51 protein-coding genes and 3 pseudogenes (1 of these 54 cut by a window edge) are annotated in these 57,304 nt (G+C 72.7%); 32 read left to right on the top strand and 22 right to left on the bottom strand.

Translation table 11 applies throughout. The annotated features are described in order from the left end of the window. A pseudogene (locus FB558_RS42580) lies at window positions 1-185 on the bottom strand (MFS transporter); the annotation flags it as partial. A 72-nt stretch (window positions 186-257) separates the two neighbouring features. Further along, window positions 258-1,358, bottom strand: a complete 1,101-nt coding sequence (locus tag FB558_RS42585) for a mandelate racemase/muconate lactonizing enzyme family protein (RefSeq protein WP_142065434.1) — start codon at window positions 1,356-1,358, stop codon at window positions 258-260. A 231-nt stretch (window positions 1,359-1,589) separates the two neighbouring features. Between FB558_RS42585 and FB558_RS42590 the strand changes: the two genes are divergently transcribed. Then, on the top strand, window positions 1,590-2,633 hold the full coding sequence (locus tag FB558_RS42590; RefSeq protein ID WP_211367262.1) for a LacI family DNA-binding transcriptional regulator: 1,044 nt from the start codon (window positions 1,590-1,592) through the stop codon (window positions 2,631-2,633). 9 nt (window positions 2,634-2,642) lie between these two features. On the opposite strand, the gene FB558_RS42595 is transcribed toward FB558_RS42590, so the two are convergent. From FB558_RS42595 to melA, 4 genes are read right to left on the bottom strand one after another with little or no spacing between them, the layout of a single operon-like run. Further along, window positions 2,643-4,022 carry an ABC transporter substrate-binding protein gene (locus tag FB558_RS42595; RefSeq protein WP_142065437.1) on the bottom strand — a complete coding sequence of 460 codons (1,380 nt, stop codon included), beginning with the start codon at window positions 4,020-4,022 and terminating at the stop codon, window positions 2,643-2,645. A gap of 10 nt (window positions 4,023-4,032) precedes the next feature. Beyond that, complete coding sequence (locus tag FB558_RS42600) at window positions 4,033-4,983, bottom strand: carbohydrate ABC transporter permease (protein ID WP_142065439.1); 951 nt, start codon at window positions 4,981-4,983, stop codon at window positions 4,033-4,035. Between the two features lie 11 nt (window positions 4,984-4,994). Continuing rightward, on the bottom strand, window positions 4,995-5,912 hold the full coding sequence (locus FB558_RS42605) for a carbohydrate ABC transporter permease (RefSeq protein ID WP_142065441.1): 918 nt from the start codon (window positions 5,910-5,912) through the stop codon (window positions 4,995-4,997). Between the two features lie 7 nt (window positions 5,913-5,919). Further along, window positions 5,920-7,281 carry an alpha-galactosidase gene (gene melA / locus FB558_RS42610; RefSeq protein ID WP_142065443.1) on the bottom strand — a complete coding sequence of 454 codons (1,362 nt, stop codon included), beginning with the start codon at window positions 7,279-7,281 and terminating at the stop codon, window positions 5,920-5,922. Between the two features lie 101 nt (window positions 7,282-7,382). Here melA and FB558_RS42615 point away from each other — a divergent pair, with 101 nt between their 5' ends. Then, entirely contained in the window at window positions 7,383-8,249 is an 867-nt protein-coding gene (locus tag FB558_RS42615; protein WP_142065445.1) for a helix-turn-helix domain-containing protein, read from the top strand. Between the two features lie 86 nt (window positions 8,250-8,335). Further along, window positions 8,336-9,154: an SAM-dependent methyltransferase gene (locus FB558_RS42620; RefSeq protein WP_142065447.1), complete on the top strand. Its 819-nt coding sequence runs from the start codon at window positions 8,336-8,338 to the stop codon at window positions 9,152-9,154. Window positions 9,155-9,182: 28 nt separating this feature from the next. Here FB558_RS42620 and FB558_RS42625 read toward each other — a convergent pair whose 3' ends face one another. Genes FB558_RS42625 through FB558_RS42640 form a run of 4 tightly spaced genes read right to left on the bottom strand, consistent with a single transcriptional unit; the run spans window position 9,183 to window position 13,006 of the window. Then, complete coding sequence (locus tag FB558_RS42625; RefSeq protein ID WP_246107160.1) at window positions 9,183-9,977, bottom strand: SDR family NAD(P)-dependent oxidoreductase; 795 nt, start codon at window positions 9,975-9,977, stop codon at window positions 9,183-9,185. Further along, the gene (locus FB558_RS42630; RefSeq protein ID WP_142065449.1) at window positions 9,974-10,867 is read right to left on the bottom strand and encodes a PCC domain-containing protein; all 894 of its coding nucleotides are present in this window, start codon (window positions 10,865-10,867) and stop codon (window positions 9,974-9,976) included. The genes FB558_RS42625 and FB558_RS42630 overlap by 4 nt, the downstream gene beginning before the upstream one ends. After that, window positions 10,864-12,036, bottom strand: coding sequence for a thiolase domain-containing protein (locus tag FB558_RS42635; protein ID WP_142065451.1), 1,173 nt, complete (start codon window positions 12,034-12,036; stop codon window positions 10,864-10,866). Before FB558_RS42635 ends, FB558_RS42630 begins: the two co-directional genes overlap by 4 nt. A gap of 13 nt (window positions 12,037-12,049) precedes the next feature. Then, the gene (locus FB558_RS42640) at window positions 12,050-13,006 is read right to left on the bottom strand and encodes an IclR family transcriptional regulator (protein ID WP_170231836.1); all 957 of its coding nucleotides are present in this window, start codon (window positions 13,004-13,006) and stop codon (window positions 12,050-12,052) included. Window positions 13,007-13,197: 191 nt separating this feature from the next. Between FB558_RS42640 and FB558_RS42645 the strand changes: the two genes are divergently transcribed. The 4 genes from FB558_RS42645 to FB558_RS42660 are packed head-to-tail and all read left to right on the top strand — an operon-like array spanning window position 13,198 to window position 17,831. After that, window positions 13,198-14,217 carry a DctP family TRAP transporter solute-binding subunit gene (locus FB558_RS42645; protein ID WP_246107161.1) on the top strand — a complete coding sequence of 340 codons (1,020 nt, stop codon included), beginning with the start codon at window positions 13,198-13,200 and terminating at the stop codon, window positions 14,215-14,217. Between the two features lies 1 nt (window position 14,218). Further along, the gene (locus tag FB558_RS42650) at window positions 14,219-14,728 is read left to right on the top strand and encodes a TRAP transporter small permease (RefSeq protein WP_142065455.1); all 510 of its coding nucleotides are present in this window, start codon (window positions 14,219-14,221) and stop codon (window positions 14,726-14,728) included. Further along, the gene (locus tag FB558_RS42655) at window positions 14,725-16,155 is read left to right on the top strand and encodes a TRAP transporter large permease (RefSeq protein WP_142065457.1); all 1,431 of its coding nucleotides are present in this window, start codon (window positions 14,725-14,727) and stop codon (window positions 16,153-16,155) included. The genes FB558_RS42650 and FB558_RS42655 overlap by 4 nt, the downstream gene beginning before the upstream one ends. A gap of 47 nt (window positions 16,156-16,202) precedes the next feature. Next, a complete protein-coding gene (locus FB558_RS42660; protein WP_246107162.1) occupies window positions 16,203-17,831 on the top strand; it encodes an AMP-binding protein in 1,629 nt (542 codons plus the stop codon). Window positions 17,832-17,840: 9 nt separating this feature from the next. Here the strand turns inward: FB558_RS42660 and FB558_RS42665 are convergent, their stop codons facing one another. Continuing rightward, complete coding sequence (locus FB558_RS42665) at window positions 17,841-18,722, bottom strand: isocitrate lyase/PEP mutase family protein (RefSeq protein WP_211367268.1); 882 nt, start codon at window positions 18,720-18,722, stop codon at window positions 17,841-17,843. A 104-nt stretch (window positions 18,723-18,826) separates the two neighbouring features. Between FB558_RS42665 and FB558_RS42670 the strand changes: the two genes are divergently transcribed. From FB558_RS42670 to FB558_RS42685, 6 genes and pseudogenes are all read left to right on the top strand, one after another. Then, window positions 18,827-19,486 carry a GntR family transcriptional regulator gene (locus FB558_RS42670; protein ID WP_142065461.1) on the top strand — a complete coding sequence of 220 codons (660 nt, stop codon included), beginning with the start codon at window positions 18,827-18,829 and terminating at the stop codon, window positions 19,484-19,486. Continuing rightward, window positions 19,483-20,403 (top strand): annotated as a pseudogene (locus tag FB558_RS42675) (hydantoinase/oxoprolinase N-terminal domain-containing protein); the annotation flags it as partial. The gene FB558_RS42670 and the pseudogene FB558_RS42675, both read left to right, overlap by 4 nt. Before the next feature lie 106 nt (window positions 20,404-20,509). Further along, window positions 20,510-20,875 (top strand): annotated as a pseudogene (locus FB558_RS45425) (hydantoinase/oxoprolinase family protein); the annotation flags it as partial. Window positions 20,876-20,877: 2 nt separating this feature from the next. After that, on the top strand, window positions 20,878-21,522 hold the full coding sequence (locus FB558_RS45105; protein WP_246107169.1) for a hypothetical protein: 645 nt from the start codon (window positions 20,878-20,880) through the stop codon (window positions 21,520-21,522). Next, window positions 21,522-23,384, top strand: a complete 1,863-nt coding sequence (locus FB558_RS42680) for a hydantoinase B/oxoprolinase family protein (protein WP_142065463.1) — start codon at window positions 21,522-21,524, stop codon at window positions 23,382-23,384. Before FB558_RS45105 ends, FB558_RS42680 begins: the two co-directional genes overlap by 1 nt. After that, a complete protein-coding gene (locus FB558_RS42685; protein WP_142065464.1) occupies window positions 23,381-24,007 on the top strand; it encodes an isochorismatase family protein in 627 nt (208 codons plus the stop codon). The genes FB558_RS42680 and FB558_RS42685 overlap by 4 nt, the downstream gene beginning before the upstream one ends. A gap of 53 nt (window positions 24,008-24,060) precedes the next feature. Here the strand turns inward: FB558_RS42685 and FB558_RS42690 are convergent, their stop codons facing one another. From FB558_RS42690 to FB558_RS42710, 5 genes are read right to left on the bottom strand one after another with little or no spacing between them, the layout of a single operon-like run. Continuing rightward, window positions 24,061-24,825 carry an SDR family oxidoreductase gene (locus FB558_RS42690; protein WP_142065465.1) on the bottom strand — a complete coding sequence of 255 codons (765 nt, stop codon included), beginning with the start codon at window positions 24,823-24,825 and terminating at the stop codon, window positions 24,061-24,063. Between the two features lie 22 nt (window positions 24,826-24,847). Next, the gene (locus FB558_RS42695; protein ID WP_211367263.1) at window positions 24,848-25,804 is read right to left on the bottom strand and encodes a carbohydrate kinase family protein; all 957 of its coding nucleotides are present in this window, start codon (window positions 25,802-25,804) and stop codon (window positions 24,848-24,850) included. Next, window positions 25,801-26,811 (bottom strand): NAD(P)-dependent oxidoreductase, encoded by a 1,011-nt coding sequence (locus FB558_RS42700; protein ID WP_170231837.1) that lies wholly within the window; start codon window positions 26,809-26,811, stop codon window positions 25,801-25,803. The genes FB558_RS42695 and FB558_RS42700 overlap by 4 nt, the downstream gene beginning before the upstream one ends. Then, complete coding sequence (locus tag FB558_RS42705) at window positions 26,808-28,343, bottom strand: FGGY family carbohydrate kinase (RefSeq protein WP_170231838.1); 1,536 nt, start codon at window positions 28,341-28,343, stop codon at window positions 26,808-26,810. The genes FB558_RS42700 and FB558_RS42705 overlap by 4 nt, the downstream gene beginning before the upstream one ends. Next, the gene (locus FB558_RS42710) at window positions 28,340-29,605 is read right to left on the bottom strand and encodes an MFS transporter (protein ID WP_142065473.1); all 1,266 of its coding nucleotides are present in this window, start codon (window positions 29,603-29,605) and stop codon (window positions 28,340-28,342) included. Before FB558_RS42710 ends, FB558_RS42705 begins: the two co-directional genes overlap by 4 nt. A gap of 145 nt (window positions 29,606-29,750) precedes the next feature. Here FB558_RS42710 and FB558_RS42715 point away from each other — a divergent pair, with 145 nt between their 5' ends. The 3 genes from FB558_RS42715 to FB558_RS42725 are packed head-to-tail and all read left to right on the top strand — an operon-like array spanning window position 29,751 to window position 32,636. Further along, window positions 29,751-30,710: a sugar-binding transcriptional regulator gene (locus FB558_RS42715; protein WP_170231839.1), complete on the top strand. Its 960-nt coding sequence runs from the start codon at window positions 29,751-29,753 to the stop codon at window positions 30,708-30,710. Window positions 30,711-30,749: 39 nt separating this feature from the next. Next, complete coding sequence (locus FB558_RS42720; RefSeq protein WP_142065477.1) at window positions 30,750-31,385, top strand: class II aldolase/adducin family protein; 636 nt, start codon at window positions 30,750-30,752, stop codon at window positions 31,383-31,385. A 12-nt stretch (window positions 31,386-31,397) separates the two neighbouring features. Further along, window positions 31,398-32,636, top strand: a complete 1,239-nt coding sequence (locus FB558_RS42725; protein WP_142065479.1) for a PucR family transcriptional regulator — start codon at window positions 31,398-31,400, stop codon at window positions 32,634-32,636. On the opposite strand, the gene FB558_RS42730 is transcribed toward FB558_RS42725, so the two are convergent. The 6 genes from FB558_RS42730 to FB558_RS42755 are packed head-to-tail and all read right to left on the bottom strand — an operon-like array spanning window position 32,619 to window position 38,939. Then, the gene (locus FB558_RS42730; RefSeq protein ID WP_142065481.1) at window positions 32,619-33,764 is read right to left on the bottom strand and encodes an acetyl-CoA C-acyltransferase; all 1,146 of its coding nucleotides are present in this window, start codon (window positions 33,762-33,764) and stop codon (window positions 32,619-32,621) included. The genes FB558_RS42725 and FB558_RS42730 overlap by 18 nt on opposite strands. Continuing rightward, window positions 33,757-34,218: a MaoC family dehydratase gene (locus FB558_RS42735; RefSeq protein WP_142065483.1), complete on the bottom strand. Its 462-nt coding sequence runs from the start codon at window positions 34,216-34,218 to the stop codon at window positions 33,757-33,759. The genes FB558_RS42730 and FB558_RS42735 overlap by 8 nt, the downstream gene beginning before the upstream one ends. Further along, window positions 34,218-35,423: an MFS transporter gene (locus FB558_RS42740; RefSeq protein ID WP_142065485.1), complete on the bottom strand. Its 1,206-nt coding sequence runs from the start codon at window positions 35,421-35,423 to the stop codon at window positions 34,218-34,220. Before FB558_RS42740 ends, FB558_RS42735 begins: the two co-directional genes overlap by 1 nt. Further along, window positions 35,420-35,833: a Zn-ribbon domain-containing OB-fold protein gene (locus FB558_RS42745; protein WP_142065487.1), complete on the bottom strand. Its 414-nt coding sequence runs from the start codon at window positions 35,831-35,833 to the stop codon at window positions 35,420-35,422. The genes FB558_RS42740 and FB558_RS42745 overlap by 4 nt, the downstream gene beginning before the upstream one ends. Further along, complete coding sequence (locus tag FB558_RS42750; RefSeq protein WP_142065489.1) at window positions 35,830-36,990, bottom strand: thiolase family protein; 1,161 nt, start codon at window positions 36,988-36,990, stop codon at window positions 35,830-35,832. Before FB558_RS42750 ends, FB558_RS42745 begins: the two co-directional genes overlap by 4 nt. Next, window positions 36,987-38,939, bottom strand: a complete 1,953-nt coding sequence (locus tag FB558_RS42755) for an AMP-binding protein (protein WP_170231840.1) — start codon at window positions 38,937-38,939, stop codon at window positions 36,987-36,989. Before FB558_RS42755 ends, FB558_RS42750 begins: the two co-directional genes overlap by 4 nt. Before the next feature lie 140 nt (window positions 38,940-39,079). On the opposite strand from FB558_RS42755, the gene FB558_RS42760 reads away from it, so the two are divergent. The 16 genes from FB558_RS42760 to FB558_RS42835 all read left to right on the top strand — a co-directional run. Next, complete coding sequence (locus tag FB558_RS42760; protein ID WP_142065491.1) at window positions 39,080-39,985, top strand: LysR family transcriptional regulator; 906 nt, start codon at window positions 39,080-39,082, stop codon at window positions 39,983-39,985. A gap of 201 nt (window positions 39,986-40,186) precedes the next feature. Further along, on the top strand, window positions 40,187-41,491 hold the full coding sequence (locus tag FB558_RS42765) for an MFS transporter (RefSeq protein WP_142065493.1): 1,305 nt from the start codon (window positions 40,187-40,189) through the stop codon (window positions 41,489-41,491). Continuing rightward, window positions 41,488-42,051 (top strand): OsmC family protein, encoded by a 564-nt coding sequence (locus FB558_RS42770; RefSeq protein ID WP_142065495.1) that lies wholly within the window; start codon window positions 41,488-41,490, stop codon window positions 42,049-42,051. Before FB558_RS42765 ends, FB558_RS42770 begins: the two co-directional genes overlap by 4 nt. 2 nt (window positions 42,052-42,053) lie before the next feature. Then, window positions 42,054-43,607 carry an AMP-binding protein gene (locus tag FB558_RS42775; RefSeq protein ID WP_142065497.1) on the top strand — a complete coding sequence of 518 codons (1,554 nt, stop codon included), beginning with the start codon at window positions 42,054-42,056 and terminating at the stop codon, window positions 43,605-43,607. After that, window positions 43,604-44,428 (top strand): enoyl-CoA hydratase/isomerase family protein, encoded by an 825-nt coding sequence (locus FB558_RS42780; protein ID WP_142065499.1) that lies wholly within the window; start codon window positions 43,604-43,606, stop codon window positions 44,426-44,428. Before FB558_RS42775 ends, FB558_RS42780 begins: the two co-directional genes overlap by 4 nt. Window positions 44,429-44,466: 38 nt before the next feature. Then, on the top strand, window positions 44,467-45,744 hold the full coding sequence (ccrA, locus tag FB558_RS42785; protein WP_142065501.1) for a crotonyl-CoA carboxylase/reductase: 1,278 nt from the start codon (window positions 44,467-44,469) through the stop codon (window positions 45,742-45,744). 115 nt (window positions 45,745-45,859) lie between these two features. Further along, window positions 45,860-46,852: a hypothetical protein gene (locus tag FB558_RS42790; protein ID WP_170231841.1), complete on the top strand. Its 993-nt coding sequence runs from the start codon at window positions 45,860-45,862 to the stop codon at window positions 46,850-46,852. Next, entirely contained in the window at window positions 46,849-47,628 is a 780-nt protein-coding gene (locus FB558_RS44255; protein WP_142065503.1) for an SDR family oxidoreductase, read from the top strand. Before FB558_RS42790 ends, FB558_RS44255 begins: the two co-directional genes overlap by 4 nt. A 7-nt stretch (window positions 47,629-47,635) precedes the next feature. Further along, window positions 47,636-48,025 carry a pyridoxamine 5'-phosphate oxidase family protein gene (locus FB558_RS42800; RefSeq protein ID WP_246107164.1) on the top strand — a complete coding sequence of 130 codons (390 nt, stop codon included), beginning with the start codon at window positions 47,636-47,638 and terminating at the stop codon, window positions 48,023-48,025. A 285-nt stretch (window positions 48,026-48,310) separates the two neighbouring features. After that, window positions 48,311-49,135 carry a PaaX family transcriptional regulator gene (locus FB558_RS42805; protein WP_142065507.1) on the top strand — a complete coding sequence of 275 codons (825 nt, stop codon included), beginning with the start codon at window positions 48,311-48,313 and terminating at the stop codon, window positions 49,133-49,135. Between the two features lie 159 nt (window positions 49,136-49,294). Continuing rightward, window positions 49,295-50,593 (top strand): MFS transporter, encoded by a 1,299-nt coding sequence (locus FB558_RS42810; RefSeq protein WP_246107165.1) that lies wholly within the window; start codon window positions 49,295-49,297, stop codon window positions 50,591-50,593. Next, complete coding sequence (locus FB558_RS42815; RefSeq protein WP_142065509.1) at window positions 50,590-51,672, top strand: cupin domain-containing protein; 1,083 nt, start codon at window positions 50,590-50,592, stop codon at window positions 51,670-51,672. Before FB558_RS42810 ends, FB558_RS42815 begins: the two co-directional genes overlap by 4 nt. Beyond that, window positions 51,669-52,481 carry a fumarylacetoacetate hydrolase family protein gene (locus FB558_RS42820; protein WP_142065511.1) on the top strand — a complete coding sequence of 271 codons (813 nt, stop codon included), beginning with the start codon at window positions 51,669-51,671 and terminating at the stop codon, window positions 52,479-52,481. Before FB558_RS42815 ends, FB558_RS42820 begins: the two co-directional genes overlap by 4 nt. Beyond that, complete coding sequence (locus tag FB558_RS42825; protein ID WP_142065513.1) at window positions 52,481-54,046, top strand: FAD-dependent monooxygenase; 1,566 nt, start codon at window positions 52,481-52,483, stop codon at window positions 54,044-54,046. Before FB558_RS42820 ends, FB558_RS42825 begins: the two co-directional genes overlap by 1 nt. After that, window positions 54,043-56,109 (top strand): acetate--CoA ligase family protein, encoded by a 2,067-nt coding sequence (locus tag FB558_RS42830; RefSeq protein WP_142065515.1) that lies wholly within the window; start codon window positions 54,043-54,045, stop codon window positions 56,107-56,109. Before FB558_RS42825 ends, FB558_RS42830 begins: the two co-directional genes overlap by 4 nt. Next, a protein-coding gene (locus FB558_RS42835; RefSeq protein WP_142065517.1) for a (2,3-dihydroxybenzoyl)adenylate synthase crosses the window boundary here: on the top strand, window positions 56,090-57,304 show its 5' portion. The gene runs 471 nt beyond the window's last position; only the first 1,215 of its 1,686 coding nucleotides appear in the window; the start codon lies at window positions 56,090-56,092; the stop codon falls past the right edge of the window. Before FB558_RS42830 ends, FB558_RS42835 begins: the two co-directional genes overlap by 20 nt.

Genomic DNA, 57,304 nt, shown 5'->3' on the forward strand with positions numbered 1-57,304 from the left:
GGCCGGCGCCACTCGTTGTCGAACACCAGCAGGAGCCAGGTGACCACCGGGATGCCGATCGCCGCGCCGAGCGGGTTGAACGCGAACGAGAAGCCGACGGCGGTCGCGTACTCCCGCTGCGGGAACCAGTTGCGCATCGTGCGGGCCGTGGTCGCGCCCTGCGGGCCCTCGCCCAGGCCGAACATCAGGCGTTGGTGCCCAGCACGGCCCAGCGGAAGCCCCTGATCGTGCGGCGAGCGGGCGGCGCGGTGACGTGGTCATGTCGTGCCTCCGACCCGGTGCGGCTCGAGCGCGTCGAAGTCGAAGGTGAGGCCGTGGCCGGGCCGTTCGGGGGCGATGGCGGCGCCGTCCACGATCTGCATCGGTTCGGCGAGGTAGCGCTCCAGGCCGAAGCCGTGGGCCTCCATGTAGGTGCGGTTGGGGGCGGCGGCCATCAGGTGCACGGTGAGGTCGTGGGCGCCGTGCGAGGTGACCGGCAGGTTGTGGGCCTCGGCCAGCGCGGCGACCTTGCGGAACACCGTCATCCCGCCGACGTTGCAGACATCCGGTTCGGGGAAGGTCACAGCACCCGCAGTGATCATGTTCTGGAACTCGTACAGGGTGTGCAGGTTCTCCCCGGTCGCCACGGGCAGCCCGCCCTCGCGCAGCACCCGCACGTGGCCCGCGACGTCGTCGGGGATGGTCGGCTCCTCGAGCCAGACGAGGTCGAACTCGGCGAGGGCCCGCGCGGTCCGGATCGCCTGGTCGGCGCTCCACTTCATGTTGGCGTCGGCCATCAGCGGGAAGTCGTCGCCGAGGTGCTCGCGCATCCGGGCGACCCGCTCGACGTCCTCGCGCCAGCTCGCCCGGCCGACCTTCATCTTGATCGCCCGGAACCCCTCCTTCCGGAAGCGGTCGGCCTGCTCGAGCAGCTGCTCGATCGGGAAGTCCAGGTCGATCCCGCCCGCGTACACCGGCACCCGCGGGTCGTAGCCGCCGAACAAGCGCCACAGCGGCTGCCCGGCCCGGCGGGCCCGCAGGTCCCACAGCGCGATGTCGACCGCGGAGATCGCGGACGTGGCGTGGCCGCCGCGGCCCGCGTAGTGCAGGGCCCACCACATCCGCTGCCACAGGTGCTCGGTGCGGTCGACGTCCTCGCCGGTGAGCACCGGCGTGAGGTAGCGGTCGACCAGCACCGCGAACGCCTCGGCGCCGGAGTTGACCGCGTAGGTGTAACCGAGGCCGGTGGCCCCGTCGGAGTCGGTGACCCGGACGGTCACCAGCTCGAAGTGCGGGATGACGCCGTGGGTGGAGTCGGTCAGGACCACGGGCAGCGGTACCTGGTAGAAGTCGGTGCGAACGGATTCCACAGTGGACACAGGTGCTCCCGATCGGTCGAAGGACGGGCGGCGGGGGTGCGCCAGGTGGCGGCCGGCACCGCCGTGGTCCTGGCGCACGGCGTCTCCGCTGGCCTGCTCAGAAAACCGGTTTTTCGGATCTGGCGTGCCACACTGCACGGCGTCGCCGTCCGCCGTCAACCCCTCGGGTGGAAGAATCTCCACGAAGACACCGGTTTTCCGGCGGTAGTCCGCAGGTCTGGGAGGGGGAGGATGGCCGGCCGAGCAGTGATGCCGGGCCCGCGCGCGGAGCGCATCCGGCTCATCGACGTCGCCGAGCGTTGCGGCGTGACGAAGTCAGTGGTGTCGCGGGTGCTGAACGACGACCCGACCCTGAACGTCCGCCCGGAGACCCGGCAGCGCATCCGTGCCGCGGCGCTCGAACTGGGTTACCGGCCCCACGCCGGGGCCCGTGCGCTGGCCGGAGCCGAGGCGCGGGCGCTCGCCCTGCTCGTGCCGGATCTGAGCAACCCGGCCTACACGCGCATCATCCGGGGCGCCTACCGGCGGGCGCGCGAGCACGGATACGTCCTCCTGCTCGCCGAGGACACCGCGAACGACGAGGCCGACGAGTCCTTCGCCGACCTGGTGGAGGCCGGGCGGGTCGACGGGCTGCTCATCGCCTCGGCCCGCCCGTCCCATCAGCTGCTGTCCTCCGACCGGCTGAGCCGGATCCCGCACGTGTTCGTCAACCGCGAGGTGCCCGGCTCCGGCCGCAACGTGGGCATGGAGGCGGCCGCGTCGAGCGGCGTCGCCGTGCGCCACCTGTACGACCGCGGCCACCGCCGGATCGGGCTGGTCTCCGGGCCCGCCGAGCTGCAGCCCGCCCAGGCGCGCGAACACGGGTTCGTCGAGCAGATGCGCGCCCTCGGCCTGGTGCCCGACCTGATCGCCCGTGCGCCCTTCAGCGAGGAAGGCGGTGCGCAGGCGGCCGCGGCACTGCTGGCCCACGCGCCGCCGATCACGGGGATGTACTGCAGCACGCTGAGCCAGGCCGTCGGAGCGCTCCACGCGATCCGCACCCACGGGCTCCGGATCCCCGACGACGTGTCGGTCGTCTCCTACGACGACCTCCCGCTCGCCGGCTACCTCGACCCGCCGCTGACCACGGTCGCGATGCCGCTCCTCGAGCTCGGCGTCGCGGCCGTGGACGCGGTGCTGGACCAGCTCGGCGGGGCAGAACCCGCGGACGTCGCGGTCGCCATAGCGCCGGTGGTGGTCGAGCGGGAGTCGACGCGCACGCTGTCGGGTCGTTGAGGCGGCGTCTCACTCAGGTCGGTCGAAGAGCGCGTTGATCTCCTGGTTCACCTGGGTCAGGGAGGAGGCGTCGCTGCTTCCGATGTAGATGGAGTCCAGCGCAGGCTCGAGGATCGAGAGGACGTCGGCGGGGTGGTCTGTCACCGGGAACAGCACGGTGTGCCGGTTCTCGACGAGCTCGATGAACGGTGACACGTCGACGCCCTTGGCCCGGAAGGCCTCGGTCGCGGCCGCCGTACCGGCGGGACGGGCCGGGAAGATGACCCCTTCCCGCCCCACGGTGACCTGGCATTCGTCGGAGCCGAGGTAGGCGACGAACTGGGCCGCCTCTTCCGGGTGCTCGGTCTGCGCGCTGATCGAGTCGCCCAGCCCGTTGTACATCGACACCGGGTGGCCGACCGGGCCGCTGGGCACGCCGGCCACTCCCAGCTCGATCCCGTCGAGCCGGGCGTAGTTGCTGATCGTCCACGAGCCGTTCGGTGAGATCGCCGCGGTGCCCGACCCGAGCTGCTTGACCGGGTCCGGGTCCTCGCCGATCTCTTCGTACGAGGCCAGGAACCCCTTCTCGACCAGGCCGAACAGCCAGCCGAGGGCGGCCTGCACGCGGGGGTCGTCGTAGTTGTACTCCTCGGCCCACACCAACGTGTCGGTGTAGGTCCACCCCATGGCTCCGGCCAGCCACGACCACTGCGTCTGCCCGTGCCCGTCGCCGCCGGACCCGCTGGAGGCGAGGCCGTAGGTGACGACGTTGTCCGGGTCGAACCCCGGCTCGTCGCCGCGCACCCCGTTGGCGTCCACCGACAGGTGCGCGATCACGTCCTCGAACGTGCCGCCGTCCTCGGGGTTCCAGGTGAGCCCGTCCAGGTCGGCGGGCGTCATGCCGGCTTCCTCCAGCATCTTCGCGTCGTAGAACAGGGCGATGGTGTCGAAGTCCTTCGGCATGCCGTACTGCTTGCCGTCCGGGCCGACCCACAGGTCGGCCAGGCCCTCCTGGAACTGCGACGGGTCGAAGTCGCTCGTCGCCTGCAGCTCGTCGAGCGGGAGCAGGACGCCCCGGGTGACGAATCCCGGGTACTTGGTCAGGTGATCGGCGAACACGTCGGGCCCGGCGCCGGCGACGAGCGCTGCTGTGAGCTTCTTCCAGTAGTCACCCCACCCGTACTGGGTGATCCGGACCTCGATGTCCGGATGCTGTGCCTCGAACGCGTCGGCGCACTTCTCGTAGCCGGGCAGCTGCAGCGACTCCCACAGCCAGTAGTCGAGAGTGACCCGGGAGCCCGTGGGGGCGGCACCGCACGCGGTCACCCCGAGGAGACCCACCCCGAGGGCCGCGCCCACGAGCCGGTGCCAGCGGCGGCTGCGACGGTCGATGCTGGTCGGAAGTGTCATCGCGCGGCCCTCACTTGATCCCGCTGAAACCGATGGAGTTGACGATCCGCTTGGCGAAGCAGGCGAACAGCACGATCATCGGCAACGCCGTGACCAGGGTCGCCGCCATCAGCCCGGACCAGTCCGGGCCGCCCTGCGGGCTCTGGGCGCTGAACGCGCCGAGCGCCACGGTCAGCACCCGTGAGCTGTCGGTGTAGGAGACCATCAGCGGCCAGAAGTACTCGTTCCACGCGCTGATGTAGGTCAGGATCGAGATCGTCGCGATCGGGGCCGCCGACATCGGCACGATCAGGCTGAAGAACACGCGCACCTTGCTCGCCCCGTCGACCAGGGCGGCCTCTTCGATCTCCAGGGGCACGTTCAGGAAGAACTGCCGCAGGAAGAAGATGGCGAACGGGGCCATGAACAGGCTCGGCAGCATGATGCCGAGCAGGGTGTCGACCAGCCCCAGCTCGCGGATCAGCAGGAAGTTCGGCAGTAGGGTGAAGATGACCGGCACCATCAGCGAGAGCAGGAAGACCGCGAATACGAGATCGCGGCCCCGCCAGCGCAACCGGGAGAAGGCGTACGCCGCCAAGGCGGAGAAGAACACCTGGCACACGGTGATACCGCTCGCCACGATCACGGAGTTCACGAGGTAGCGCCAGAAGCTCAGGTCCGCGCCGGAACCGCCCTGCGCGATCGCCTCCTCGGTGGTCTGCAGCCCGAACACCCGCTCGAACCCGCCCCAGGTGAAGTCGGCGGGCAGCAGCGAGGTGGCGTTCGCGTACAGCGCGTTGTTGCTGGAGAACGCGGTGCGCAGCATCCAGTAGAACGGCAGGATCGTGACCAGCAGGAGGAGGACCAGCACCGCCCAGGCGAGGATCCTCCCGATCCCCGGCCGCGGGCGGCGCCGCCGGGGCTCGCGCGGGTCGATGGCGGGTCGCGGTGCGCCCGTCTGGGCGTCGAGCAGTTGCGTCATGTCCGGCCCCCTCAGTTCAGATCGGTCTGACCGGCGCGCGTGACCCGGTACTGGAAGAAGGTGACGACCATCAGGATGGCGAGCATCGCGACACTCAGCGCCGCCGCGTAGCCGAAGTCGAACTTCGCGAACGCGCTCTCGTAGATGTAGACCTGAAGCACCCGGCTGGCGTTGACCGGCCCGCCGTCGGTCGTCACCGAGATCGTGTCGAAGATCTGGAAGGAGCCGATCACGGAGATGATGAGCACCAGGCCGAGAATGGGGCGCAGCAGCGGCAGCGTGATGCTGAAGAACTGCCGCGGTTCCGACGCGCCGTCCACGCGCGCGGCCTCGTAGAGGTTGCGGGGGATGGCCTGCAGGCCCGCGAAGAGCAGCAACGCCGTGTAGCCCATGTGCCGCCACACGTTCACGAGCGCGATCGTGGGGATCACCCAGGCTTCCGTGGTGAAGAAGCCGATCCGGTCGAGCCCGATCCATTCGAGGATCTGGTTGCCGATACCGAGCTGGAAGTCGAGGATCCACACGAAGACCAGCGCCGCGACGACGTTCGCGACCAGGTACGGGGCGAGGATGAGCGACCGCACCAACGTCGACTGGGTCAGCTGCTGCATCAGGACGGCGATCACGAGGGCGACGACCGTCTGGATCCCGATGTTCAGCACGACGTAGGTGACGGTGACCTGCACGGCGTTCCAGAACACCGGGTCGGAGAACATCCGCGTGTAGTTGTCCAGGCCGATGAACTCGACGGGCGTCAGCACGTCCCAGGACGTGAAGCTCAGCCAGATGCCGCGCGCCAACGGCCAGAAGTAGAAGACGAGCAGGCCGACGAGCGCTGGCAGGATGAAGAGCAGTGCCAAGCCCGTGTCGTCGCGCCGCAGGGCGGCGCGACGACCGGGCCCGGACCGGACGGCGGTGTTCGGTCCCATGGCGCGCTCAGCCCTGCAGCTCGGGGGGCAGGTACGACTTGTGCGCCACGAACAGCTCGTCGACCATCGCGCGGATCTGGTCGAGCGTGAGCAGCGCCGCGGTGAGGGGGTCGGCCATCACGGCGTGGTAGACGTGCTCGCGGTTCCCCGTCAGCGCGGCGGTCACCGCCAGCTCCTGCACGTTGATGCCGGTGCGGGTGACCGCGGCGCACTGGGGCGGCAGGTCGCCGAACACCGTGGGCTGCACGCCGCCCGAGTCCACGAGGCACGCCACCTCGACGCACGACCCCTCCGGCAGGTTGGTGATGATGCCGGTGTTCGGGACGTTGCCGTAGATGACGCTCTGGTGGCCGGTCTCCATGCTGTGGACGATGGCGGCGCCGTACTCGACCGACGGCGCGAGCTCGGTCTTCAGCTCGTCGAGGAGCTCGGCGATCTTGCCGTCCTCGTCGTGGGCCTGGCAGATGTCGTAGTAGTCCCAGCGCTGCGGGATGAACTCCTGCACGAGCTGCGGGGACTTGCGGAAGTAGGGCACGTACTCCGAGGCGTGGTGGCTGGACTCGGTGTGGAAGTAGCCGAACGCGTCCATGATCGCGGTGCGGACCCGCTCGTTGCCGCCCTCGTAGACGTTGGCCCCGCGGTCGGCGCCGCTGTGGTCACCGTCGTCGGTGGCCAGCTCCCCGGCGCCGGCGGCGTGCAGGTGCGTGGCGACCATGACCTCCCGCAGCCGGGGGTAGAGGTCTTGCGCGCCGCGGCGGAACTCGGTGAACCACGACTGGTGGTTGATGCCGCCGGCCTTGTAGTGCACCTCCTCGTAGGGCACGTCCAGTTGCTGGGCGAGCATCCGGGAGGTGCCCTGCACGCTGTGGCACAGGCCGACGGTCCGGGCGCCGATCGCGTTGAGGTACCAGGTGGCCATCGCCATCGGGTTGGCGTAGTTGATCACCTGGGCGCGGGGCGCGACCTCGGCGAGGTCGGCGGCGATCTCGTTGTAGGCCACCACCGACCGGAGGAACCGGAACACCCCGCCGGGACCGAGCGTGTCGCCGACGGTCTGGTCCACCCCGTAGCGGCGGGGGATCTCGACGTCGTCGCGGAACGCGTCGACACCTCCGACCTGGAACGTGATGATCACGTAGTCGGCGCCGGTGAGGGCGGTCCGCCGGTCGGTGGTGCTCTCCACGGTCGTGGGGAACCCGTGGTGGGCGACGAGGGCGCGAGCAGCGGACGCGGTGCGCTCGAGCCGGCTCGCGTCGACGTCCATCAGCGTGAGGACGCTGTCGCGCAGCGCCGGGTAGCTCAGGAGGTCGCCGATCAGCCGGAACGGGAAGACGTAGCCCCCGGCTCCGACGATGGTGATCTTTGCCATGGCGTGGTGATGCTCCTTGGTTCGGGTCGGGAACATCACCGTAAGAGCTGAGGAGGCTAGGATTCCTTCGCGAACCTAGGGCGAACTTCCAGGAGTCTCAGATGTCGCGCGCATCCGGCGTGGACCACAACCCGCCCGAGCTCAAGTGCTGGCAGGGTCGCGGTTTCGCGATGTCCAGCGCCCACCGCCACGACGACGTCGAGGTCAACCTGGTCGAGCGCGAGCCGCTGACCTACCTGTTCGGCGGCACGCTGGTCACGGTCGAACCGGGGCAGGCGGCCCTGTTCTGGGCCTCGGTGCCGCATCGCCTGATCGACACCCCCCAGAACTGGGACGCCCACGTGCGCTGGCTGCACGTTCCGCTGGCGCGGGTGCTCGCGTGGGGCCTGCCCGAGCAGGCCGTCGGCGAGCTGCTGCGGGGCACCCCGCTCATCACCCGCCAGCCCGAGTACCCGGATTCCGCCGCGTTCGCCCGCTGGTCGCAGGATCTCGGCAGCGACGCTCCGGACGTCAACGCCATCGCCCTGCTGGAGATCCAGGCGGGCGTCCGCAGGCTGCTGCGCAGCGCCCTCCCGCAGGCCGATGCGGCCGAGGCAGGCGGCAGCAGGCGGCCGGAGGTCACCGACGCGGTGCGGCACGTGGTGGCGATGGCCCGCTTCATCACGGAGCACTACCGCGAGCCGATCCAGGCCGCCGATGTCGCCGCCGCCGCGCACCTGCACCCCAACTACGCCATGACGGTGTTCCGCGAGGTGCTCGGCACCACGATCCACACGTACCTGACCGACCGGCGCATCGCCGAGGCGCAGCGGCTGCTGCTCACCGGCACGGCCACCACGAGCGAGATCGCCGAGTCGTCGGGGTTCGGCTCGCACAGCGGCTTCTACGCCGCGTTCGCCCAGGCCTGCGGCGTGCCGCCGGGCGCGTACCGCCGGACGCACCGCACCGTGGCGCCGCCCGCGCGCTGATCGGGAAGCGCGCTCCTGCCCGCCGCGGCGGGCAGGCCGGTGCGATGGACCTTGCACCGGTGGGAGCCTGTGCCATTCTCCCGGTCATGAGCGACGACGCCCGCGGGACGGGCATCGACACGACGGTTCCGCACTCGGCCCGCATCTGGAACTACTGGCTCGGGGGCAAGGACAACTACGCGGTCGACCGCGCGGCCGGCGACGAGTTCGTGAAGGTCATGCCGGGCATCCTGACCTCCGCCCGGGAGACGCGCGCCTTCCTGGTGCGCGTGGTGCGCCACCTCGCGGGCGAGGCGGGCATCCGCCAGTTCCTCGACGTCGGGACCGGGCTGCCGACCGCGAACAACACCCACGAGGTGGCCCAGTCGGTGGCGCCGGACGCGCACGTGGTCTACGTGGACAACGATCCGCTCGTGCTGGCCCACGCCCGCGCCCTGCTGACGAGCACGTCCGAGGGGCGGACCCGGTACCTGGACGCCGACATGGGCGACCCGGAGTCCGTGCTGCGGGGGGCGTCCGAGGTCCTCGACCTGTCCCGCCCGGTGGCCGTGCTGTTCTTCGGCGTCCTCGGACACGTCGCCGACACCGCCCGCGCCCGGAGCCTGGTCCGGGCCCTGCTGTCGGCGACGCCGTCCGGGAGCTACCTCGCGGTGTCCGACGGTGTGCCCACCGAGCAGGCCACGGCCGCGCACGACGAGTACAACGAGAGCGGCGCAGTGCCCTACCACCTGCGGGCGCCCGACGAGCTGCGCAGCTACTTCGATGGCCTCGAGTTCGTCGAGCCCGGCTTCGGGCCGGTGCCGCTGTGGCGGCCCGAGCTCGGCGGCACCGCCGACGTCCCGGTCATCGGGCAGGCCGACGCCGGGCCGGATTCGCCCTGGGGCGGGGTGGCGCGCAAGCCCTGAGGGTCGGCAGCGTACGGCCGGCCGGTCCTCACCCGCACCTCATCGCCAGACCGCCGTCGACGGGAAGGCACACGCCGTTGACATAGGTCGCCTCGTCGCTCGCGAGGAAGAGCGCGGCGTTGGCGACGTCCCAGCAGGTGCCCATCCGTCCGGTCGGGCTGGCGCGGTGCCTGGTGGCGAGCAGCTCGTCGATGCTCTCGGCCTGGCCGGCGAGCTGCCGCCGCACCAACGGGGTGTCCATGAAGCCCGGCGCGACGGCGTTGGCGCGGATCCCGTCGGCGGCGTGGGTCAACGCAAGCGACACCGTCACCTGGTTCACCGCCGCCTTGCTCGCCATGTACGCCGGGTAGGGGTAGCCCACGTCGCGCAGGGCGGCCACCGACGACACGTTCACGATCGCCCCGCGGCGCTGCTCCAGCATCGTCGGCAGCACGTGCTTCGCGGTCAGGAAGACGGTGTCCACGTTGATCGCGAACGCCCGTTTCCAGTCCTCGTAGTCCAGGTCGACGGGGCCGCCGAGCGTGGTCACGCCGACGTTGTTGTGGAGCACGTCGATCCTGCCGTACGACGACAGCGCAGCCTGGACCGCCGCCGCGACCGACCGGCTGTCGGTGGCGTCGGCCGTCACCGCGAGGGCGTCGCCGCCCTCCTCGGCGACGGACTCGACCGTGCGCCGCACGGCGTCCTGGGACAGGTCCACGGCGACCACCCGGGCACCGGCACGCGCATAGGTCATCGTGGCGGCCTGCCCGTTGCTCATGCCGTCGGTGCCGCTGCCGGCCCCGAAGACGATCGCGACGCGGCCGCTCAGGTTCCCGATCACGCCGTGCCCCGCTGCACGACCAGCTCGAAGGTCACCGCGACCGGGTTGCGACCCGGCACGATCGTGCCGGAGTGCACGAGGCCTGCGACATCGACGCAGGTTCCGGTCAGATGGACATCGGGCAAGCCGGAGAGGACGCCGGCGGCGACCCCCACGAGCTTGGTGAACTCCACGGCCGGGCCCGGCACCTCGACGGTCCCGCCGTCGCGCCGGAGGCGGGCACCGACGGTGCTGCCCAGGCTGCTGTGCACGATCGCACGGTCCCAGCCGGCCTCCGCGCACACGTGGCGGACCGCCTCGACCAGGTCGACCCCCGGTCGTACCCGCGACACGACCACGTCTGCGGGTCGGGCACCCGGTAGCGCACCGCGCGACGGCTCGGGGCAGAACACCGGCATCAGCGTCTCCGGATCCTCGCCGTTCCGCAGCTCCACGTCGTCGTACGCGTGCAGCACCACGCTGATCGGCACGTCGCCCGCGGTCGCGCCCTCGAGCAGGTGGCCGCCGCGCAGCGTCCCGGTGCCGTCGAGCCAGCTGGCGTGGCTGTGGGTGAACCGCTCGCCGTCGCGGTGCCCGATCGTGGCCGACCCGAGCAGCAGGGCCGACGCGCCCCGGGCCACCTGCGGTTCGGTGAAGGTGACAGCCCGGCCCGGGTCGTGCGACACGGCGGGGAAGACGTAGGGCAGGTCGCGGAACCCGCCCCCGCTCAGCTCGGCGCTGCCGGCGCGTCCACCTGCCTCCTCGAGCAGCCGCCACAACCCCGACATCAGCCGCTCACCGGGCTGCACCTCGCAGCGCGCGACGCGGGCACGGGTGGGCACGGAGACGATCCGGGTCGCGGGTGCGGGGCCGGGGTGGCGCAGCCGCACCGGCTCGGTCGTCGCGGTCACCGGACGCGTTCGAGGACGGAGAAGTAGTTGGCGACGGCGGCACCGCCCATGTTGAAGACCCCGGCCAGCTGCGGGTCGGGCAGCTGCATCGCGCCGGCATCACCGGTGAGCTGCATCGCGGCCATCACGTGCTGCGAGACCCCGGTGGCGCCGATCGGGTGGCCCTTCGCCTTGAGCCCGCCGGACACGTTCACCGGCAGCTCACCGCCCTGCGCGACCATGCCGGACTCCAGCACCGTCGCGCCCTTGCCGGGCTCGGCCAGCCCGAACGCCTCGTACTCCAGCAGCTCGGCGATCGTGAAGCAGTCGTGGGTCTCCAGCAGCGACAGGTCGGCGAGCACCGTGCCGGCCTCGGCCATCGCGCGCTCGAAGGCCGCCCGTGCGCCGGCGAACTCCAGCACGTCACCGCGGCGGCTCAGCGGCAGGTGGTCGCCCGCCTGGGCGCGCCCCCGCCAGGCCACCGCGCGTGGCGCGGACACCGTTGCGTCGTCGGCCTGCAGAACGACAGCGGCGGCGCCGTCGGACACCATCGAGCAGTCGGTGCGGCGCAGCGGGCCGGCCACGAGCGGGTTCTTCTCGGAGGCGGTGTTGCAGAAGTCGAAGCCGAGGTCCTTCTGCAGGTGCGCGTAGGGGTTCGCGGCGCCGTTGGCATGGTTCTTCGCGGCGATCTGCGCAAGCGTGGCGCGGTGGTCGCCGTACCGCCTGAAGTACTCCTCGGCGAGGCCGCCGAAGATCGCCGCGAAGCTGCCGGCCGCCGCCTCCTCCACGCGGTAGGAGGCCGCGAGGAGCGCGTTGTTGACCACGTCCATCTCGGCGGCGGTCATCTTCTCCGCCCCGAGGACCAGCACGGTGCGGGCACGGCCGGACGCGATCAGGTCGAGCCCCGCGAAGAGCGCGGCCGACCCGGTGGCGCAGGCGTTCTCCAGCCGGGTGGCCGGAGTGCCGGCGAGAGCGGGCAGACCGACCCCGACGAGGCCCGCCTCGAAGCCCTGCGGGGAGAGGCCTGCGTTGAAGACGCCGACCATGATCGCGTCCACGTCGGCGGGATCGACCTCGGCGTGGTCGAGTGCCTCGCCCGAGACCGTCGCGAGCAGCGCCTCGACATCGGGCGTCTCCGCACGGCCGAAGCGCGTATGCGCCCAACCGGTCAGGTGGGGGGTGGGGGGCATGGGGATGTCCTCCTCAGACGTGGGGCAGGTGGCCCTTCTGCGGTGCGGTCGGCCGGGATCGGCCATCCGTGGCCCGGCGACTCGGTGGAGCCGGCCAGAGGCTCTTGATGAGCTCGACCTCGGCGTGGAGCGCGTCGACGAGCTCCGTCCTGCGTGCACCGGAGAGTCGTTGCTCGATGCTCGCGATGCTCAGCGCCGCCGTGGGGGAGCCGTCGGGGGCGCAGATCGCGACCCCGATCGCCCAGGACCCGGGCGCGGCGAGACCGGCGTTGGTGGCGTAGCCGTCGCGGCGCGTCTGCGCCACGAGGTCGCGCAGGGTCCGGGAGTCGATCAGCGGGTAGTGCCGGGCGATGATGTGCGCGTTGCGCTCGAGGGCGTCCTCGACCTCGTCGTCGGGTAGTTCGGCCAGCATCGCGAGGCTGCCGGCGCCGACGCCGAGCGGGTGGCGGTCGCCGGGGCCCATCGCGTTGTTGCGGATGGGACCCGAGCCCTCCTCCCGCCGCACGCACAAGCCGTAGCTGCCGTGGCGCACGGTGAGGAAGGTCGTGTCCTCGGAGAGCTCGGCGAGCCGGATCAGGCTGTCGGTCGCGGCGTCGCGCAACGCGTCGTGGCTGCTCGTGGCGAGCTCGCCGAGCACCTGCGCCAGCACGCCGAGCCGGTACGTGCCCGTCGCCTCGACGCGCTCGACGTACCCGGCCTCGCAGAGCGCGAGCAGCAGTCGGTGCAGCGACGACTTCGGCAGGCTCGTGGTGCGGGCGAGGTCGGCCAGCGTCACGCCGCCGGGCTCGTCGCGGGCCATCACGGCGACCACGTCGAGCAGCATCAGCCCTCGGTGGAGGCTCTGCGCGCCCGGTGTGAACTGTTGATCGTCGAGCATGTGCGCGATGTTCCACTGCGCAGAACGCTTGAGGTGCAGTCCGCGGTGACGGACCTGGGCGAGGTCGTCGTCGCGGCCTGACTGCCTGCTCATACAGCGAGTATCAGGGCCTCCCACGGGGAGGGCAAGCATTCCATCATACGGAACGGCTTCGTCATGCTGCACCCCCCGGAAGGTTGACACCGCCCGCCCCCGCTCCTCATGATGTGCGCCATTTGCCACACATCCGTGGCGCTGCGGTCGCCTGTCCGTCGCCGCCAGCGCGGCACAGAGGAGCTTCGACGATGAAGAGAACGACGATGGTGGTCGCCGCCGCGCTCGGCCTCGCGCTCGGCCTGTCCGCGTGCGGTCAGGGCGCGGTGCAGGGCGCGAACGCCGGCGGTGAGGTCTACAACTGGGACTTCACCATCTCCACCGGCAAGACCTCCACCTGGCACGAGGGCGCCGAGCTGTTCGCCGAGACCCTCCGCGAGCAGTCCGGCGGCCGGATGAACGTCAACATCTTCACCAACGAGCAGCTCTCGGGCGGGGACCAGGCGGCCGGTGTCGAGCAGCTGATGAACGGCGAGAAGGCGTTCTCCTACAACTCGACGATCATCTACGCCGGCCTCGACCCGAAGTTCGGCGCGATCAACGCGCCGTTCCTCTACACCGACTTCGCGCAGGCCGAGCAGGCGATCGACGCGTCCGCCCTCGCGGCGTACGAGGAGCTCTCGGAGAGCAAGGGCGTGAAGCTGCTCGGCTTCGGGGAGAGCGGCTTCCGGCAGGTGACCAACAACGTGCGCCCGGTCGACGACCCCGCCGACCTCGCGGCTGTCAAGATCCGCATCCCCGGCATCGGCCTGTTCACCGACGCCTACCGGCTGCTCGGTGCCAACCCCACCACCATGAACTTCGCCGAGGTGTTCACCTCGCTGCAGCAGGGCACGATCGAGGGCCAGGAGAACCCGATCGACATCATCCACAGCTCGGGGCTGCAGGAGGTGCAGAAGTACCTCACCGTCTGGAACTACGTCTACGACCCGCTCATCCTCGGCATGAACAAGGAGATGTTCGACGGCCTCACGCCGGAGGACCAGCAGATCGTGCTGGACGCGGCGGCCAAGGCCAACGAGCTGCAGATCCGGAACAACCGGGAGAAGGAGGCGGGCCAGCTCGAGGAGCTCCGTGGCGCCATGGAGGTCACCGAGCTGACGCCCGAGCAGGCCGAGGCCTTCCGGCAGGCGATGGCGCCGCTCTACGAGCAGTACCGCGACATCTGGGGAGCCGAGCTCGCCGAGGCCGTGCAGGCCCCGAAGGACTGACATGGTCAACCGGGCCCTGACCGTCGTCGAGAACAGCCTGGCGGCGGCCGCATTCATGGTGGTCACCGCGGTCGCGTTGATGAACGTGATCAGCCGGTACTTCCTGAACGCCTCGCTCGCGTTCACCAGCGAGATCACGGTCAACCTCGCGGTGTGGATGACGATGATCGGTGCCGCCATCGCCGTGCGGGAGCGCGCTCACCTCGGGTTCTCGCTCCTGCACGACCGGGCTCGCGGACGGCTGCGTGTCGCGGTCACGATCGCGATCGCGGTGGTGGTGGTGCTGTTCCTGCTCGTGATCGCGGTGTACGGCTGGGAGCAGGTCGTCTCCCAGCGCGAGAGCGGCCGTGCGACGCCGTCGATGGGCATCCCGCAGTGGTGGTTCAGCCTGGCCCTCCCCGTGGGTGCCGTGCTGGCCATCGTCCGGGCGGTGCAGGTGGCCGTGGCCACGATCCGGGCCCCTGACGAGGACGGCCACGTCGTGGGTATCGAGGGAGGACCCGTCCTGTGACCGTCCTGCTGCTGTTCGGCACCTTCCTGCTGTTGCTGCTGATCGGGGTGCCGGTCGCGTTCGCGCTCGGCGCCTCGGCCGTGACCACGATCCTCTACCTGGGGTTCTTCTCGAACCTCGCGATCGTGCCCAGCGTGATGTTCGCGTCGCTGTCCGCGGAGACGTTGCTGGCGATCCCGTTCTTCATCCTCGCGGGCGCGATCATGGAGTTCGCCGGGATCTCCCAACGACTCATCGACTTCGCCGACGCGTGCGTGGGCCACTTCAAGCACGGCCTGGCGATGGTCGTGGTCATCGCGGCGTTCTTCTTCTCCGCGATCTCCGGTTCCGGGCCGGCCACCGTGGCCGCGATCGGCACGATCCTGATCCCGGCGCTGATCCGCCGGGGCTATGCGAAGCGCCACGCCACCGCGCTCGTCGCCAGTGCCGGGTCGATGGGCATCGTGGTGCCGCCCAGCATCGCGTTCATCATCTTCGCGGTCGTGGTCAGCGACCTGGAGCGGGTCTCGATCGCCCGGCTCTTCATGGCCGGGGTCGTCCCCGGCGTGCTCATGGCGCTGGCCATGCTCGTGGTCTGCGTCTTCCTGCCCCGTAACACCGCCTTGCGGGCAGCCGAGGCCGCGCCGGCCGCGGCGAACCTCGTCGCCGGCCCGGGCGGCACGCGCTCCGGTGGTGGGTCCGGCGCCGGCCCTCTCGGGTCCGACGGCGCCGTCGAGGACGCAGGCACCGGGCCCCGGGTCGGTGATCGGCGCCGGACCTCGATGGGCGAGATCGGCCGGGCCACGCTCCGCGCGGTCCCCGGCCTGATGGTCCCCGTGATCATCATGGGCGGCATCTACGGTGGTGTCTTCACCCCCACCGAGTCCGCGGTCGTCGCGGCGGCCTACGCGCTCGTGGTCGGGCTGCTGGTCTACCGCGGGATGTCGCTCGCCGCGATCCCGCGGATCTTCACCACCGCCGCCGTGCAGTCCGCGACGGTGATGCTGATCGTGGGCAGCGCGTCGGTCTTCTCCTACGTGATCACGGCGAACAAGGTCGCGGAGACCGTGTCGACCGCCATGCTGGGGCTGTCGGACAACAAGTACGTCCTGCTGTTCATCGTCGTGGTGCTGCTGCTCGTGGTCGGCATGTTCATGGACGCCGTGTCGGCGCTCTACCTGTTCGTGCCGATCCTGGCGCCGGTGCTGCTCGAGGTGGGCGTCGACGTGACGACGATCGGCGTGCTCATGGTGGTCAACCTCGCCGTCGGGCTGATCACCCCGCCGGTCGGGGTCAACCTGTTCGTGGCCGCCGGCGCCGGCAAGGTGACGCTCACCGAAGTGCTGCGGGGGGTCTGGCCGTTCCTCCTCGCCTGCATCGCGGTGCTGCTGCTGGTGACCTACGTGCCGCAGCTGTCCAACTGGCTGCCCGATCTGCTGGGGATGTAGATGCAGCCGACCGGGCAGGCGTGCCCTCCCCGAAGGAGAACACCCCTGTGAGCATCGCCCCCGTCGTGCGCGAACTCCCCGGCATGGACCGCACGACGCGACGCACCCCCAACCTCGCCCATGCGCTCGCCCGTACCGCGATCCGCACGCCGGGGGCGACGGCCGTCGTCTTCCGCGACCTGCGGTGGACCTGGGCCGAGCTCGACCGCCGGGTCGACGCGCTCGCGGTCGCGCTGCAGCGCAGGGGTGTCCGACCCGGATCGGTCGTGCTGACCCACGCGCCCAACTGCCCCGACATGGTGACGGTGATGTACGCCGTGTGGCGGGTCGGCGCGGTGTGGGCTCCGACGAACTTCCGGCTGGATCCCGACGACGTGGTCGCCCTCGCCCGACACGTCGAGCCGGTGTTGTTCGTCTGCCACCGGGACTATCCCGCGCACGCCGAAGCGCTGGCCGAGGTACCCGTGTGGTCGCTCGGCGACGACCCGGACGCCGGAGCCGCGGACGGCGACGACGTCGCGCGGCTGGTCGCGGAGAACGACGGCGAGCGCCCGGTCGCCTACGCCCCGCGGGTCGACGACCCGGTGTGGCTGTTCTTCACCTCCGGCTCGTCGGGCACCCCCAAGGCGGCGGTGCTGACCCACGACCAGATGCAGTTCGTGGTGACGAACCACCTGTGCGACCTGATGCCGGACCTGCGCACCGAGGACGCCACCCTCGTCGTCGCGCCGCTCTCCCACGGCGCCGGCATCCACGTGCTCGGGCACGTGGCCCGCGGCGCACGCATCGTGCTCCTGCCCGAGCGGCGGCTCGACCCGGAGACCGCGTGGCGGCTGGTCGAGCAGGAGCGGGTGTCGACCATGTTCACGGTGCCCACCATCCTCAACCGGCTGGCGCAGGACGAGTCGGCGGCCCGCCACGACCGCTCGTCACTGCGCTACCTCATCTACGCGGGCGCTCCGATCACCGGAAAGGACCTCGGGCGCGACCTCGAGGCCCTCGGCCCGGTGCTGGTGCAGTACTACGGCCTCGGCGAGGTCACCGGGAACGTCACGGTGCTGCCGACGTGGATGCACGAGCCGCCGCCGGCGCCCGGAGAGATCCCGCCCGCCGGGATCGAGCGCACCGGCATGCAGATCAGCATCCAGGACGAGGGCGGCAACGAGCTGCCGCCCGGTGAGCGGGGTGAGATCTGTGTCTGCGGCCCGGCGGTGTTCGCCGGCTACTACGCCAACGACGCCGCCAACGCGAAGGTGTTCCGCGACGGCTGGTTCCGTACCGGCGACCTCGGCTACCTCGACGAGCGGGGGATGCTCTACATCACCGGCCGCGACTCCGACATGTACATCTCCGGCGGCTCCAACATCGATCCGCGTGAGGTCGAGGAGAAGGTGCTCAGACATCCCGATGTCGCCGAGGTCGGGGTCGTCGGGGTTCCTCACGAGCGGTGGGGCGAGGTCGGGTACGCCGTGTGCGTGCCCCGCGCCGGGAGCAGGCCGGACCCGGCGACGATCGAGGAGTGGTGCAGGTCGAACATGCCGGGGTACAAGGCGCCGCGGCGGGTCGTCCTCGTGGACGCCTTGCCGACCTCTGGTTACGGGAAGGTGACCAAGAAGCTGCTGCGTGCGTTGTTGGAGGAGCGTGGCGAGTGGCCGACTGAGGCCGAGGCGTCGTGACCTCACCAACTACCGGAAGCGCTGCTCCAGTTCCTGCGCCTCGGGAAGCCCGATCAGGTCGGTGAACGCGTCGAACGACGGCAGCTCGGGCATCGCCGCGGCCGGTGTTCCGTCGGTGCGCAGCGTCGCCAGCAGGTTCTGGATGCCGGCGGTGGCGGCGAGCAGCGTGCCGATCGGGTAGAGGACGAGCGCGAAGCCGAGCTCGGCGATCCGCGACAGGGGGATCGGCGGTGTGCGCCCGCCCTCGGCCCAGTTGAACACCAGCGGTGCCACGTCGCGCAGCTCGCCGGCGACGGTGGCGATGTCGGCCTCGCTCGTGGGTGCCTCGACGAACAGCAGGTCGGCGCCGGCGTCGGCGTAGGCCCTGGCCCGCTCGATCGCGGCGGGGAGCCCTTCGACCGCGGCGGCGTCGGTGCGGGCGATCAGCACCAGGTCGGGGTCGGCGCGGGCGGCTACCGCGGCGCGGATCTTCCCGGTCATCTCGGCCCGGTCGATCACGGCCTTGCCGCTCATGTGCCCGCACCTCTTCGGCGTCACCTGGTCCTCGAGGTGCAGCCCGGCCACCCCGGCCCGCTCGTAGGACTGCACGGTGCGCACGACGTTGAGCGCGTTGCCGTAGCCGGTGTCCGCGTCGGCGATCAGCGGGATCTCGACCGCGCCGGCGATCCGGCGGGCGTTGTCGGCCATCTCGGCGCCGGAGAGCAGGCCGACGTCGGGCCGCCCGATCAGCGTGGCGGTGGTGCCGAAGCCGGTCATGTAGACGGCGTCGAACCCGGCCTGCTCGACCAGCCGGGCCGACAGCGCGTCGTACGCCCCGGGTGCCACCAGTGGTCCCGGGGCGGCCAGCAGCTCGCGCAGGCGCCGCCGCGGCGCAGTCGGTCCAGGAAGCATCTGTCCCACGTCCTCACCTCCAGTTGTATGCAAAATAGTCCTCCGACCTTGTCCTCCGCACTTCTCGTCCTTAAGTTGTGCACATCTCGACGGGGAGGTGGGGTGTGACACGGGCATCGGAGCGAGCGGTGGACGCGGTGCGGGAGCTGATCCTGCACGGCGAGTTCCGCGCCGGCTCCCGGCTCGGGGAGGCGGAGCTGGCCGAGCGGCTGGGCGTCAGCCGGACCCCGGTCCGGGAGGCGTTGACGCGGCTGGCCGCCGAGGGCCTGGTCGAGATCGCCCCCAACCGCGGCGCGCGGGTGGTGGCCTGGACGCTCGCCGAGCTGGAGAACGTGTTCGATCTGCGTTCCTCGCTCGAGCCCCGGTTGACGGCGCGGGCGGTGGCGCGGGCCACGGCCGAGGACCTGGAAGTGCTCGAGGAACTGGCCGCGGAGATGGTCGCGGTCGGATCGCCCGGGCCGGACCAGGACCTCGACGCCGTCGTGCCGCTCAACCGCGAGTTCCACGGCAGGCTCGTCGCGCTGGCGGACCAGCCCGCGATGGCGGACGCGTTGGCGAAGGCCGTGCACGCCCCGATCGTGCTGCGCAACTACCACACCTACGACGAGGCCTCCCTGCGGCGCAGCCTCGCCCACCACGTCGAGATCGTCGCCGCGATCCGGGCCCGCGACCCGGAATGGGCCATGGCCGTGATGACGGCCCACATCCACAACGCACGCGCGGTCATGGTGCGCGCCGCGGCAGCAGAGGAGGCAGGCGCATGAGCTACCGGCTCGGGGTCGACGTCGGCGGGACGTTCACCGACGTGCTGCTGGTCGAGGAGGCCAGCGGTGCCACCTGGCGGGCGAAGACCGCCTCCACGCCGTCCGACCAGGCCGTCGGGGTGCTGAACGGGATCGGCAAGGTCTGCGCCGAGGCCGGGATCGCGCTGTCGGACGTCGCGGAGGTGCTGCACGGCACCACGGTGGCCACCAACGCGATCCTGGAGGGCAAGGGCGCCACCGTCGGCCTGGTCACGACGAGGGGTTTCCGGCAGGTGCTGCAGATCGCGCGCTCCTACGTCCCCGGCGGGCTGGCCGGTTGGATCATCTGGCCCAAGCCCGAGCCGCTGGCCGCGCTGGAGAACACCGTCGAGGTCGACGAGCGCATCGCCAGTGACGGCCGGGTGATCCGCCGACTCGACGAGGACGACGTGCGCGCGCAGCTGGCCACCCTCGTCGGGATCGACGCGCTCGCCGTCTCGCTGATCAACTCCTTCGCCGACCGCGCCCACGAGCAGCGCATCCGGGAGATCGCCGCGGAGGTGCTGCCCGGCGTGCCCGTCTCGCTGTCCAGCGACGTGCTGCCCGAGCTGCGCGAGTACGAGCGCACGGTCACGACGGTGGCGAACGGGTACGTGCAGCCGCAGGTCAGGCGCTACGTCGAGACGCTGGCGGGCCGGCTCGCGGACGGCGGGGTGGGCGGGGAGCTGGCCATCCTGCGCAGCGACGGCGGCCTGTCCACCGCCGCCGCGGCCGTCGGCGCGCCGGTGACGATGCTGCTGTCCGGGCCCGCGGGCGGGGTCACGGGCGCGGTGTGGACCGCCGAGCAGTGCGGCTACTCCGACCTCATCACGTTCGACATGGGTGGCACCTCCACCGACGTCGCGCTGGTGCAGGGGCTCACCCCGCGCATCGGGCGGGAGACGAAGGTCGGCGACCTGACGGTCCGGGCGTCCAGCGTGGACGTGCGGACCGTCGGCGCGGGCGGCGGGTCGATCGCGCACGTACCCGGAGCTGACGAAGGCGCTGCGCGTCGGCCCGCAGAGCGCGGGCGCCGACCCCGGCCCGGCCGCCTACGGCAAGGGCGGCACCGAGCCGACGGTGACCGATGCGAACGTCGTGCTCGGCTACCTGCCCCCGACGCTGGCAGGCGGCGAGATCACCCTCGACGTCTCCGCCGCGCGGGCCGCCGTCGGCAAGGTCGCCGAGGCGATGGGGCTGGACTCGCCGGAGGCGGCGGCCGCGGGCATCGTCGACATCGTCAACGAGAACATGCTCGGCGGCCTGCGGCTGGTGTCGGTGCAGCAGGGTTTCGACCCGCGCGACTTCGCGCTCGTCGCCTTCGGGGGTGCGGGGCCGCTGCACGCCAACGCCCTCGGGAAGCTGACGGGCGCGTGGCCGGTGATCGTGCCGCCCTCGCCCGGGGTGCTCTGCGCGCTGGGCGATGCCACCACCTCCAAGCGCAGCGAGTCGGCCCGCACCGTGCTGCGCAGGTTCGGCGACCTCACCGCGGCCGACCTCGCGCGGATCCTGCGCGAGCTGGCCGCGGAGGCGGGCGGGCGGCTGGCCGAGCAGGGCGTCACCGAGACCGACCAGGCCACGGCCTACCAGGTGGACGTGCGCTACCACGGGCAGGGCTTCGAGATCCCCGTCGAGGTCACCGACCTCGACGGCGATGCGCTGGGCACGCTCGCCGCCGCGTTCGACGCCGAGCACGAGCGGCTGTTCTCGTTCCTGCTCACCGCCGACCACGAGCTGGTCAACGCCCGCGCGACGGTGTCGGGGCCGCGGCCGGAGGTCGCGGCGACGCGCCTGCCCGGGAGCGAGGGCCCCCGACGCCGGTCGACACGCACCCGATCCACATCTCGGGCGCCACCGTCGAGGCCGCCGTCTACGACCGCACGACGTTGCGGGCCGGGCACGTCGTCACCGGCCCGGCGATCGTCACCGAGATGGACTCCACGACCCTCGTGCTGCCCGGCCACGCGGCCACCGTGCACCCGTCCGGGAGCCTGTTGATCACCCCGCAGGAGGCGTGATGGCCCGCATCGTCGAGACCGCGACCGACGTGATCGAGAAGACCGAGGTCGACCCGGTCACCCTCGACCTCATCGAGAACGGGCTGCGCAACGCCCGGTACGAGATGGACGAGGTGCTCTTCCGCACGGCGCTCTCGCCCGGCATCCGCGAGCAGCACGACGAGTTCCCGCTGATCGGCGACCCGAGCGGGAAGATGGTCGTCGGCCAGTTCGGGCTGTCCATCCCGGACTTCCTCGACGGGTTCGACGACACCGTCGCCGAGGGCGACGTCCTGCTGACCTCCGACCCGTACGCCTGCGGGGCGGCGATCAGCCACGCCAACGACTGGCTGCTCGTCGTGCCGATCTTCCACACCGGGCGCCTGGTGGGGTGGGCGTCGATGTTCGGGCACATGTCCGACGTCGGCGGCAAGACGCCGTGCTCGATGCCCACCGACGCGCGCACGATCTACGAGGAGGGCGTGGTGATCCCGCCCTTCAAGCTCTACCGCGAGGGCGTGCTCAACGAGGACGCGCTGCGGATCATCCTCAACCAGGTGCGGATGCCGGACTGGAACCGCGCCGACCTCAACGGCCTCGTCGCCGCGTGCCGCACGGCGTCGCGGCGGGTCGTCGAGATGTGCGAGCGGTTCGGCACCGCGACCTACCTCTCGGCGCTGGACGCGCTGCTGCAGCGCAACTACGACGCGATGAAGGTGCTGCTGGAGCTGGTGTTCGAGGAGGGGCGCACCCTCAGCTTCACCGACTACATCTGCGACGACGGCGTCGGCAACGGCCCCTACGAGCTGAAGCTCTCGCTGACCCGCACCGGGGAGAAGGTGCACCTGGACTTCACCGGGTCCAGCCCGCAGGCCGCGGGGCCGATCAACTACTACATCAACGAGAACCTCACCCGGATGTTCTTCGGGATCTACATGATCACCGTGGCCGACCCGCAGATCCTGTGGAACGACGGCTTCTACCCGCTGGTCGACGTCACGATCCCCGACGGCTCCTACTGGAAGCCGAAGCACCCGGCGTCGCTCAACGGGCGCAACCACGGCATCGGGCGGGTGTTCGACCTGTTCGGCGGCCTGCTCGGGCAGACGAACCCGGCGCTGCTGAACGCGGCGGGCTTCTCCTCGTCGCCGCACTTCATGTACTCGGGCCACTACTCGTCCGGCGAGCGGAAGGGCGAGTGGTTCCAGCTCTACTCGATCGGGTTCGGCGGGATCCCCGGCCGCCCGCTCGGCGACGGCCCCGACGGCCACTCGCTCTGGCCGAGCTTCGTCAACATCCCCTGCGAGTACCTGGAGTCCTACTACCCGCTGCGGATCGAGAAGTGGGAGACCGTCGCCGACACCGGTGGCGCGGGCCTGCACCGCGGCGGCAACGGCGTCGACGTCGCGTACGTGTTCGAGGAGCCGGGCACGATCGCGATCCACGACGACCGCTGGCTCACCTACCCGTGGGGCGTCAACGGCGGGGCGCCGGGCACGCGGGGGACCAAGTGGATCGAGCGTGCCGACGGCACGCGGCAGACACTGCCCAGCAAGTGCCACGACGTGCCGGTCGCACCCGGCGACGTCCTGCACTTCGTCACCTGGGGCGGCGGCGGGTGGGGCGACCCGCTCGAGCGCGACCCCACGCTCGTGGAGCTGGAGGTGCGCCGCGGGCTCGTCACGGCCGAGGGCGCGCGGCGCTACGGCGTGGTCGTCGGGGACGCCGCGGCGACGCAGGCGCTGCGCGCCGAGATGCGCGCGGCCCGGCCCGCGGACCTGCCGGTCTTCGACATGGGCCCGCCCATCGACCAGATCCTCGAACGCTGCGAGGCCGAGACCGGCCTCCCCGCGCCGAAGCGCCCGGTCTGGGCACCCGGGTGACCGGGCCGCACGGCGGCGCGTTCTCCGGGCGCGTCGGATGGGGGACCCGCCCCGCGGTGGTCGTGGTCGATCTCGTGCGCGCCTACACCGAGCCCGACGGCCCGTTCGCCCTGCCCGATGCCGACCCCGCGGTCGCCGCCACGGCGGCGCTGGTCGACGCCGCCCGCGCCGGCGGGCACCCGGTCGTCTGGACCGTCGTCCGCTACTCCAGCGGCCTGGCCGACGGGGGCTTGTTCGTGCGGAAGGTGCCGGCGCTGGCCGCGTTCGCCGACGGCGCCCCCGGCGGCTGGGGCGAGCTGACGCTGGCGCCGCGGCCGGGGGAGCCGGTCGTCGCCAAGCAGTACGCGTCGGCGTTCTTCGGCACCTCGCTGGCCGCCACGCTGCACGCGGCCGGCATGGACACCGTCGTGGTCTGCGGCGTCTCCACGTCCGGGTGCGTCCGCGCCACGGCGACCGACGCGCTCGGCAACGGCCTGCGCCCCCAGGTCGTCCGCGACGCCTGCGCCGATCGCACGGCCGCGGTGCACGAGGCCAACCTGACCGATCTCGACGCCAAGTACGCCGACGTCGTCGACCTCGACGAGGCGCTCGACCACCTGGGCGGCCCGGCGTCGAAGGCCTGATCCGGGATCAGTGCCTTCTCGCGGCGGCTCGTTCGGCCGCCAGGCCGTCGAGCTCACCAGCAGACGAAGCCGCAGTCGACCATCAGGTCGACGCCGGTGCAGGCGGACGACGCGCTGGAGGCCAGGAAGACCGCGGGCCCCACGAGCTCCTCCATCTGCACCATCCGGCCCATGGGGGTCTGGTCCTCCCATTCGGCGCGGGCGCCGGCGACCTCGGGACGCTGCGTCATCGGGGTCAGCGTGTAGCCAGGGCTGATCGAGTTGACCCGGATCCCGCGCTGCGCCCACTCCGCGGCGAGTGACTTGGTGAGGTGCGCGACGCCGGCCTTCGCGGAGTTGTAGTGCGCCTGGGTGAGCCCGCGGTTGACGATCGAGCCGGACATCGAGGCGAGGTTGATGATCGAGCCGCCGCCGTTCGGCAGCATGACCCGGGCCTCGGCCTGCGCGCAGAGGAAAACACCCGTCAGGTTGACCTCGATCATCCGGCGCCAGTCGGCGGGGTCGAGGTCCTCGGCGGGGGCCTGGTGCGCGATCCCCGCGTTGTTCAGGGCGATGTGCAGCCCGCCCAGCTCCGCGGTGGTGCGGTCGACCGCGGTGCGGACGGAGTCGGCGTCGGTGACGTCGCCGCCCATGCCGATGGCCCGGCCGCCGAGCGTGCGGAGCTCGGCCGCGGTGCGCTCGGCGGAGTCGCCGTCCAGGTCGAAGCAGGCGACGGCAGCGCCGGCCCGGGCCCAGCCCACCGCGATGGCGTGTCCGATGCCGCGGCCTGCGCCGGTGACGAAGGCGACCTTGCCGTCGAGGGAGAACGAGTCGGGCACGTGGTGTCCTTTCCGGAGGGGATCAGGCGGGGACGGTGAGCCGGGGCGTGCGCGCGGCGAACCGGTCGAGGGCGGGCCGATCGGTGATGCCGGCGTCGGAGCCGAGACCGGTGGCGACGACGCTGCCCGCGGCGAGGCCGAGCTCGGCGGCGGCGACGGGGCCCCGGCCTTCGAGCAGGCCGGTGATGAACCCGGCGCTGAACGCGTCGCCGCATCCGGTGGTGTCGACGACGTCGACGGCGTAGGCGGGCAGCAGCCGCTCGTGCTCGCCGCGCGGGGTGACGCTGACGCCGTCGGCTCCCATGGTGAGCACGGTGCATCCCACGCCGTGCCCGTGGTACCAGTCGATCGCCTCTCGGCGGTCGTCGGTGCCCGCCACGAAGCAGGCGTCCTCGAGGTTGGGCAGCAGGAAGTCCACATGGGGGAGGCAGGCGGCGAGCTGGGCCGGGAAGGCCGGGTCCTTCGTCGGGATGAAGTCCATGACGACGGTGAGCCCGGCGTCCTTCGCCCGGCGCAGCACGTGGACGGTGGGCTCGCCGTCGAGGCCGGGGAGCAGGCCGGTCCCGCCCATGTGCAGGATCCTCGCCCGTTCCACGGTGGGCCACGGGATCAGCGCGGGGGTCAACGCGGCGCTCGCACCGATCACGTGCAGCGGCGGGCGGCCACCGTCGGGCCTGATCGGCAGGATCGTCGCCGAGGTCTGCAGCCCGTCGACGTCGGTGAGCCCGGAGCAGTCGATGCCCTCGGCGGTCATCCGGGATCGGAGGAACTCGCCCATAGGATCGCGGCCGAGCGCACCGACGGTGGCCGTGCGCACCCCGAGCCGGGCGAGGTCGACCGCGGTCGCCGCGGCGGTGCCGGCCACCGTCATCGTGATCTCCTCCAGCAGCTCCACCTCCTGACCAGGGGGGATCCGGGTGACCGGCCTGCCGAGCACGTCGAGGATGTGCAGGCCGAGCGTGACGACGGCGGGGGTCACGACTGCGCGGTCTCGTCGAGCACGGCGGGGTTCGCGACGGCGGCGGGCCGCTGTCCGGCGGCCCATGCGCGCAGGCCGCGTTCGGCGATGCGGGAGTGTTCGGTGACGACGTCGTCGGACGCCCCGCCGATGTGCGGGGTCACGGTGACGTTGTCCAGGGCGAGTAGCGGGTGGCCCGGGTCGATCGGCTCGGTCCAGAACACGTCGAGGCCCGCGCCCGCGATGCGCCCGTCGGCGAGCGCGTGGACGAGGGCGTCCTCCTCGACGACGGCGGCGCGCCCGGCGTTGACGAGGTAGGCGTCCTCGCGCATGAGGCGCAGCTCCCGGTCGCCGATGAGCCCGATCGTGCTCTCGGCGAGCGGGACGTGCACGCTCACGACGTCGGAGCGCGAGAGCACCTCGTCGAGCTCGGTGATCTCGGCCTCGTCGCCGAACTCGTCTGCGGGGAGGAAGGGGTCGTACACGAGCACCGTCATGCCGAAGGCGCGGGCGCGGCGCAGCACCCGCCGCCCGATCGCCCCGCCGCCGAGGATGCCCAGCGTCCGGCCGGCCAGGCCGATCCCGCGGAAGCGCTGGTACGGCTCGAAGACGTCGTCGGCCGACCACGCGCCGCTGCGCAGCCAGCGCTCGGCGCGTCCGGTGTGGCGCACGGTCATCAGCAGGAGGGTGAAGGCGAGGTCGGCGGTCACGTCGGCGTTGCGCGCGGGCGTCGTGAGCACCGCGATGCCACGGGCCGTGCAGGCGGCGACGTCGACGTTGACCGGGTTGGCGCGGCACGAGACGACCACGCGCAGGTTCGGCGCCTTGTCCAGCGTCGCCGCGTCGACCACGTCGATCTCGCACACCAGTGCCGCGGCCCGGGCGAGCTGCGCGTCGAGGCCCCGGTCGGCGAGCGACCCGCCGGCCGGCGACGGTGTGACGGTCCGGACGTCGAACAGGTCGCCGAGGCCTGCTGCCTGCTCGGCGTCGAACGGGGCGGTGATGAGCAGTGTCGGCCGTTCTGTCACGTGGTCTCCAGGATCGGGAGGTGGTCGCGGGACGCCGTCTGCAGCGCCCGGAGATCGGGCCACCGGCCGCGCACGGCGTCGCGCAGCGCGGTGAACGTCGCTGCCTGCCGGTCGTGGAGCGCGCGCACGGCGGGGTCGGGCTCGATGGTTTCGGTCGAGTCGTCGAACATCCGCAGCGCCGACTCCAGGTCGGGGGCGCGGCCCGCGGCGACCACCGCGACGGCGCAGGCGCCCCGGGCGCCCGGCTCCTCCGCGGTGGAGCGCACGACCCGCCGCCTGGTGACGTCGGCGACGATGCGGCACACGACGGGCGAGACGGCCGCGCCGCCGCACAGCCGCACGACGGCGCCGATCCCGAGGACGTCCATGCACTCCCGCAGGGAGAGCGCGACGCCCTCGTAGACCGCGCGCAGCAGTTCCGCGCGGGTCGTCTGCACGTTCAGGCCGAGCCACCCCGCGGAGGCGGTGTCGTCGACGAACGGGGCGCGCTCGCCGCTGACCGCGGCGTAGGGGAGGTAGAGCACACCGCCCGCGCCCGGGCCCGCCTGCCGGACCAGCTCCTCCACCGCCGCCCAGTCGGCGTCCGCACAGCCGGTGACCTCCCGCGCCCAGTCCAGGTTGGGGGTGCCGTTCATCGGCGCCAGGCACTCGATGACCGTCGTGCCCTCGCCGAGGGCGAGCGTGATCGCCGGGACCGAGGCGTCCAGGGTCACCCGCTCCTGCACGACGCCCGCGAAGGCCGTCGTCCCGATGATCGCGTAGGCGTCGCCGGGCCGGACCGCGCCCAACCCGACCCCGCCGGCGGGGGTGTCCACCAGGCCGGTGGCGACCGGCGTGCCCTGCTCCAGCCCCAGCTCGCGGGCCGCGTCGGCGCTCACCCGCCCCGCCACGGCGGTCGGCGGGAGGACCGGCGGGAGCAGCCTGCGGAACCGGTCGTGCCCGAGCGCGCCGATCAGCTCGTCGGAGTAGCGGCCCGTGCGGACGTCGAGGTACGTGCGCGAGGCCTCTGACGCGTCGGTGGCGATCGCACCGGTGAGTCGGTAGCGGATCCAGTCCTTGCAGTTGAGGTGGGTCACCGCGCGAGCGAGCAGGGCGGGATCGCGTGCCTCGAGCTCCTCGAGCAGCACCGGGAGGGCCCCGGCGAACAGGGCCGACCCGGTCGTGGCCCGCACGAGTGCACCCCGCCCGTCGGCCTCCCAGTCCGCCACCCGGCGCGCGGCGCGGCCGTCGAGCCAGGTCGCGGCCTGGCCGGCGGGCCTGCCGTCCGCGCCGACCAGCCAGGCACCGTCGCCCTGACCCGTGACGGAGACGCCGGCGACGTGCACCGGCCCGGCCTCCAGCAGCGCGGCGCGGACGGTCTCGGCGACCGCGCGCCAGATCTCTTCCATGTCCTGCTCGGCCGTCCGTGCCGCCGGGCGGCGGACGCGGACGGTGGCCCGCGCCCGGCCGAGCGTGTGGCCCCCGGTCGTCAGCACCAGCGCCTTGACGGCCGTGGTGCCGGCGTCGATGCCGAGCACGACCGGCCCCGTCACGATGTGGTCACCTCGACGCCGGGCTGCCTGAGCCCGTAGGTGAGGAAGAAGCCGACGACGTAGAGGCCGGCGAGGATCCACACGACCGGGGCGATGCCGAGGGGGCCGACCAGCCCGGCCAGCAGCGGGCCGCCGAAGTTGCTGAGACCTGCGCCGAGGTTGAGGACGGCGACCGCGGAGGCCTTGTGCCGGGGCGCCAGCAACGGCACGACCGCGGAGAGCGGGACGTACATGCCCAGCGCCAGGCCGTAGACGATGCCGATGGCCATCACGACGGCGAAGTTCGGTCCGATGGCCTCGGGTACGTAGTACAGCGCGAGCACGGACACCGCCGTCCCGATCCCGCCGCCCCACGCGATGACGTTGATGCGGCCGACGCGGTCGGAGGCGTACCCGGCGAGCAGGTTCGCGGCGACGTTCGCCGCCAGCATCGTGCCCCAGATGGCCTGCCACTGCGGGAGGGAGAAGCCGATGACGTTGACCATGTGGACGCTGAGGAAGACCGCGAAGGCGTAGAACGAGATCGTGTTGATCAGGCGCACCATGCCGCCGATGCCCACGCGCGGCACGTCCTTGATGATCGTGACGCCCTGCACGAGCCCGGATACGGTGTCCTTGACGGTGATGCCACTGCGCCCGCCGCGCGAGGTGACCAGGGTGGCGATGATCAGGGCGCCCGCGGCGACGAAGGCGATGGTCAGCCAGAGCGTCACCAGCTCGCCCACGAGGGGGATGACGAGCCCGGCGAAGTAGGCGCTGATCACCCCGAGCCCCATGGCGTTGGCGAACCAGTACCAGCCGACGGCCTTGCCCATGACCTCGTCGGGAGTGTCCATGGTGACCCACACCAGGAACCCGTAGGCGAAGAAGGGATAGCCGACGGCGCGCACCGCGAAGGCCGTGATCATCAAGGTGTAGCTGTGCTGCATGACCCCGACCAGGAAGGCGACCTCGAGCACCACCCACAGCGCGGCGCCGATGAGCATCACCCGTCGAGGCCCCCACGCTTCTGCGAGTGCCCCGGCCAGCCATGCCGAGACCGCGACGACGACGCCGTATGCGCTGAACAACGCGGCGATACTGGCCGCGGAGAAGCCGAGCTCGTCGAGGTAGGGAGCGAGGAAGCCCTGCTCGATGCCGTCGCCGACCATGAACAAGGTCAGGCCGACGTAGCCCCAGGCCAGTGGCCGGGCGATGCCCTGACTGTCGAGGAACCGCCCCAATCGGCCGGTCCGGGGCGTCGCGTTGACACCGGAGTTCATCCGCTCCTCCTCGAGCAACTGAACATTGGTTCACTGAGTGAACACTTGCGCGCCCACTGTGCGGCCGGTTCTGGTGCGTGTCAACCCGTCCTGTCCCTTGACCTCGGCTGACCCATCCGGCACCGTGGCGAACGGAGGTTCATCGGTGAGAACAAATGAGCAGCACCGCGCGCAGGTGGGCAAGATTGCCCGCCTGTACTACGAGCACGGCCTCACGCACGCTGAGATCGCCGAGCTCCAGGGCCTGTCCCGGGTCAAGGTGACCCGGCTGCTCGCCGACGCGCGCCGGCTCGGCATCGTCGAGATCCGGGTCCACAGCGACGAGCCGCCCTTCGCCGAGATCGAGGCGGCGCTCGTGCAGCGCTACGACCTCCAGCGCGCCTGGGTCGCGCCCGACTTCGGGTCCGACCTCGAGCGGTCCACGAACTCGCTCGGTCTCGTCGGCGCCGCGTGCCTCACCGAGCTGGTGCCGCCCGCGCAGCGCGTGGCGGTGGGCCTCTCCGCGTCGGTCGCGGCGTCGGTCGCGCACCTGCGTGACACGCCGGCTGCCGACGTGGAGGTCGTGCCCGTCGCAGGGAGCCGGGCGGGACGGTCGTCGGTGTCGAACCCCGGGCAGCTGGCTCTGGGCCTGGCGCAGGCGTTCGACGGCACGGCCTTCTCCCTGCCCGCGCCCCTGCTGGCGTCGACCGCGGAAGCCGCCGAGATCATGCGCCGCGACGACGGCGTGCGCGCGATGCTGGAGCGCGCCGCCGCGGCCGACCTGCTCGTCGTCGGCATCGGCAGCGTGCACCGGGCCTCCGAGGCGCTGCTCAAGTCGGTGACGCACGCGGAGTTCGCGGCGCTGCGCCGGGCCGGTGCGGTGGGGGACGTCTCCGCCCGGTTCTTCGACCCGGCGGGCGACCCCGTGCCGAGCGGCGTCGACGACCGCGTCATCGGGCTCGACCTGCCCGCGCTGCGCGCCATCCCGACGCGGGTGGGCATCGCGGGCGGCCCGGACAAGCACGCCGCGCTGCGCACCGCGCTCTCGACCGGGCTGATCAACGTCCTCGTCACCGACAGCGGGAGCGCCGCGGCCGTACTGGGGCTCGACGCCCGCTCGGCCTGACGTCGGCGAGCCTCCCCACACCGAACAGAAGGAGTCGACATGAAACCTGCAGTCACCCGTGAGGATCTCGTCCAGCAGCTCGCCGAGGTCGGACGCCTCGCGGTGGAGCGCGGACTCGTCCTGGCCAGCGGCGGCAACCTCTCCGCGCGGTTGCCCGGCGAGGAGCAGTTCGTCGTCACGGGGGCGGGCACGTGGCTGGACCGGCTCGGTCCCGACGACTTCTCCGTGATGGACCTGGGCGGCGAGGTGATCGGTGGCGCTCCGCGGCCGTCGAGCGAGTGGAAGCTGCACCAGCGCACGTACCAGGAACGTCCCGACGTCAACTGCGTGATCCACCTGCACCCGCAGCACACCGTCCTGCTCGACGCGATGGGCCACCAGGTCCGGCTCATCACGCTGGACCACGCCTACTACGTGCGGTCCGTGGGCACCGTGCCCTACAACCCCAACGGCTCCGACGCCCTCGCCGACACCACGGCCGAGCAGGCGAAGGTGCACGACTGCGTCATCCAGTCCTTCCACGGCTGCTCGGCGCACGCCGAGGACGTCGGCATGGCCTTCCGGCGGATCATGAACCTCGAGGAGGCCGCGACCGCCACCTACCGCGCGCTCGTGGTCGGGGACAAGGACACCGTGTTCCCGCCGGAGAGCTTCGCGGCGCTGCACCACGCCTGACCGGCGACCGGGATGAGCGGAACCCGCGAACCGGGCGACGCCGGGCCCGACCGGCGCGTGGTCGCCGAGATCGCCGCCCGGGTGGCCGCGCAGGCCGACGAACTGGCGGTCCGGATCGCGGCGGCGTACGCCGACGACATCGGCGACTACGCGCGGGTGGCCGCGGCGGAGCGCACGGAGTTCGTGCGGTCGGCGCGGGCCAACCTCGATGCGCTCCTCGCCGACCTGGGCGGGGTCGCGGAACCGTTCGACCGGCGCGCGTTCGAGCGGTTCGGCCGCAACCGGATGCGGATGGGCATCCCGGTCGATGCGGTGATGCGTTCGTTCACCATCTGGGGTCAGCAGGTGTGGGCGGCGTTCCGGGAGTCCATTGACCCGGCGCTGCCGGCGGAGTCCGCGGCATCGCTCGCGATCGGCGAGCGGATCTTCGCCCATGTGGAACGAGCTGGTGCCAGCACGGCCGCAGGCTTCATGCGCGAGGCGATGCTGGTCTGGAGCGACCGCGAGGTCACCCGGAACGCGTTGCTGGAGGCCTTGCTGACCGGGCGCGCCGACGTGGCGGAAGTCGCAGGCGGTGGCCTCTCCGCCGCCCGGACGTACTCGGCGGTCGTCGCGATGCCGAGGCGGGACGCGGGCACGGCCCGCGTCGAGACGCTGGTCCGGCCCGCGGTCGAGCTCGGCGAACGGCTCGCCGCAGGCGCCCATCCCCTGGTCGGGATCCGCGAGTCGGCACTTGTCGTGCTGTGGCCCGCCGAACCGGCGGGCGGCGCCGACGCAGGTGACTTGGCCGCGGCGCTCTGCAGCGAGCTCGCGGTGGCGGTGGGGGTCGGCGCTGCACGCGCGGGCCTCGACGGGGTGCCCGCGTCCTACGCCGACGCGGCCGAGGCCGCGCGGATCGCCTTGCTGCTCGACGCCGCCGAGCCGGTCCGCCACGACGACGTGCTGCTCGAGCGGATCGTCCTCGACCACCCGCTGGTCGGCGAGCTGGTGTCCGCCGCGCTCGGCGCGCTGACCACCTACGACGAGCGGCGCGGCGCCGACCTGCTCCGGACGCTGCAGGCCTTCGTCGACGCGAGCAGCAGCGTCACCGACGCCGCCCGCGCGGTGCAGGTGCACCCCAACACCGTCGTCTACCGGCTGCGGCGCATCGCGCAGATCTCGGGCCACGACCCCCGCAGGCCGCGCGACCTGCTGGTGCTGTCCCTGGCGCTGCTGGCGCGCAGGCTGAGGGCCTCACCGCCGCCGCAGTAGGAGCGCCCCGCCCTGGCCGCCGCCACCGCAGATCGCGGCGACGCCGAGCTCCGCCCCGCGGCGGCGCATCTCGAAGGCCAGCGTCATGACGAGCCGGAACCCGGACCCGCCGAGCGGGTGGCCGATGGCGATCGCGCCGCCGTTGACGTTGACGCGGTCGTGGTCGATCTCCAGGTCGCGCATGGTGGCGATGACGACCGCGCCGAACGCCTCGTTGATCTCCCACAGGTCCACGTCGCCCGGGGAGAGGCCGTGACGTTTCAGCAGGTCCCGAGCGGCGACCGCGGGCTTGAGGTGCAACGTGGGATCCGGTCCCGCGACGGCGGCGTAGCCGGCGATCTCGGCGAGCGGCTCGACGCCCAGCGCCGCGGCGCGCCCGGCGCTGGTCACGATGCCGGCGGACCCGGCGTCGGACATCTGGGAGGAGTTCCCCGCGGTGAGGGTCCCGTCCGGGGTGAAGGCCGGACGCAGCCTCGCGAGCCGGTCGATCGTCGAGTCGGGTCGCACGCCCTCGTCGTGGTCGAGCCCGGGCAGGGCGACGATCTCCTCCGCGAGCCGGCCGGTGGCCGCCGCGGCGCGCTGGTGGCTGGCCAGGGCGAACGCGTCCTGGTCGGCGCGGGAGATCCCGAGCTGCGCGGTGGCGGCGTCGGACATCTCGCCCATGCCCTGCTCGCTGAGCGCGCACCACAGACCGTCGCGGACGAGCAGGTCGACCATGGCTCCGTCGCCCACCTTCGCGGCGGCACGCACCTGGACGCCGTGCAGGGCCCTGCTCATGGACTCGAAGCCGCCCACCAGGCCGACGTCGATCTCCCCGGTCCGGACCAGTGTCGCGGCCATGCCGGCCGCGGTCATGCCGGCGAGGCAGACGTTGTTGAGGGTGATGCCGGGGACGGTGGTGGGCACGCCACCCCGGACGGCCGCGACCCGCGCCGGGTTCTGCCCGTTGCCGGCCTGCACGACGTTGCCGAGCAGGATCTGGTCGGGGACCGGGTCCCCGGCCCGCGCGAGCGCACTGCGGACCGCGTGCGCGCCGAGATCGACCGCGTCCGTGTCGCGGAGCACGCCCGTGAACCGGCCGACCGGCGTGCGCGCGGCGCTGAGCAGTACCGGTGTGTCGTCACGCATCGGCCGGTCCGCTCCAGCCGGGCATCGCCATGGTCCAACAGACGGCCGTGCCCTCGAGGGCGACGACGCCGTCGTCGCGCGTGACGGTGCACGCGAGGTGGGTGATGGGCTTGTCCTCCCGCACGCTGGTGACCTCCACCCTCCCGGTGATCGTGTCTCCCGGCCGCGTGGGCGCGGTGAAGTTCCAGGCGACGGAGAGGAACACCGTGCCCGGACCGGGGAGCCGCTCGGCGACGACGGCGTTGAGCACCGCGCTCGTGATCCCGCCCTGCACGACGATCTCGCCGAAGCGGGAGGACGCGGCGGCCGCCTCGTCGTAGTGCAGCGGGTTGCGGTCGCCGGAGAGCTCGGTGAACAGGGCGATGTCGTTCGGGCCGACCGTGCGGGACAGCTCCGCGGTGGCGCCGACCTCGGGCATGCCGAGGGGCCAGGCGGCCGGGGTGGTCGCGGTCATCACGACTCCTTCGTGAACGGGGTGGTGCGGGCAGGAACGCGGGAACCGAGCGCGCGCATGGCGAGCGCGCCGAGCAGGGGGCCGGGGGCGAGCAGCAGGAAGGCGAAGCGCCACCCGGCCGCCTCGGCCAGCAGTGGGACGAGCTGGATGCTGACCACGGTCAGGGCGAACCCGATCGCGGTCTGCGCGGTGAGGGCGGTGCCCACGTAGCGGGGGTCGGCGGCCTCGCTGAGCGCGGTGGAGAAGACCCCGGAGTCGGCGATCACGGCGGCGCCCCAGAGCACGCAGAACGCGACGAGCAGGGCCGGACCGGCGGCGAAGGCCAGCGGGGACAGCAGGCAACACGCCCCGCTGACCGCGAGCGCGGCGACCGCGGCGGGGGAGCGGCCGTACCGGTCGGCGCCCCAGCCGCCGAGCAGGCAGCCGGCCGCCCCGGCGACCCCGATCGCGACGAACACGACGATCCCGGTCGACGCGGGCAGGGCCGCGGCCGCGGGCGCCGCGAGGAGGAAACCGGGGATCCACGTCCACAGGGCGTAGAGCTCCCACATGTGCCCGAAGTAGCCGAGGTTCGCCAGGAGCGGACCGCGTTCGGCGAACATCCTGATCGCGTACCGGGGGTGGGGTGCGGGGGCGGCGGCCGCGAGGTGCGGTCCGGGGCGGACCACGCCCAGCGCGACGGCCGCGCCCAGCACCCCGAGGCCGGCCGCCGCGAGCAGGACGGACCGCCACGGCAGCGGCCCGAGCCCGCCGATCAGGTGGGGGAGCGCGGAGCCGAGCGTGAGGGCCCCGACGAGGATGCCGAGCGCGCGCCCCCTGCCGGCGCGGTCCGACCAGGAGGCCATGAGCTTCATCCCGACCGGGTAGACGCCCGCGAGGCACACCCCGGTGAGGAACCGCAGCGGGATCGCGCCCGCCATCCCGTCGACGAACAGGGCGAGTGCCACGGTGCACACCGCGGCAGTCGCGGCGCTCGCGGCGAGCAGGAGGTGCGGGCGGATGCGGTCGGCCAGGTTCAGCGCGGTGGACCCGAGGGCGCCGGCGACGAACCCGAGCTGGACCGCGCCGGTCAGCCAGACGGCGGCGGCAGTGCTGATGCCCCACTCGTCTCGCAGGCTCGGCACCACCGCGGACACCGAGAACCACACGGCGAGGCCGAGCACCTGGACGGTGGCGACGGCCGCGCGCTGCAGCCCCGGGCTCACGGCCGGTCCGGCACGAAGTAGGGGAGCGGGCCCGCCGGGTCGCCGGCGGCGTCGGCCACGAACCGGACGCGCTGCCCGACGTGGACCGCGTACGCGTCCTGGCGCAGCACGCCGCTGAGCAGCCGCGGGCCCTCGTCGAGCTCGACGACGGCGAGCGGGTAGGGCGTCTCGGCCCGCCAGGCCGGATGCCCGGGAACCTCGATCACGGTGAACGTCCAGACGGTCCCGGTGCCCGCGGCCTCGACCCAGCCGAGGTCGTCCGACCAGCACGTCCGGCAGAGGGTGCGCGGGTAGAGCTGGTGGTGCCCGCAGGCCTGGCACAGCTGGATCAGGAGGGTGCCGTCCGCCGCTGCCCGCCAGTACTCGGCCGTGGCGGGAGTGCTCAGCCGTCCGGGGCGGGACACGGTCACGCGTCGGCTCCGATCACCAGGGCGACCTCCTCGCCGAGCGTCGCGCCGTTGCCCGTGACCAGGGCGAGCTCGGCGTTCGCGACCTGCCGGGCGCCGGCTTCGCCGCGCAGCTGCCGCACCGCCTCGACGAGGTGGCACATCCCGCCTGCGAGGTCCGCCTGCCCGCAGGCGAGCTGGCCACCGTGGGTGTTGAGCGGGAGGTTGCCGCGCGCGGAGAAGTCCTGGTCGGCCATCCAGGGCCCGACCGCGCCCTTCGGGCACAGGCCGGCGTCCTCCAGCGTCAGGGCGAGCATGATCGAGTAGCAGTCGTAGAGCGAGAGCACGTCGAGGTCGCCCGGCCCGATCCCGGCCATGTCGTAGGCGGCGGCGATCGCGGCGGCCAGCGGTGTCGTCGTCAGGTCGGGGGCCTGGCTCAGGGCCCGGTGGGTGAGCTTCTCGCCGGCCCCGAGCAGCACGACCGGCCGGTGCCCTCCGCCGCGGGCGCGCTCGCGGCGCTGGACGACGACGGCGGCGCCGCCCCCGCAGGGCATGACGATCTCGAGCTGGCGCAGCGGCCAGGCGATCATCGGCGAGGCCAGGACGTCCTCGACGGTGATGTCCTTGCCGGAGAACACCGCGTCCGGGTTGAGGGCGGCGTTGCGCCGCTCGAACACCGGGACCGAGGCGAGCTGCGCGGCCGTCGTCCCGAAGTCGTGCATGTGCCGGGCCGCGGCCATGGCGTAGGCCTGGTTGGCGCCGCTGGCGCCGTAGGGCACGTCGAACTCCCGGATCGGGTTGCGGTTCGGGGACCGCGGCGTCACCGCCGGGTCGCGCGTGTTGGCGAGGACGCAGAGCACCGTGTCGCACATTCCGGCCTGGATCGCGGCGGCGGCGCGCCACACCATGCCGGGTCCGCTGGCCCCGCCGAGGTCGACGACGTCGCCGTACCGCGGCGTCAGGCCCAGGTACTCCGCGACCGTCGCCGGCACGTGCTGCGGGGTCTCGCCCACCTGCGGCCCGACGAGCAGCCCGTCGACGTCGCCCGGCTCGAGGCCGGCGTCGGCCACGGCCGCGGCGCCGACCCGGCCGATGAGGCCGAGCGTCGTCTGCCCCGGTGTCGTCCGGCGCGGGGCGATCTCCGCGGCGCCGGTGATCGCGCAGGTGCGGTGCAGGGTCATCGCGCCGCCCGGATCGCGTCGAGCGCGGCCGGGTCCTCGAGCGCGGTGACGTCGGCGACGTCCTCGCCGAGGTGGACCGTGCGGACGACCCGGCGCATGATCTTCCCGCTGCGGGTGCGCGGCAGCCGGTCGACCACGAGGACGGCCTTGGGGCGCAACGGCTTCCCCATACGCTGGACGACCGCCGCCGCCACCGCGGCGCGGGCCGCGCCCTCGTCGGCCCCCGCTGCCAGGCGGAGGAAGACCATGATCGCCTCGCCCTTGACCGGGTCGGGCACGCCGACCGCCGCGGACTCGACGACGTCGGGCACGCCGTTCGCGATGCCCTCGACCTCGGCGGGGCCGACCCGCTTCCCGGCGACCTTCAGGGTGTCGTCGCTGCGCCCGCGGATGTACCAGACCGGCGGATCGCCGGGAACGACCTCGACGCTGTCGCCGTGCACCCACGTGCCGGGCCACCGGTCCCAGTAGGTCCTGCGGTACCGCTTGGGCTCGCCCCAGAACGTCGTCGGCATGCCCGGCGACGGCGCGCGCAGGACGAGCTCGCCGACGCCGTCGCGCAGCGGCTCGCCGTCGTCGCCGGCGACCTCCGCCGCCATCCCGGGAAGGGGGCCCGCGAAGCCGCACGGGTGGATGGGCCGGGTGGTGGTGTTCGAGAGGATCGCGCCCGACACCTCGGTGCCGCCCGAGTAGTTGATGATCGGCAACGCGCGGCGGCCGATGGTGTCGAACAGCCATGCGTAGGCGTCGGGCGTCCACGGCTCGCCGCTGGATGCGAGCACGCGCAGCCGCCCGAGGTCGGGGGCGGCGAGGTCCGGGTCGGCCGCGGCGAGGGTCCGCACGAGGGTGGGGGAGACGCCGAGCATGGTGATGCCGAGGCGGCGCACGACCCGCCACAGCCGCTCCGGGTCGGGGTGGTCGACCGCGCCGTCGTAGAGGGCCACGGCGCTGCCGGCCAGCAACCCGCCGAGCACGGTGATCGGGCTCATGATCCAGCCGGGGTCGGTGACCCAGCAGGCGACGTCGCCGGGGCCGACGTCGAAGCAGAACGCGGCGTCCGACGCCGCCTTGACCGCGAACCCCGCCTGGCTCAGCACCACGCCCTTGGGCGCCCCGGTCGTGCCGGACGTGTAGGCGATCAGCAGCGGGTGGTCGGCGGCCAGCGGGACCGCGGCCGCGGGGGCTCCCGAGGCGAGCAGGGCCTCCCACGACAGCTCACCGGGAAGCCGCGTGCCGGGCTCCGGCGACCCGACCACGACGGTGCGCCGCACCGACGGGGCCTCGGCGAGCGCCTCGGCGGTCTGCGCGCGCAGCGGGACCGTCCGGCCCCTGCGCACCACGGCCGCGGCCACCACGTGCACGACCGCCCCCGAGCGCCGCAGGCGATCGGCGACGGCGCCCGGTCCGAAGCCCGAGAAGACCGGTACGACCACGGCGCCGACGAGGGCGCACGCGAGCTGCAGCACGACCGACTCGACCGTCATGCCCAGCTGCATGCCGACCCGGTCGCCGGGTGCGACGCCCAGCGACCGGAGCCCACCGGCCGCGCGATCCACCTCGTCGGCCAGCCCTCGAAACGTCCGGGTCCGGCTCGTGCCGCGCTCGTCCTCGGCGAGGACGGCGACATCGTCGCCCCGACCGCTGCGGACCCACCGGTGCACCGCGTTGTCGGCCAGGTTGAACCGGCCGTCCGGGAACCACCGCGTCTCGTGCGGAACGGACAGCTGGTCGAGCACCGCCGTGGGCGGGCGCTGCCAGTCGAACGCCAGCCAGTCGGTGACCGATCCCCAGAAGGCCGCGGGATCCTGCCGAGCCCGCCGGTCGAGGGCGGCGAGATCGGGTTCGCGGACCGATCGGAGGAACGCGGCCAACCGGCTCCGTCCGAGCTCGGCCGGACCGGGGTGCCAGACGAGATCACGCAGCACGGAGTCGGGCGTGGTCGAGGTCAACGTCGGCCTCCACGAAGGGTCGGTTCCGCCTTTCCCACGACGCTAGGAGCGGGTCGAGGCCGGCGATATGCGCGAGAGCGAGGAGACGGGACGAGAACTTCGTATGACCTACGAGGTCGACCCGCGACTAGGGTGTTCGGATGCTTTCGGCCGACGACCTGGGAATCTTCCTCGAGGTGGCCCGCCGCGGCCGGTTGACGGAGGCGGCCAAGCACCTCGGGTTGAACCACACCACCGTCGGACGCCACATCTCCCGGCTCGAGCGGTCGGTCGAACAGCGGCTGTTCCACCGCGAACAGAGCGGATGGCGTCTCACCGAGGCCGGTCTTCGCCTCCTCGGCCATGCGGAGGCGGTCGAGGCAGCCGTGAGCGCCGCCCGTGAGGACTGCCTCCAGACCGGGCAGTACCTGACCGGCTCGATCCGCCTGATCACTCCGGACGGTTTCGGGAGCTACCTGCTGACCCCCGGTCTCGCCCAGATGCGCTCGGCGTTCCCCGGGCTGGCGCTGGAGATCGTCACGGCGAACCGGCACGCGTCACTGGGAACGCGCGAGTTCGATCTCGCCGTGGCGATCGAGCGGCCCGGCACCCGCGCGGTGAGTGCGCACATGCTGACGGAGTACGAGCTGCGGCTCTACGCCTCGCCCGCCTACCTCGACGGGCACCGGCCGATCGGATCGGTCGAGGACGTGCGGGGCGACGACTTCATCTGGTACGTCGACGACGCCCTGGGCGGCCTCACCCACGAGACCCTCTTCCGCGCGGTGCCGACCGCGCGACCCGTGATCCAGACCAACACCATCGCCGGGCAGATCAGCGCGGCCCGGCAGGGGCTGGGAATCGCGTTCCTGCCCACCTGGATCGGCGACGTGACACCCGGGGTCCAGCGGGTGGAGGGCTTCGACTCCGCGATCCCGCACAGCTACTGGCTGCTCGTCCCGCGCAACCTGACCAGGCTCGCCCGGATCCGCGCGGTGGCGCGGATGGTGGAAGACCTGGTCGACCAGCACACCGGCCTCGAGCTGGCCACCCGCGCGTCGTACTGACGGATCCCCCCGCCGCCGCTGTGCACGGATGCACAGCGATGTGGAAAGTTGGTCGTTGCCGCGCAGTTGGGTCGCTGGTTATCTGTTGACTCTCCGGAGTCCACCACCGCATTTTGTCGGGCGGCTCTGCCGGCTGCTCGCCGACCAGAACGGTGATCCCACATGGCGCAAGCAATGACGCGGCGCACCAATTCCGTGCGCATGGTTGCCATCGGAAGCTTTGTCGGAACCACGATCGAATGGTACGACTTCTTTCTCTACGGCACTGCCGCCGCACTGGTGTTCAGTCCGTTGTTCTTCCCCGATGTCTCGCCGGCGGTGGGGCTGATCGCCGCGTTCGGCACCTACGCGGTCGGATTCCTCGCCCGCCCGCTGGGCGCATTGGTGGGCGGCCACGTCGGCGACCGGATCGGCCGGAAGGCGATGCTCGTCGCGTCCCTCCTGATCATGGGGGTGAGCACCACGCTCATCGGCGTGCTCCCGACCTATGACCACGTGGGGATCTGGGCACCGCTGATGCTCCTGGTCCTGCGCCTCGCGCAGGGCTTCGGGGTCGGCGGCGAGTGGGGTGGCGCCGCGCTGATGTCGGTCGAGACCGCGCCGCCGCACCGGCGCGGCCTGTTCGGCAGCTTCACCCAGATCGGCGTGTCCGGCGGCATGCTGCTCGCCGTCGGAGCCTTCACCCTGGCCCGGACGTCGATGGATCCGGACCAGTTCCTCTCCTGGGGATGGCGTATCCCGTTCCTCGTCAGCGGTGTGCTCGTCATCTTCGGATACGTCATCCGCGCTCGTCTCGTGGAGCCGGAGTCGTTCGCGGCGATGAAGGAGAAGGACGAACTGCCGGAACGCCCGCTCGCCGCCGTGATACGGAACGAGAGCCGCCCGGTATGGCTCTCGGCGGGCATGCGCATGTCGCAGAACGCCGTGTACTACCTCTACACGACGTTCGGCATCGCGTACCTCGCGAACTCGGTGGGCGCGGACTCGAACATCGGTCTGCAGTCGGTCCTGATCGCCTCCGCCATCGGGCTCGTGTCGGTGCCGGCGTGGGCCTCGCTCTCCGACCGGTACGGCAGGCGGCCCCTCTACCTGTTCGGCACGATCACGAGCGCGCTGTTCATCGGCCCGTTCTTCCTGCTCGCCGACACGGGCAACCCCGTCCTGATCGTCGTCGGCATGGTCGTCGGCCTGAACCTGTTCCACGACGCGATGTACGGGCCGCAGGCGGCGTTCTTCTCCGAGCTGTTCTCGACGGGCGTCCGCTACAGCGGCGCGTCGCTGGGCTACCAGTTCGGCGCGGTCCTCTCGGGGGGCTTCGCCCCGCTGATCGCGACCGTGTTGCTCGCCGCGAACGACGGCCGCCCGTGGCTGGTCGTCGCCTACTTCCTCGTCCTGAGCGTCATCACGGGTGTCTGCGCCTACCTGGCGCCCGAGACCTTCCGCAAGGACATCGCAGCCCCGTCCCACCGTCCCGCAGTTCGCACACCCGAAGGGAACTTGACATGACCCAGGCGAAGACCGCTCTCAACGGCGTCGACAGGGCCGCGCTCGACGCGACGCTCGCCGCGGTCCGGCAGAACCCGCACCTCGCGGCGGTCACCTTCACCCTCGGCGCTGACTGGCAGCAGGGGTGCCACCAGAGGGCCGTGACCGGCGAGGTGCGCCAGAACGGCGAGGCGGTGGCGGACCGGACCGCGCGGTACACCCTGGAGTCCGACGAGCCGGCCGCCCTGCTCGGCACCGACAAGGCGGCCAGCCCCGGCGAGTACGTGCTGCAGGCCCTCGCGGGCTGCTACGCCGTGACCTTCGCGGCGAACGCCACCGTCCGCGGGATCGAGCTGTCCGCGCTCGCGCTCGACCTGGAGGTCGACTTCGACCTGCAGGGTTTCCTGAACCTGGACGACGACGTCCGGCCCGGCGCCCAGGAGATCCGCGTGACCGTCCGTGCGGAGTCGCCGAACGCGTCGCGCGAGCAGCTCGAGGAGCTCACGGACGCGGTGCAGCAGCGGTCCCCGATCCGCGACACCCTCGCCCGGCCCGTCCAGGTCACCACGGTGCTGGCGTAGCGATGGGGCTGCCGCTCACGATCGACCACCTGCTGTGGCGGATGGAGCACGTGCACCGCGACGCCCAGGTCGTCGGCGTGCCTGGCGCTGCGTCCCGCCCGGTGCCGCGCACGTTCAGCGAGACGGCCGCCGGCGCGCGTCGGCTGGCGACCGCCCTCCACCGGCACCACGGGATCACGGCGGGCAGCACCGTCGCCGTGATGGCGTTCAACACGGTCGAGCACTTCGCGCTGATGCTCGCGGTCCCCACCCTGGGTGCCGCGGTGAACAGCCTCAACGTGCGGCTGACCGCCGACGCCCTCGTCCGGCAGGCTCGTGACCACGGGCCGGACCTCCTCGTCGTGGACGACGAGGTCACCCTGCACCCGTCCACCGGCCCTGCGGTCCGGACCGCGGTCGAGGAGCTCGCCCGCCGCGGGGTGCCGGTGCTGCCGACGAACAGCACGGGACCGGGATCCGTGGCGGCGTTGATGGCGCAGGGCGGTACGCCCGTCGACCGGCCGGAGTCGCCGGAGGACGCCACGGCCTTCTACTTCCACACCAGTGGCACGACCGGCCCGGCCAAGACCTACGCCGTCACGCACCGCGACGTGGTCCTGCACGCGCTGACTCAGGCCACCGTGGACGCGTCCGGCCTGCGCCGTGGCGATCGGGTGCTGCCGCTGGCCCCGTTCTTCCACGTCAACGGCTGGGGCCTGCCGTTCACGGCGGCCGTCACGGGTTCCTCGCTCGTCCTCGTCGGCGGCGACCTCGGCGCCGCGCGGATCGCGGAGATCCTCTCGGCGCACCGCGTCACCGTGGCGGCGGCGGTGCCGACGGTGTGGTTCGACGTGTGCCGGCTCGTGGCAGGGGCGCCCCGGCTGCGGCCGGCGGTGTTGCGCGAGGTCCTCAGCGGCGGCAGCGCGGTTCCGCAGTCGGTGGTCGAGCTCGTCGAGCGGGAGCTGGGTGCGCGGGTGGCCACGGCATGGGGGATGACGGAGACCATGGCCTGCAGCACCTACGAGCGGGAGGCGCCGAGCCGCTCGGCCGGTCGGTTCGTCCCGCTGGTCGAGGCCCGGATAGCCGGCGAGGACGGCGAGGGAGCCGCTGCAGGCGCGGGCGAGCGTGGCCGGCTGCAGGTCCGGGGCGCCTTCGTCGTGGGTGGCCCCCGGGACCCGTCCGGGTGGCTGGACACCGAGGACATCGCCTCCCTCGACGAGGAGGGCCGCCTGCACCTGCACGACCGGAGCAAGGACCTCATCAAGTCCGGCGGCGAGTGGATCGCCTCCGCCGAGATCGAGCAGCACCTGTGCACGCACCCGGCCGTGTCGAACGCCGCGGTGGTCGCGCGCCCCGATCCGCGGTGGGTCGAGCGACCGGTGGCCTTCGTCGTGCTCTCCGCCGAGGCGCCCGCCGCGGTCGAGCCCGAGCTGCGCCGGTATCTGGCCGAACGGTTCCCCCGGTTCTGGCTGCCCGACGTGATCACCATCGTGGACCGGCTCCCGGTGACCGCCGTGGGGAAGGTCGACAAGCGGGCGCTGCGCGCCCACTGCAGAGTCAACGAAGGAGTGGCATGAACGAGACCAGTACTCAGTTCGTGAAGACCGAGATCCGCGGCGACGTCGCCTGGCTGACCATCGACCGGCCGAAGAAGCTCAACGCCCTCTCGGTCGAGCTCATGGCGGAGCTGTCCGAGGCCCTCGACCTCGTCGAGCGCGACGACGCGGTCACGGTTGTCGTGCTCCGCGGCGGCGAGCGCGCCTTCAGCGTGGGCTACGACATCGCCCAGGAGGTGGAGATGGGTGTCTCCACCGCCGAGCAGTGGCACGCCGGCCTGGGCAACAACATCGGCCTCACGATGAAGGTGTGGGGACTGGGCAAGCCCGTGATCGGTGCGGTCTCGGGCTGGTGCCTCGCGGGCGGCTGGGAGCTGGCCATGGCCTGCGACCTGGTCGTCGCCTCCGACGACGCGCAGTTCGGCGAGCCGGAGATCCGGTTCGGGTCCGGCCCGGTCACGCTCCTGATGCCGTTCCTGCTGGGGCAGAAGGCGACCAACGAGCTCCTCTACACCGGCGACGTCGTCGACGCCGGGCGTGCGCAGCAGCTCGGCATGGTCAACAAGGTGGTGCCTGTCGGGGAGCTCGAGGCGACGGTGGACCGGCTCGCCCGCAAGGTCGCCCTCACGCCGCTGTCGATCCTGCGCTACACCAAGCGGTCGATCACCCGGGCGTACGAGGCGATGGGGCTGCGCGACGCCGTGGCGGCCAACCACGACATCGCCGCGATCCTGAACTCCGCGGCGACGCCGGAGCGCGCCGAGTTCACCGAGCTGGTCGAGACCAAGGGACTCGGCGCCGCGCTCGCCTGGCGGGACGCCCGCTACTCCAGCACGGACTGACCGCGGCCAGAACCGAAACATCGAACTGGAGGACCGCCATGACTCAATCCACCGACCGCCGCAGCGTGGTCAGCCCCGGCGTCGACCCCGTCCCCGTTGGGGAGCTGCCCCCCGTGGGATCGGTGCCCTCGCACATGCACGCCCAGGTCGTGCGCCCCGACCGCTACGGCGATCCGGCCACGGCCTTCGCCCCCGAGGTCGTCGCCACCCCGGCCATCGGCCCCGACGAGGTGCTGATCGCCGTGATGGCGGCCGGCATCAACTACAACAACGTGTGGGCGGCCCGCGGTGTCCCGGTCGACCAGGTGGCGGTCCGCCGGAAGCGGGGCGAGCCCGAGGACTTCCACATCGGTGGCTCCGACGCCTCCGGCATCGTCTACGCGGTGGGCGAGGACGTCACCGGGATTGAGGTGGGGCAGCACGTGATCACCCATCCCGGCTGGTGGTCCGCGCAGGACCCGTGGGTGCTCGAGGGACGCGACCCGATGATCGCCGGCTCCGCCCGGATCTACGGCTACGACACCAACTACGGGTCGTTCGGTCAGTTCACCCGGGTGCAGGCGCACCAGGTCCTGCCGAAGGCCGAACACCTGACCTGGGAGGAGGCGGCCGCGCCGACGCTGGTCGGCACCACCGCATACCGGATGCTGCACGGCTGGGCCGGGAACACCGTCCAGCAGGGCGACGTGGTCCTCGTCTGGGGCGGCTCCGGGGGGCTCGGCACGCAGGCCACCCAGCTCGCACGTCTCGCCGGTGCCGTTCCGGTCGCCGTCGTCTCGGACCCCGAGCGCGGTGCCTACGCCGAGAAGTACGGCGCGGCCGGCTGGATCGACCGGCGGGAGTTCTCGCACTGGGGCATCCCCCCGCTGGTCGAGGACGCGGCGGGGCAGAAGGAGTGGACGAGCCAGGCGCGCGCGTTCGGCAAGCGGATCTGGGACATCGTCGGCAGCCGCCAGGACCCGGCCATCGTCTTCGAGCACCCGGGTACGGCGACCATCCCGACGAGCATCTTCGTCTGCCGCCCCGGTGGAATGGTCGTCATCTGCGCCGGCACCACGGGCTACGACGCCGTGGTCGACCTGCGGTACCACTGGACCCGGCAGAAGCGGTTCCAGGGCTCGCACGGGACGAACGACGAGCAGGCCATCTCCTACAACGATCTCGTCCGCGATCGCAAGATCGATCCGGTCTTGGGGAGAACGATCTCGTTCGACGAGATCGGAGCTGCGCACGCTGCCATGGGCCGCGGCGAGGACGTCTTCGGCAACGTCTCGGCGCTCGTCGGGGCTGCGGGGCCCGGCTCGGGGCGGGCCTGAGGCCGGGCGGCGGCCGTTGACCTTCTTCTCCGGCCGCCACGGAAGATCAGATCCTGGAGGTGCAGGGCCGAACGCCAATTGGTCAGCCTGCTGAGTAAAGCCTAGGCTGTTCCCCGTGCAGAGGGAGCGGACGCTGGTGTGGGGCGTCCTCGCCAGCGTGCTGTTGACCGGCGCGGTGTGGTGGCTCGGGCAGTCGCTCTCCGGCGTCGAGCTCGGTCCCGATCAGGGCGCGAGCTGGTACTACTGGCAGCTGCCGGAGCCGACGGTCTGGACGCGCGCGTCGGCGTGGCTGGGGTACGCGGCGCACCAGCTGGTGTCCTGGGCGTTGATCTTCTACGCGCAGACGCGGGTGCGCCGCTACTCCGACGGCCTGCATCCGGTCAACGTCGTCGCGCTGGTCGCGAACGCCGGTTTCATCGGGCTCCACGAGGTGCAGACCCACCTGTTCTACGACGGCCTCGCCCAGGACGTCTCGATCTTCAGCTCGCAGGGCTCGGTCGTGCTGCTGCTGGTCGTGGTGCTGCTCATGGAGAACCGGCGACGGGGCCTGTTCCTCGGCCGCCCGGCGCCGATCCGCGTCGAGATCGTGCGCTTCGCCCGGCGCTACCACGGCTACCTGTTCAGCTGGGCCGTCGTCTACACGTTCTGGTACCACCCGATGGAGACCACGAGCGGACACCTCATCGGCTTCTTCTACATCTTCCTGCTGATGCTGCAGGGCAGCCTGTTCCTTACCAGGGCGCACACGAACCGCTGGTGGACCCTCACGCTCGAGCTGCTGGTGGCGGTGCACGGCACGCTCGTGGCGGTGATGAACTCCGGTCCGGACGGCATGTGGCCGATGTTCCTGTTCGGGTTCCTCGGCGTCTTCGTCCTCACCCAGATGCACGGTCTCGGGCTGTCGCGCGCGGTGCGCTGGGCGTTCGCCGCCGTGTACGTGGGCGCGGTGCTGATCGTCTACACCGGTCGCGGTCTCGGCGGCGTCCACGAGGTCGTCCGGATCCCGCTGATCGAGTACCTGCTGGTCGGGGTCGTGGCGCTGCTGGTGTGGGCCGGGCTGCGCATCGCCCGGCTGCGCCGACCCGCCACCGCGCGGGAACGCCGATGAGCCGGGGGCCCGTCGTCGTCACCGGTGCCACCGGGACCGTGGGCCGGTTCGTGGTCGACGAGCTGGTGGCGCAGGGGGGCGCGGTGCGCGCGGCGAGCCGGACGCCGCGTTCCGCGGCCCGCGTCGAGGACGTCCGGTTCTCCTTCACCGATCCGGCGACGTGGGGTGCGGCGTTCGACGGTGCGAGCGGCCTGTTCCTGGTGCGGCCCCCGCGGGTCGGCAACGTGCGCCGGGACCTGCTGCCCGCGGTGGAGGCGGCGCGCTCCGCGGGCGTGCGGCAGGTGGTGTTCCTGTCGGTGCTCGGTGCCGAGCACAACCCGCTGCTGCCGCACCGCGTGGTGGAGCGGTGGCTCGACGACTCCGGGATGGAGGTGACGCACGTGCGGGCCGGCAACTTCATGCAGAACCTCGTGACCGTGCACGCCGCCGACATCCGCGAGCGCGACCGCCTCGTCGTGCCCGCAGGGGACGCGCGGATGTCCTACGTGGACGCCCGAGACGTCGGGGCGCTGGCGGCGCGCTGCCTCGCCGGAGGCGGCCACGGCGGCCGGGCGCATACGCGCCCACCGGTTCGCCGCCGACCACCGCGCGGTCTGGAGCCGCTGACGCGGTCCCACACCGATTCCTGCGCTGCCACACCGACTGCAGTCGGTGTGCGAGGGCAGATGTCGGTGTGTGAGGGGCCTGCGCAGCCTCGAGCCTGCGCGACGTGCTCGACGGCCGAATGGGCCTCCGCCCGGACGCAACCGCTACGGCAGGTCATGCGTGGGCGATGATGGGGCGGTGTCCCGGATCGACCAGAGCTACCGGACCTTCTGGACCGAGCGGCACCTGTCCACGCTGACGACGCTGCGACCCGACGGTCTTCCGCACGTCGTGCCGGTCGGCGTCAGCGTCGACTTCGACACGATGACGGCACGGGTGATCAGCTCGCGAGGTTCCCGGAAGGTGCGCAACGTCCGGGCCTGCGGCCCTGAAGGCGCTCCGGTGGCGGTGTGCCAGGTGGACGGTCGGCGCTGGGCGACCCTCGAAGGTCGCGCGTTCGTGCTCGACGACCCCGCGTCCGTGGCGGAAGCCGAACGCCGCTACGCCCAGCGGTACCGCGTACCGCGGCCGAACCCGCAGCGGGTGGTGCTCAGCATCCGCATCACCCGGGTCCTCGGCCACGGGTGAGCGGGAGACCGTGTTCGCCGACCGGACCGCGCCCTCCTGAGCGAGGTCGACGGCGACCAGGAACGGGTCGAAGCACTACGAAAACCGGACGGTCGTTGTGCGGTCGGTGCGCAGCCGTCATGCTGTCGGTCCGCGGAGGCGCCCGATCTGCCGATCGTCGTGAACCGGACGCGTGTCGTGAGCCGGGGGACCGGCGCCGGAGCGGCCCGCGGCGCCCGATCCGGCGCCACCTGGTGTGACACTGGGCGGACGGCGCACGTCTCGTGCGCTCGGCGGGAGGTGTTCGTGAAGGCGCGGTCACTGGTCTTCGACCTGTTCGGCGACTACCTGCGCTACCGGGGCGGGGAGGCCCGGCTGCGCAGCCTGGTGTCGCTGATGGGGTGCTTCGACGTCCCTGAGCCGACCGTGCGGGTCGTGGTCACTCGGCTGCGCAAGGAGGGCTGGCTGTCGAGCCGCCGGGAGGGGCGCGAGACGCTGTACGCGCTCACCGACGCGGCCTGGGCGCTGCTCGACGAGGGCCGCGAGCGCATCTTCCACCGGGTCCAGGGCCCGTGGGACGGGCAGTGGCACATGGTCATCTACTCGGTGCCGGAGGCCGAGCGGGGCCTGCGCGAGCAGCTGCGCAAGAAGCTGGCCTGGGTGGGGTTCGGGCCGTTGTCGGCCGCGGTGTGGCTGAGCCCGCACGACCGGACCGGGCAGGTGCGCGAGGCGTTCGCCGGCGAACCCGCCGTGCAGCTCGACGTGTTCCGGTCGCGCTCGGGCGGCACCGAGGCCGACCGTGACATCGCCGCCCGTGCCTGGGACCTGGAGGAGCTCGACGGCGCGTACGCGCAGCTGCTGGAGGCCTACCAACCTCGCCTTGCCGCCTACCGGGCAGGCGAGCTGCAGGGGGCCGACGCACTGGTCGAGCGGATGAACCTCGTCCACGACTACCGGCGCTTCCCCTTCCGTGACCCCGACCTGCCCCCGGAGCTGCTGCCGGCGGGCTGGAACGGGCGGCGCGCCCACGAGGTGTTCCTCGAGGCACACGGGCTCCTGCGGGGGCCTGCCGAGGCCTGCGTCGACGCGCTGACCGGTGCCGTCGCGATGCCGGAGGAGGCGGCGGGCTAGGGCTCGTCCGCCAAGAAGAGTTACAAGAGATGGACGGTCGTCGTCACAGTGTTGTAGCTTGGGGACGCCACTCGCCATGACGGCGACGTGTGCGTCTCACCGAGGAGCGTGGTGCTCGTGTCACAGGCGACAAGCCCAGCTGCCCGATCCGGACTCGTCGTGGTGGCCCTGTGCTTCCTGACGATCGTCTTCGACGGCTACGACCTGATCGTCTACGGCTCGGCAGTGCCGAGCCTGCTGGCCGAACCCGGGTGGAACATGGGCCCGGCGCAGGCCGGCGCCATCGGCAGCTACGCCCTGGCGGGCATGCTCATCGGCGCCCTGGGCGCCGGCGCGGTCACCGACGCGATCGGACGCCGCCGGATCATGCTGATCGGGATCACCTGGTTCTCGGTGCTGATGGTGGCCTGCGCCCTCGCGCCCAGCCCGGAGGCGCTGGGCCTGCTGCGGTTCCTGGCGGGTCTGGGCCTCGGCGGGGTCATCCCCTCGGCGATCGCGCTGACCGTGGAGTACGCCCCGCGCGGGCGGCGGCAGCTCTACAACGCGCTGATGTTCGCCGGCTACTCGGTCGGCGGGGTGCTCGCCGCGGTACTGGCACTGCTGCTCGCGGCCGACCACGGCTGGCGCCCGCTGATGGCCATCGGCGCGGCACCGCTGGTCGTGGTGCTGCCGCTGGCGTGGAGGTTCCTGCCGGAGTCGGTGGGCTACCTGCTGGCCAAGGGACGTGACGACGAGGCGTGGGAGCTCGCCGGACGCTACGGGGTCGACCTGCAGGCGCTGCGCGCGGAGCGGGCCGCCGCCACCGGCACCGCGGGCCCGCGGGCCCTGTTCCGCCGCGGCACGCTCGCCGCCACGCTGCTGTTCGGTGCCGCGAGCTTCTGCGGGCTGCTGCTGGTCTACGGCCTGAACACCTGGTTGCCGCAGATCATGCGCGAGGCGGGCTACCCGCTCGGCTCGGCCCTGACGTTCCTGCTGGTGCTGAACCTCGGCGCCGTCGTCGGCACGATCTCCGCCTCGGTGCTCGCGGACCGGTTCGGGCCCAAGCCGGTCACCGCGGCCGCGTTCCTGCTCGCCACCGCCTGCCTGCTGGTGCTCAGCCAGCGGGTCGACACGTGGCTGCTGCTCGTGGCGGTGGCCGTCGCCGGCCTCGGCAGCGTCGGCACCCAGATCCTGGTCAACGGGTACGTGGCCGTGCACCACCCGGCCGCGGTCCGCGCGACGGCCCTCGGCTGGGCGCTCGGCGTCGGCCGGGCAGGTGCGATCGTCGGGCCGCTGTTCGGCGGCTGGGTCCTGGCGTCCGGTATCGGCATCGAGTGGAACTTCTACGGCTTCGCGGTGCCCGCGCTCGCCGGGGCGCTGCTCATCGCTCTCGTCCCGCGGCCGGGCGGGAACCCCTCACCCGTCCCGGCGTCCGACGGGTCGGCGGAATCGACGACGAAGGAGGAGGCGACGGCATGACCTCGACCGTCCCCGAGATCACCCCGCAGGAGCAGGAGCAGCTCGACGAGCTGTACGCGGCGTTCGACGCCGCGCACATGACGCCGCTGTGGACGCAGATCGGCGGCCTGATGCCGACCAGCCCGGTGCCGGACTCGGTGCCGATGCTGTGGCGCTGGTCCACCCTGCTGCCGCTGGCCGAGCGGGCCGGTGAGCTGGTGCCGGTGGGCCGGGGTGGGGAGCGCCGGGCGATCGCGCTGGCCAACCCGGGTCTGCCGGGCACGCCGTACACGACGTCGACGCTGTGGTGCGCGATCCAGTACCTCGGCCCCCGCGAGGAGGCACCGGCACACCGGCACACCCAGACCGCGTTCCGGTTCGTGGTCGAGGGCGAGGGCGTCTGGACCAACGTCGAGGGCGACCCGGTGGCGATGCGCCGCGGCGACCTGCTGCTCACCCCGGGGATGCACTTCCACGAGCACCACAACACGACCGACCACCCGATGGCCTGGATCGACGGCCTGGACATCCCGCTGGTCCGCACGATCGACGCCGGGTTCTTCGAGTTCGGCCCGGACGTGCTGGCCACGAAGGAGACACCGGCGTTCTCGCGCAACGAGCGGCTGTGGGGCCACCCGGGCCTGACGCCGGTCGGCGCGCCGGCCCCGAAGGCGTCCCCGCTGATGGCCTACCGGTGGGAACACACCGACGCCGCGCTGGCCGCACAGCTGGAGCTGGAGCGCGAGGGGCACCCGGGCGTCGTCGAGCCGGGGCACGCGGTCGTCCGGTTCACCAACCCCGCCACGGCGGGGGACTGCCTGTCGACGATGCGCTGCGAGATGCACCGGCTCCGCGCCGGGACCCACACGGCGCTCACCCGGAACGCGGGCTCCTCGGTGTGGCAGGTCTTCGAAGGTTCCGGCGTGGTCACCGTCGGCGACGAGCGCTACGAGGTCGGCACGGGAGACCTGTTCTGCGTGCCCTCGTGGGCCGGTCTGGCGTTCGACACCGACTCCGGCCTCGATGCCTTCCGCTACTCCGACGAGCCCGTCCTCGAGGCCCTCGGCCTGGCCCGTACCGCACGGGAGGACCGTTCGTGAAGCTCGCGACGATCCGCACCGCCACCGGGACCGCCGCCGTCCGCGTGGACGACGACGCCGCGGTCGAGCTCGGTGCCACCGACCTCGGGGAGTTCCTGGCGTGGCCGGACTGGGAGGCGGCGGCGCAGGACGCCGACGGGCCGCGGCACGAGGTGGCTGGGCTCGACTACGCCGCGCTGGTCCCGCGCCCGGAGAAGGTCTTCTGCGTCGGCCTGAACTACCGCACCCACATCCTGGAGATGGGCCGGGAGCTCCCCCGAACCCCGGCGCTGTTCGCGAAGTTCGCCCGCGCGCTGGTGGGGGCGTACGACGCGGTGGAGCTGCCGGCGGGCTCGCAGCAGGTCGACTGGGAGGCCGAGCTCGGCGTGGTGATCGGCGCCGAGGTCCGGCACGCCACCCCTGAGCAGGCCGGCGCGGCGATCGCCGGGTACACCGTGGTCAACGACGTCACGGCGCGGGACTTCCAGTACCGCTCGGTGCAGTGGCTGCAGGGCAAGACCTTCGAGCGCAGCACCCCGGTCGGGCCGTGGCTGGTGACCGACGCGCAGCCGGGCGAGATCTCGTGCGAGGTCGACGGCGACGTCGTCCAGGAGGCCGACACCGCCGATCTCGTGTTCTCACCGGTCGACCTGGTCGCCTACATCTCGCAGATCGTCACGCTGGTGCCCGGCGACATCATCGCCACGGGTACACCCGGTGGCGTCGGGCACGCGCGCACGCCCCCGCGCTACCTGACCGAGGGCTCGAAGCTGGTCACCCGCGTCGAGGGCGTGGGCGAGCTGCGGAACACCCTGGTGAAGGGGAACTGATGCGCGTCGCCGTCGCGGGGGGCGGCCCGGGTGGCCTGTTCTTCGCCACCCTGCTCCGGCGGGCCGACCCGTCGGTCGAGGTCACCGTGTTCGAGCGCAACCGCGCCGACGACACGTTCGGCTTCGGCGTGGTCTTCTCCGACCGCACCCTGGCCGGGATCCACGAGGCCGACCCGGTGCTGCGCCAGGCGCTGACCGAGCACGGCCGGCACTGGGACGAGATCGAGGTCCGGCTCAAGGGCGAGCGGATCCGCTGCGGCGGCAACGGCATGGCCGCGATCGTGCGCCGGACACTGCTCGCGCTGATGCAGGCCCGCGCCCGCGACGTCGGTGCCGAGCTGCGGTTCGGATGCGAGGTCACGCTCGACGACCTCGCGGGCTACGACCTGGTGGTCGCGGCCGACGGCACCGGCTCGAAGATCCGCGAGCGGCTGGACGCCGACCTGGACGTCGAGGTCGAGACAGCATCGGCGAAGTTCATCTGGTTCGGCACCGACTACCTGTTCGACGGCCTGACGTTCGTGCACGAGCGCAGCCCCGACGGCGTGTTCGCGGTGCACGGCTACCCCATCTCTGATGCAGTGTCGACCTTCATCGTGGAGACCGACGAGGCCTCGTGGCGGCGCGCCGGGCTCGACGAGTTCGACGTGACCCGCCCGCCCGGGGAGAGCGACCTGGTCTCGAAGGAGTACCTGGAGAAGCTGTTCGCCGACCAGATCGACGGCAAGAGGCTGCTGGTCAACAACTCCCGCTGGGGCAACTTCCGCACCCGCCGCACCCGCCGCTGGCACACCCTGGACCCGCGCCCGGTGGCACTGCTGGGCGATGCGGTGCACACCGCGCACTTCTCCGTCGGGTCGGGCACGAAGATGGCGATGGAGGACGCGGTCGCGCTGTCGCGCGCCCTGGCCGCGCATCCCGGTGACCTGCCCACCGCGCTCGCGGAGTACGAGGCGGCCGCTCAGCCGTCGGTGCGCAAGATCCAGGATTCGGCGCGGCCGAGCCTGGCCTGGTGGGAGCACTTCGGGCGCTACCACGACGAGTTCGAGCCCTGGCAGTTCGCCTACCATTTCCTCTCGCGGTCGATCACCGACTCCCGGCTCGCCCGGCGCGACCCCGACTTCGTCGCCGCCAGCCACCGCGGCTGGGTCGCGACCCACGGCGCCGAGCCCCTCGACACGCCGTTCACGCGCGGCGGCTGGTCCACCCCCGGGCGGCTGGTCGGCGTCTCGAGCGCCGGCGGGGTGCCGGCCCGGGTCGGTGACCTCCCGCTGTCCGACGGGCCGCAGCCCGGGCCGTGGGGCGCGCGCCTCGCCGCACCCGAGAGCGAGGACGGGCTGCCCGCCGTGTTCGCACACCTGAGCGAGCTCGCGGGCCTGCAGCCCGTCCTCGTCGCGGTGCACGGCGGCACTCCGCTGACCCGGACACTGGTGTGCGAGCAGGCGCGCATGCACGACCGGCTGCCCGCCCTGCTCGTCGACGCCGGCGACCGCGAGGGCCTGGCCGACCGCGCCCTGACGACGGTGCTCTCGGGCCGCGCCGACCTCGTGGGGGTCCCCGCATGACGAGCGCCCGCAGTCTGGATGCGCTGTTCGCGCCGAAGGGGATCGCCGTTGTCGGAGCCTCCCGCAACCCCGCCAAGCTGGGGTCCGCCCTGGCCCGGTCCCTCGGGGGCTTCGCCGCGAGGGGCGGGCACCTCGCGCTGGTCAACGGCCGCGACGACAGCATGCACCCGTCGATGCGGGACGCAGCCGACGCCGGTCCGGTGGACCTCGCCATGGTCTGCGTGCCGGCCGCGGCGTGCGCGGGCGTGCTGGCCGAGGCGGCCGGCGCCGGTGCCGGCGCCGCGGTCGTGTGCGGCGGCGGGTTCGCCGAAGCCGGTGGCTCGGGGGTGGGCTACCAGGAGGAGCTCGCAGCCGTGGTCGCCGAGACGGGGATCCGCCTGCTCGGCCCGAACACCAGCGGCTTCCTGGCCCCGCACGCCGGGGTCACCGCGAGCTTCGTCCCTGGCGTCGAGCAGGTCCGGCCCGGCCGGGTCGCCGTCGTCGCGGCCAGCGGTGGGGTGAACCATGCCCTGTCCTTCCTGCTCACCGAGGCCGGGCACGGCGTGAGCCTCGCGGTGGGCCTGGGCAACGCCGTCGACGTCTCCGCACCGGACGTGCTCGACCACCTCGCCGACGACCCGGAGACCGCTGCGGTCGCCCTGCACGTGGAGTCCGTCGCCGACGGGCCCCGGCTCGTCGACGCCGTGCGCCGGTTGTCGGCCCGCCGCCCGGTCGTCGCCCTGGTGGTCGGCCGCCACGACGTCGGGGCGTTCGCCGCCTCGCACACCGGTGCCCTGGCCACGTCCTGGCGCACCACCCGGGCCGCCCTCGCGCAGGCGGGAGCGGTGCTGGTGGACGACGAGCGCGAGCTGGTCGACGCCGTCGGCGCCCTCGCGGTCGCCCGGGCCCGGCCCACGCGCGACCCGGGCGTGGGTGTGGTCACCGCGCAGGCCGGGCCGGGTCTGCTGCTGCTCGACGACCTGCGCGGCAGGCGGGCGCGAGTCCCGGAGCTGGCCGGGGCCACGCGGGAGGTGCTGGCGACCCTGCTGCCCCCGCTGACCTTCCAGGCCAACCCGGTCGACACCGGCCGTCCCGGGCCCGAGCTGGGCCGGGTCTTCCACGCAGTCGCCTCCGACCCGCAGATCGACGTCGTCGCCGGCTACGCGCTGCACGAGCCCGACGCCGTCGACCTGATCGCCGCGGCCCGCGCGGGCCGGGTCCCGGACGTGCCCGTCGTGCTCGGGCTCGGCGGCACCGGGGACGCCGTCGTCCAGGGGCGACGCGACCTGCTCGCGGCCGGGATCGCCGTCGCCTCCGACCCGCGCGGCGTCGCCGCCGGGATCGGTGCCCTGCTCGCCGACGCGCGCGCGTGGGCCCGGCGGTCGGACGCCGTCGTGGCGCGCCAGGTACCGACGGGGATCGGCGGAGCGCACGACGAGGACCAGGCCAAGGGGCTGCTCGACCGGCTCGGGATCGTCACGGTCCCCCGCCGGGTGTGCGCGTCGCGGGCGGAGGCGCACGCCGCCCTGGCCGAGCTCGGCGGGCCGGTCGCGGTCAAGATCCTCGACGCCGCGGTCCTGCACAAGACCGAGGTCGGCGGCGTCCACCTCGGCATCGCCGATCCGGCGCAGCTCGACGCCGCCCTCGACCGGCTCGCCGCGATCGGCGCGGACCGGTACCTCGTGGAGCGGATGGCGCCCCCGGGGGTCGACCTCGTGCTCGGCGCCCGCCGCGACCCGGTGTTCGGGCCGATCCTGCTGCTGGGGCTCGGCGGCACCACGGCCGAGGCGCTGGCCGACGTCGCGATCCGGCTCGCGCCGCTCGCCCCGGGGGAGGCGGCCCGGATGCCGGCCGAGCTGGCCGGGCACACCCTGCTCGACGGCTGGCGCGGCGGCCCCGTCCTCGACCCCGCCGAGCTCGGCCGCGCCGCGTCCGCTCTCGGCGACCTGCTCGTCGCCAACCCCGGCCTCGACGAGATCGAGGTCAACCCGCTCCGGCTCACCCCCGACGGCCTCGTCGCCCTCGACGCCGTCGTCCTGTCCCGCGACCCCGAGGAGGCCGCCGATGCCCGCCCCGATCAATGACCACACGGTGCCCTGGCCCGCGGACGTCGCGGCCGACTACGTCGCGAAGGGCTACTGGGCGGGCGTCCCGCTCGGCGCGCTGCTGCGCGAGGTCGCCGACCGCCGGCCGGATGCCCCCGCCCTCGTCGACGCCGCCGCAGGCGTGCGGCTGACCCACGGCGAGCTCGCGGCGCGCGCCGACGCCGCGGCCGCCCGGCTGCTCGATCTCGGCATGAGCCCCGGCGACCGGATCGTGGTGCAGCTGGGCAACGGGTGGGAGTTCGTGGTGCTCACCCTCGCCTGCCTGCGCACCGGGATCGTGCCGGTCATGGCGCTGCCCGCGCACCGGCGGACCGAGCTCACGTACCTGGCCCAGCACGCCGAGGCCACCGCGATCGCCGTGCCGGACCGGCTGCGCGACTTCGACCACCAGGCGCTGGCGCACGAGCTGGCGGGCGAGGTCCGCGCGGTCACCGGCGGTCCGTGGCACGTCCTCGTGGCCGGCGACGACATCGGCCCGGGCAGCGTCGACCTGCGCGCGCTCTGCGGGACCGGCGACGACCCGCATGCCGACCGCGCCCGCCTCGACGCCGCCGCGCCCGGCAGCCGCGACGTCGCGGTCTTCCTGCTGTCGGGCGGGACGACGGGGCTGCCCAAGCTGATCGCCCGCACCCACGACGACTACGCCTACAACGCCCGCCGCAGCGCCGAGGTCGCCGGCGTCGACGCCGACACCTGCTACCTGGTGAGCCTGCCCGCCGGTCACAACTTCCCCTTGGCCTGTCCCGGCATCCTCGGCACGCTGCTGGCCGGCGGCCGCGTCGTCATGCTCCCCTCGCCGGAGCCGGTGCGGGCGTTCGCGACGATCGCCGCCGAGGGCGTCACCCACACCGCGGTCGTCCCGGCGGTGGCCGGGCGCTGGCTCGACCACGCCGCGGACGCCGGGGCGGCGCAGGTCGCGAGCCTGCGGGTGCTGCAGGTCGGCGGCGCGCGCCTGGCCGACGAGCTGGCCCGCAAGGTCTCGCCCGTGCTCGGTGCCACGCTGCAGCAGGTCTTCGGCATGGCCGAGGGACTGCTGAACTTCACCCGCCTCGACGACCCCGAGGACCTCGTCTGCACCACCCAGGGCCGCCCGATGTGCCCCGACGACGAGGTCCGCCTCGTCGACGAGCTCGACCGGGACGTCCCCGAGGGCGAGCCGGGGTCGCTGCTCACC

The organism is Pseudonocardia kunmingensis (assembly GCF_006716445.1).
GTDB lineage: Bacteria > Actinomycetota > Actinomycetes > Mycobacteriales > Pseudonocardiaceae > Pseudonocardia > Pseudonocardia kunmingensis.

Bases quoted from the DNA above. Each gene is read 5' to 3' on its own strand.
- FB558_RS42590 (WP_211367262.1), top strand. From the start codon at position 1,590: ATGGCCGGCCGAGCAGTGATGCCGGGCCCGCGCGCGGAGCGCATCCGG.
- FB558_RS42595 (WP_142065437.1), bottom strand. From the start codon at position 4,022: ATGACACTTCCGACCAGCATCGACCGTCGCAGCCGCCGCTGGCACCGG.
- FB558_RS42600 (WP_142065439.1), bottom strand. From the start codon at position 4,983: ATGACGCAACTGCTCGACGCCCAGACGGGCGCACCGCGACCCGCCATC.
- FB558_RS42605 (WP_142065441.1), bottom strand. From the start codon at position 5,912: ATGGGACCGAACACCGCCGTCCGGTCCGGGCCCGGTCGTCGCGCCGCC.
- melA (WP_142065443.1), bottom strand. From the start codon at position 7,281: ATGGCAAAGATCACCATCGTCGGAGCCGGGGGCTACGTCTTCCCGTTC.
- FB558_RS42615 (WP_142065445.1), top strand. From the start codon at position 7,383: ATGTCGCGCGCATCCGGCGTGGACCACAACCCGCCCGAGCTCAAGTGC.
- FB558_RS42620 (WP_142065447.1), top strand. From the start codon at position 8,336: ATGAGCGACGACGCCCGCGGGACGGGCATCGACACGACGGTTCCGCAC.
- FB558_RS42635 (WP_142065451.1), bottom strand. From the start codon at position 12,036: ATGCCCCCCACCCCCCACCTGACCGGTTGGGCGCATACGCGCTTCGGC.
- FB558_RS42640 (WP_170231836.1), bottom strand. From the start codon at position 13,006: ATGAGCAGGCAGTCAGGCCGCGACGACGACCTCGCCCAGGTCCGTCAC.
- FB558_RS42645 (WP_246107161.1), top strand. From the start codon at position 13,198: ATGAAGAGAACGACGATGGTGGTCGCCGCCGCGCTCGGCCTCGCGCTC.
- FB558_RS42650 (WP_142065455.1), top strand. From the start codon at position 14,219: ATGGTCAACCGGGCCCTGACCGTCGTCGAGAACAGCCTGGCGGCGGCC.
- FB558_RS42665 (WP_211367268.1), bottom strand. From the start codon at position 18,722: ATGCTTCCTGGACCGACTGCGCCGCGGCGGCGCCTGCGCGAGCTGCTG.
- FB558_RS42680 (WP_142065463.1), top strand. From the start codon at position 21,522: ATGGCCCGCATCGTCGAGACCGCGACCGACGTGATCGAGAAGACCGAG.
- FB558_RS42710 (WP_142065473.1), bottom strand. From the start codon at position 29,605: ATGAACTCCGGTGTCAACGCGACGCCCCGGACCGGCCGATTGGGGCGG.
- FB558_RS42720 (WP_142065477.1), top strand. From the start codon at position 30,750: ATGAAACCTGCAGTCACCCGTGAGGATCTCGTCCAGCAGCTCGCCGAG.
- FB558_RS42725 (WP_142065479.1), top strand. From the start codon at position 31,398: ATGAGCGGAACCCGCGAACCGGGCGACGCCGGGCCCGACCGGCGCGTG.
- FB558_RS42730 (WP_142065481.1), bottom strand. From the start codon at position 33,764: ATGCGTGACGACACACCGGTACTGCTCAGCGCCGCGCGCACGCCGGTC.
- FB558_RS42735 (WP_142065483.1), bottom strand. From the start codon at position 34,218: ATGACCGCGACCACCCCGGCCGCCTGGCCCCTCGGCATGCCCGAGGTC.
- FB558_RS42750 (WP_142065489.1), bottom strand. From the start codon at position 36,990: ATGACCCTGCACCGCACCTGCGCGATCACCGGCGCCGCGGAGATCGCC.
- FB558_RS42760 (WP_142065491.1), top strand. From the start codon at position 39,080: ATGCTTTCGGCCGACGACCTGGGAATCTTCCTCGAGGTGGCCCGCCGC.
- FB558_RS42765 (WP_142065493.1), top strand. From the start codon at position 40,187: ATGGTTGCCATCGGAAGCTTTGTCGGAACCACGATCGAATGGTACGAC.
- FB558_RS42770 (WP_142065495.1), top strand. From the start codon at position 41,488: ATGACCCAGGCGAAGACCGCTCTCAACGGCGTCGACAGGGCCGCGCTC.
- FB558_RS42775 (WP_142065497.1), top strand. From the start codon at position 42,054: ATGGGGCTGCCGCTCACGATCGACCACCTGCTGTGGCGGATGGAGCAC.
- FB558_RS42780 (WP_142065499.1), top strand. From the start codon at position 43,604: ATGAACGAGACCAGTACTCAGTTCGTGAAGACCGAGATCCGCGGCGAC.
- ccrA (WP_142065501.1), top strand. From the start codon at position 44,467: ATGACTCAATCCACCGACCGCCGCAGCGTGGTCAGCCCCGGCGTCGAC.
- FB558_RS44255 (WP_142065503.1), top strand. From the start codon at position 46,849: ATGAGCCGGGGGCCCGTCGTCGTCACCGGTGCCACCGGGACCGTGGGC.
- FB558_RS42815 (WP_142065509.1), top strand. From the start codon at position 50,590: ATGACCTCGACCGTCCCCGAGATCACCCCGCAGGAGCAGGAGCAGCTC.
- FB558_RS42825 (WP_142065513.1), top strand. From the start codon at position 52,481: ATGCGCGTCGCCGTCGCGGGGGGCGGCCCGGGTGGCCTGTTCTTCGCC.
- FB558_RS42830 (WP_142065515.1), top strand. From the start codon at position 54,043: ATGACGAGCGCCCGCAGTCTGGATGCGCTGTTCGCGCCGAAGGGGATC.